Genomic DNA, 55,264 nt, shown 5'->3' with positions numbered 1-55,264 from the left:
CCTTTCGTATGCGCCGGTCCGCTGCTTCGGGCCGGTCCGTCAGCCGGTGGCCTTCGCCAGCTTCAGGGCGTAGTCCCCCCACCACTGGCCCGCCTTCGGCCCGCCCTTGCACTCGCCGTCCGACTCGCCCGGACGCTTCACCCACAGATAGGCGTCGACCAGCGGGTCCGCCGTCTTAGTCGTCGGGGTCTCGCCCAGGGAGCGGCCCGGCGGGTTGCACCAGCGCTCGTCGGGCTTGCCGTCGTTGTAAGGGCCCTTGCCGTTGCGGCTGGTGTCGATGACGAAGTGCTTGCCGCCCACCTTGGCGGAGAGCTGCTTGCCGTAGGCGATGGAGTCCTCGGTGGAGTAGAAGTTGGAGACGTTCACCGAGAAGCCGTCGGCCTGCGCGATGCCCGCGCGGTTCAGGGACTCGAAGATCTGGTCGGGGTTCTGCCAGCCGGCGTTGCCCGCGTCCAGGTAGACCTTCGTGTTCTTCAGGGCCTTCAGCTTGGTGACGGCGCCCTTGAGGAGGTCGTAGCGCTCCTCGTGGAACTGCTCCGGGGTGCAGCCGTCGACCAGGTGCAGCAGGGCGTCCGGCTCCAGGACGACCGTGGCGGCCCGGTCGCCGATGCCCGCGGCGACGCCGTCGAGCCACTCGCGGTAGGCGTTGCCGTCGGCGGCGCCGCCCTGCGAGTACTGGCCGCAGTCGCGGTGCGGGATGTTGTAGAGGACGAGCAGGGCCGTACGGCCGGCCTTGTCGGCTGCCTCGGTGAAGCCCTGCGTCTGCTCCTGCGGATTGTCCGGGCCGACCCACTCGGCGACCGGTTGCTCGGCGATCTTGCGGATCTGCTCGGCGTCCTGCTTCTTGCCGGACTTCTCCAGGGCTGCGACCTGCCGCGCCGCGGTCCCGTCCGGATTGACCCAGAACGGGGCCTTTTCCTTGGGCTGTTGGGTGATCCCGGCGCCCACGTCGGCGCCCTTGTCCGATTCGTCTCCTCCGTCGGAGGAGGAACACCCCGTCACCAGCAGTGCCGCCCCCAGCACCACTGCGGACATCCGCCTCCCGGCGAACACCCCTGCCCCCCTGCTGCCGTACATCCAACTCCCCCTTGGGTGCAGCGTTACAAGTCTCAATCCTGACATACGTCCCGCGACACCCACGAGGCGAACCCACCTGCATGAATGACGCAGCGCCACCGTATCGGGACTTGGTGTGATCCAATCTCTAGTGCCGCGGCAGGCAACGTTCGCCCCGTCGCGACGCCCGGCACGCACTCTCGCCGCACCGGGCACAAACCCAAGTACATCCAGTACGAGGGCATGCACCCGGCACGCCGAGAGCACGCACCGGACGCCGCTCCTTGACGGGCAAACGTTGCCTGCCGCGGCACTAGGCCGGGGTGGCCCTTTGGTCCTGGAGTCTTCTCAGCGCATGCCCGGCCTCCGGCCAGAGATTCACCACCGTGACTCCCGTGGCCTCCCGCGCAGCTCGCCGGGTTGCTCCCGCAGCCCGTGCGCGCGGTGGAGGACCGGCCCGGTCGGCGGCCTCAGGGGGAGCGGGTCGTCGACCGGGGTGGGTGTCGGCGCCGGGCCGCACGGCCCCCGGGCCTCAGAGGCCGGTCCCCGTCAGGTACGCCGAGACGACCACGTTCGCCGTGTAGCCGCGGGTCGTGCGGTCGAAGCTGCCACCGCAGGTGACCAGCCGCAGTTCGGCCCGCCCCGACTCGCGGGGGCCGTAGGCCTGGTGGGCGTCGAAGCGGTCGCGGGTGAGGACCTGGACGGACTCGACCGTGAACTCGGCGACCCTGGCGTCGGCCCGGATCACCCGGATCGTCTGGCCCGGCCGCATGGCACTGACCTTGTAGAACACGGCGGGCCTGGTGTCGGTGTCGACGTGACCGACCATCAGCGCGGTGCCGGGTGCCCCGGGCGCGACCCCGCCGGAGTACCAGCCGACCACGTCCGGCTGGTCGTACGGCGGCGGATCGGGCGCCCCGCGTGCGTCGAGGCCGCGTGCCACCACCGGGGCCTGGACGCCGAGCCCGGGGATGTCGAGGCGCTGCGGCAGCGCGTCGCCCAGCGGTCGGTGCTCGGGCGGCAGCTTGATGTCCGGGGGCCGTCCGGCCGCCGCCATGTCGCCCGTGGCGGGGGCCGAGATGCCGTGCCGCATCTCGGTGACCTCGCGACCCCACAGCCACAGCCCGAGCAGCAGCACGACCCAGGCCATGCCGGTCAGCAGCCGGCCGGTGCCCGAGAAACGTCTCTGTACGTGATCGTGATCGTGCATGGTCAGTCCGTTCCGCGGCCCCGGCGGAGACCGCGCAGCGCGACGACCACCGCGGCCACGCAGGCGAGCACCAGCCCGGTCACCCCCTGCGCCGTACCGGGACCGGCGCCGCGTTCCTCGGCGGCGACGAGCTCGGCGGCACCGCCACCGCCCGCCTGGACCGGGGCGACGGGTGAGGCCGGGGCGCTGGGCCGGGGCGAGAGGGGGGCTTCGTCGTCGACGCCGGGAGCGGGCGGCTCCCCGACGACGCCGGGAACGGGCGGCTCCCCGACGACGCCGGGAGCGGACGGCTGGCCGCCGCCGTCGGGGGCGGGCAGCCGGCCGCTTTCGCCGGCGGCGCCCGGTGCGGGCATGTGGCCGCCCCTCCCGGGGGCGGGTGGCCGGTCACCGGCCCCGGGAACCGGGAGCGGTGCGGCCTCGTGCGCGGGGAGCGGTACGGCCTCCTGCCCGGACGGCTGCGCGGACTCGGGCCCTCGCGCCTTGCCGTCCCGGACGGTGAGGGTGCCGGTCTGTCGCGTGGCACCGCAGGTGACCCGCACGGCGTACGAACCCGCCTCGGCCGTGGAGCGGACGCGGCTCTCGCCGGTGAGTTCGCGTGCGCCGGTGACGGTGAGCCGGGCGTCCGCGACGAACGCCGCCGAGGCGGCGACGGCCGTCCGCTGCGCGCAGCCGGTGACGCGGAGTGTGATGTCACTGCCCGGGGCGGGGACCGCCGGGGTCACCGACACGCTCCCCGTGTCCGCCGCGTATGCCGCCGGGGCGAGGGCGACGGCGGCCAGCACTCCGGTACAGACAGTGACTCTCAGGGAACCCATCGTGAACCTCCAGATGCCAGGAGCCTCCCCCGCGCGGTGGGCCGCCGCATCCTCAGGGAAGCGGCGGCTGCTCCGGACGGGTGACGACGGGTTTGGCGGTGGGATCGGCGGTGGATCTGGTGATGGGTTCGGTGATGGGTTCGGTGACGGGGGACGACGGCGGGGTCGGGCCCTCGCCTGCCGCCGCCCGGCGCCCGGACCGGGTCGACGCGGCCCGCCGCCCGGGGTTCAGACCGGGTCGACGAGGCCCGCCGCCCGGCGCCCGGACCCGGTCGACGCGGCCCGCCGCCCGGGGTTCAGACCGGGTCGACGCGGCCCGCCGCCCGGGGTTCAGACCCGGTCGACGAGGTCCGCGATCGAGTCCACGACCTGCGACGGCCGGTACGGGAAGCCCTCGACCTGTTCGGGCCGGGTCAGGCCGGTGAGCACCAGGAACGTCTGCATCCCGGCCTCCATGCCGGCCAGCACGTCGGTGTCCATGCGGTCGCCGATCATCGCGCTGGTCTCGGAGTGCGCCCCGATGGCGTTCAGCCCGGTCCGCATCATCAGGGGGTTCGGCTTGCCCGCGAAGTACGGCTTCTTGCCGGTCGCCTGGGTGATCAGCGCGGCCACCGCGCCGGTCGCGGGCAGCGGGCCCTCGGTGGAGGGGCCCGTCTCGTCGGGGTTGGTGCAGATGAACCGGGCGCCGCCGAGGATGAGCCGCACCGCCTTCGTCATGGCCGTGAAGGAGTACGTACGGGTCTCGCCGAGGACGACGTAGTCCGGCTCGTGGTCGGTCAGGATGTAGCCGATGTCGTGCAGCGCGGTGGTGAGCCCGGCCTCGCCGATGACGTACGCCGAGCCGCCCGGCCGCTGGTCGTCCAGGAACTGGGCGGTGGCCAGGGCCGAGGTCCAGATGGACTCGATCGGCACCTCCAGGCCCATGCGGCGCAGCCGGGCGTGCAGGTCGCGCGGGGTGTACATCGAGTTGTTGGTGAGGACCAGGAAGGGCTTCCCGGACTCGCGCAGCTTCTTCAGGAAGGCGTCGGCGCCGGGGATCGGCACGCCCTCGTGGATGAGCACACCGTCCATGTCGGTGAGCCACGACTCGATGGGCTTGCGGTCTGCCATGTGCTCGATCTCCTGCCGTACGCGGTCCTGCGTGCGACCCAGCCTAGACAGTGGCGGGATCTTGCGGAATGGCCCGTGTGCGGCGTCCCGACTGGCGGACGGCCTGCCTAGCGGCGGCGGCGTGCGACGAGCAGCACCCCGCCGCCGGTGAGCAGCAGGGCCGCGACCGCCGCGGCGACGTGGGTGCCGGTTCCGGTGCGGGCCAGTTCCTCCGCGAAGGGGAACCGGTCCTCGCGGGGCGGGACGGAGGCGCTGGGGTCGGGGCGGGGTTCCGTCCCCGTGTCGGTGCCGGTGTCGGTGTCGGTGTCGGTGTCGGTGTCGGCCCCCGCCTCATCGTCGTCGATCCCGAACCGGTAGTCGTTCGACTGCCCGACCCAGTCGCCGTCGTCGTCGTGCCGCTGCACCACCGCGGCGTTGGCCGTGACGTCGTTGGGCACGGCGTCCGAGGTGAGCGTGAGCCGTACCTTCACGGTGACGGTTCCGCCCGGCTCGACGGTGAACCCGGCGAACCGGTCCTCCTCGTCGGCGAACGCCCCGACGAGTTCGTCCTCGCCGGTCTTCTCGAACCGCACGGGGTGGGCCCGCTCGCCCTCGAAGAACTCGAGGCGCGGCTGGGAGGGTTCCAGGGCCCGCTTGTCGTCGATGAGCACGACGACGGGGTGGATCCCGGTGCAGGTCCGGTCGGTGGTGTTGGTCAGGTCGACGTACCAGGTCCCGAACCCGCCCCCGGCCGTGTAGGTGTCCGGCCCGCCGTGGATGCGGGTGGTGAGCGGGAAGGTGTGGTCGTCGGGCGCGGCACAGGAGGGCGCGGGGGCGTCCGCGTGCGCCGACGAAGCACTGGGGAGCAGGGCGGCGGCCGCCGCTGCCGCCGCCAGGCAGAGATGAGCGGGCGTCCAGAGTCGCATGATGATGTGACATTCCGAGCGGCGGCGTTCGCGAGACGACTCCGACGCGAACGGACCCCGAACGGCGGCGCGGATTCGCCCGGTCGGCGGACAGGGCCGGTCGACGGACAGGGTTTGGCAGTGGACAGGGTTCGGCGGCGAACGGGCCTGGCACCGGGCGGGGCCCGATCGGTGGACAGAGCCTGGCGCCGGACGCGGTCCGGTGGGCGGACAGGGCCGGTCGACGGACAGGGTTTGGCAGTGGAAAGGGTTCGGCGGCGAACGGGCCTGGCACCGGGCGGGGCCCGATCGGTGGACAGGGCCTGGCGACGGGTGGGGCCCGGTGGGCGGACAGGGCCCGGTCGGCGAACGAGGCTTGGCCACGGACGGGGCCCGATCGGTGGACACGGCCCGGCGACGGACGGGACCTGGCGCCGAGTGGGGCCCGGTGGGCGGACAGGGCCCCGCGCCGGACGGGAGCCGGTCGGCGGGCAGAGCCCGGCGGCGGCCCAGGCCTCAGCGGTGCCCCAGGGCCTTCGCGCGAGTGTGGGCCCATCCCGCGAGGACGACACCGACCGCGGTGAGGACCGCTTAGGTCACCAGCAGCGGCACGAAGCCACCGGGCGATCCGCCGACCCGAGCACGAGCCGAGCGCCCCCTACCGCCCCGCCCCGCCCCGCCCCGACGCAGCCATCACCCCCAGCACCTCCCGATCCGCCCCACCGCCCCGCACCTCACCCACCCCCACGCCCGAACACCGGCCCCAGCACCAGCTGCGCCGCCCCCACCGCCACGGCCCCGTCCCCGCCGGGCGCGACGCGCACCGACACCGCGTCCTGGCCCGTTCGCCGGGCCCGGGCCTCCAGGACCGCGCCGACCCCGGCCGTGAAGGCCTCCGGCGCCGCCGCCACCGTACGGCCGCCGAGCAGGACGACGTCGATGTCGAGCAAGCCCACGAGGTTCGCCGCCCCGGCTCCCAGCACCCGGGCCGCTTCGTCCAGGTCGCCGCGTGCCACCGCGGCGAGACACAGGGCCTCGACGCAGCCCCGGTCCCCGCAGGTACAGAGCGGGCCGTCGAGCTGGATGACCTGGTGGCCGAACTCCCCGGCCCCGGTCCTGGCTCCGCGGTGCACGCTGCCGCCGATGACCAGTCCGGCCCCCAGTCCCGTGCCCAGGTGCAGGTACGCGAAGGAGCCGCCCTCGCCCCCGGCGGCGAGGCCCAGCGCCGCCGCGTTGGTGTCCTTGTCGACGACGACCGGCACGCCGAGCCGCCCGGCCAGCGCCTCCCGCAGCGGGAAGCCGTCCCACCCGGGGAATCCGGTCACCCGGTGCAGCACACCCCGGACATGATCGAGCGGCCCGGGCAACGCGACGCCGACCCCGAGCAGGGATGGATCGAGCCCGGCCGGCCCCGGCAGCGAGACCCCTCCAAGCCCGGCCGGCCCCGGCAGCGAGCCTCCGTCCAACCCGGCAACTCCCGGGCGGGAGTTGCCGTCAAGCCCGGCCGGCCCCGGCAGCGAGACGCCTCCACGCCCGGCCGACTCCGGCCGCGAGTCCGCGTCAAACCCGGCCGCCCCCGGCCGCACGTCCCCTTCAAGTTCATGCCCAAGCCCAAGCCCAACCCCAGGCCGAAGCCCAGAGCCCCCCGCAATCACACCCGGCAGCACCCGCGCCACCGTCTCCCCCACCGCTCCCAACACGGCTTCCGCCCCCGCCCCCAGATCCAGCGCGGCCCGGCGCTCCCCCACCACGGCCCCCCGCAGATCCACGAGCACGACCCGCACCTCGTCCCGGTCCAGATGGACCCCGACCGCGTGCCCGGCCTCGGGCACCAGTCGCAGCACCGTGCGCGGCTTGCCCCCGGTGGACGCCCGGCGGCCGGCCTCCGCCACGAGGCCGTCCTCCCGCAGCCGGGCCGTGATCTTGCTGACGGCCTGCGGCGTGAGCCCGGTCCGCTCGGCGAGTTCGAGGCGGCTGATGCCCTCGTCCCCGGCCGTCCGCAGCAGGTCGAGCACCAGCGCGGCGTTGTGGCTGCGCAGGGCGAGCAGATTGACCCCGCCGCCCCCGACCCCTGCCCCGGTCGCCCCGGCCGCCCCTGTCACCCCGGCCGCGCCGGCCGCCCCCGCGCCTCCCGTCCCGCGCATGCCGCCCACTCCGCCCGTACGGTCGTCCGCCCTCTTCACACCCCCATTGTCCCCGGCGCTTGCACTTTGGCAACAGCGTTGCGAAAGTGGGTGGCATGACTGGCACACCCCTCGGCACAGCCTCCGGCTCGCCCCTCCGCGTCGGCCTCGTCGGCTACGGCCTCGCCGGCTCCGTCTTCCACGCCCCGCTGATCGCCGCCGCGGAGGGCCTCGCCCTCGACACGGTGGTCACCTCGAACCCGGAACGGCGGCAACAGGCCCGTGCCGAGTTCCCGGACGTCCGCCTCGCCGCCACGCCGGACGAGCTGTTCGACCGGGCCGCCGAGCTGGACCTGATCGTCGTGGCGTCCCCGAACAAGACGCACGTGCCGCTCGCGAGGACCGCGCTGGAGGCCGGCCTGCCGGTCGTCGTCGACAAGCCCGTCGCGGGCACGGCGGCCGAGGCCCGCGAGCTCGCCGCCCTCGCCGAGGAGCGCGAACTGCTCCTCTCCGTCTTCCAGAACCGCCGCTGGGACAACGACTTCCTCACCCTGCGCAAGCTGCTGAACGGGGGCGAGTTGGGCGACGTCTGGCGGTTCGAGTCCCGCTTCGAGCGGTGGCGCCCGAAGCCGAAGGGCGGCTGGCGGGAGTCCGGCGACCCCACAGAGATCGGAGGTCTGCTCTACGACCTCGGCAGCCATGTCGTCGACCAGGCCCTGGTCCTGTTCGGCCCGGCGGCCTCCGTGTACGCGGAGACGGACATCCGCCGCCCGGGCGCCGAGACCGACGACGACACCTTCATCGCGATCACCCACACCGGCGGCGTCCGCTCCCACCTCTACGTCTCCGCGACGACCGCCCAGCTCGGCCCCCGCTTCCGCGTCCTGGGCTCGACCGCCGGCTACGTGAAGTACGGCCTCGACCCGCAGGAGGCGGCGCTCCGGGACGGACTGCGCCCCGGCCCCGACTGGGGTGCGGAGCCCGAGTCGCTGTGGGGCCGCGTGGGCTCCGGCGAGTCCCCGGTGACCGGCGGCGGACGCGCCGAACCCACCCTCCCCGGCGACTACCCCGCTTACTATGCGGCCGTGGCGAAGGCCCTGCTGGAGGGCGCCCCGAACCCGGTGACAGCACGGGAGGCGGCCGCAGCCCTGGACGTACTGGAGGCCGCCCGTCGTTCGGCCCGCGAGAAGGTGACGGTGACCCTGTGACCCACAAGAGCAACCCCTCGCACAGCCAGGGGCTCACCCCGAAGTTCCACCCGGAGCTCACCCCGAGCCTGGAGGAGCTGGAGAAGCAGGAACGCCTGCTGGTGTTCCGCCAGTTCACGTACGACGACGCCTGGGCGCTCGGCTCGCTCCTGGTCGAGCTGGCCCGGGAGCGGCAGGCCCCGGTCGCCATCGACATCCACCGCGCCGGCCAGCAGCTCTTCCACGCGGCGCTGCCCGGCTCCACCCCGGACAACGACGCCTGGATCGCCCGCAAGCGCCGGGTCGTCGAGCGCTACGGCTCCGCCTCCTACCTGGTCGGCGCCCGCTTCCGCGCCAAGGGCAGCACCTTCGAGGAGTCCTCGCGCCTCGACCCCGACTCCTACGCGGCCCACGGCGGCTCCTTCCCGATCACCGTCGAGGGCGTGGGCGTGATCGGCGCGGTGACGGTGTCGGGACTGCCGCAGCTCCAGGACCACCGGCTCGTGGTCGAGGCGCTGGAGCGGTTCCAGGACCTTCAAAGCCCGCACCCGGAATGACCGGAGACTCCCCCCGGTTGGCACCCGCGTACGCGTGATCAAGCACGGCGCCCCAACCGGAGGGATCCCCACCGATGACCACCCCCCTGAAGGAGACCGTCGGCCGGTACGGCATCTGGAGCGTAGGCCTGCGCTCGGAGGACCCGGACCGGCGCGGCGAACTCACCGAGGCCGCCGCCGAACTGGAGGAACTCGGCTACGGCGCCGTCTGGCTGGGCGGCAACAGCTCCGCCGCCAACGCCGCCCCGCTGATCGAGGCGACCTCGAAGCTCACGGTCGGCACCAGCATCCAGAGCATCTGGCAGCACGAACCGGACGCCGCCGCCACGGCCTTCGCGGAGCTGGAGTCGGCCCACCCCGGCCGGTTCCTGCTGGGCCTCGGGGTGAGCCACGCCAAGCGGGTGGAGCAGTACGCCCGCCCCTACTCGGCGCTGGTGGAGCACCTCGACGGCCTGGACGCCGCCGGAGTGCCGGCGGACCGGCGCCTCCTGGCCGCCCTGGGCCCGAAGTCGCTCCGGCTGGCCCGCGACCGGACGGCGGGCTCGATCCCGTACCTGGTCACCCCGGAGCACACGGCGCAGGCCCGCGAGATCCTGGGCGAGGCGCCGCTGCTCGCCCCGGAGCTGGGCGTCGTCCCGGAGACGGACCCGGACCGCGCCCGCGCCCTGGCCCGCGAGTTCCTGGAGATCTACCTCCCCCTGCCGAACTACACCAACAACTTCCTGCGGCACGGCTTCACCGAGGACGATCTGAAGGACGGCGGCAGCGACCGCCTGGTCGACGCCCTGTTCGCCTGGGGCGACGACGCGGCGATCCGCACGAAGATCGACGCGTTCTTCGAGGCGGGCGCGGACCACGTGGCCCTTCAGGTGGTGAGCGACGAGCCGCGGGACGCCCTTCCCAGGAAGGCGTGGCGCGACCTGGCGGCTCTTCTGCTGGGCTGAGGTCCACGCCCCCCAAAGGGGCGCGGGGAACTGCGCGAACGACCACGACGCACCCGCGGCCGCCGACGTTCCGCAGTTCCCCACCCGTCACGCGTCACGCGTCTTTGAACTCCTGCCGCTGCCGCCCCAGCCCTTCGATCTCCAGCTCCACGACATCCCCGGCCCGGAGATACGGCTTGGGCTCAGGCTCCCCCATCGCCACCCCCGCCGGCGTCCCCGTATTGATCACATCGCCCGGATACAGCGTCATGACCTGACTGAGATACCGCACCACCTCGCCCACCGAGAAGATCTGCTCGGCCGTCGTCCCGTCCTGTTTCAGCTCCCCGTTGACCCAGAGCTTCAGGGACAGGTCCTGCGGGTCGGGTATCTCGTCCGCCGTCACGAGCCACGGACCCAGCGGGTTGAACGTCTCGCAGTTCTTGCCCTTGTCCCAGGTCCCGCCCCGCTCGATCTGGAACTCCCGCTCGGACACGTCGTGCGCCACCGCGTACCCGGCGACATGCGCGAGCCCCTCCTCCACGGACCCCAGGTACCGGGCCGTACGCCCGATGACGACGGCCAGCTCGACCTCCCAGTCGGTCTTGAGGGCCCGCCGCGGCACGAGGACGGTGTCGTTCGGCCCGACCACGGTGTCCGGGGCCTTCATGAAGACGACCGGCTCGGCGGGCGGCTCGGCGCCGGTCTCGCGCGCGTGGTCGTGGTAGTTCAGCCCGATGCAGACGATCTTGCCGATCCGCGCCAGCGGCGGCCCGACCCGTAGCCCGGCGGCGTCCAGGACGGGCAGGTCACCGGCGTCGGCGGCGGCCCGGACCCGGCCGAGCGCCTCCTCGTCGGCGAGCAGCGCGCCGTCGATGTCCGCGACGACACCCGACAGGTCCCGCAGGGTCCTCTCGGCGTCGAGCAGCGCGGGCCGCTCCGCCCCCGCCGTACCGACTCGCAGCAGCTTCATGATCAGTCTCCCTCGATCGCGGGCGCCCGGCCGATGCGTGCGACCCGGGTGCGGCGGGGCAGCCATCGGAGGACTGGTCGATCCTCCAAGCTGGGAGTGCACTCCGCAATACCCCGTTCACGTACTGGACCCCGGCCGACCCCGTTCACGTACTGGACCCCGGCCGCCCGGTCACCTGTACAGCACGGCCCGCTCGACGACACTCCACGTCGTGCTGGTCACGACGTACAGCGCGGCGGCCAGCGGCACGACGGCCACGGTCACGAGCGTGAAGAACGACATGAACGGCATCACCTTGGTCACCGCCCCCAGCCCGGGCAGCTGCTCCCCGCCGACCTGGGCGGCCGGGTTCGCGGCCGTCATGCGCTTGCCGAGCCGGTAGCTGAACGCGGCGACGCCTGCCACGACCACGAACAGCCCGGCGTAGACGAGTCCCGCACCGCTGAGGACACCGCCCTGGAGGGCGTCCGTCCACCTCTCCCCGAGCGGCGCCGCGAACAGCTGACGGTCGAGCAGCCCGTTGGCCTCGCCGCCGATCGTGTCGCTGGAGAACAGGTGGTAGAGGAGGAAGAACGCGGGAATCTGGAGCATCCCGGGCAGGCAGCCGGCCAGCGGCGACACCTTCTCCTCGGCGTGCAGCTCCAGCACGGCCTTCTGCAGCTTCTCGGGGTTCTTGCCGTGCTTCTTCCGCAGCTCGGCGATCTTCGGCTGGAGCGCGGTGCGGGCCTTCTGGCCGCGCGCGGCGGCCCGGGACAGGGGGTGGACGAGGAGTCGTACGAGCGCGGTGAACAGGACGATCGCCGCTGCGGCGGCCGAGGCGCCGAACAGCGGCTGGAGCAGGTCGGCGAGGTGCTCGACCAGATGGGCGAAGACGGACATGGGTGAGCCCTCCGGGGGTCTCGTCGTGCCGGAACAGGTCATGGCGGCATGACGACCCGCGCGGGGTCACCCAGGTGTGGATACGCCCCTACGCGACGGTCGCCCGGAGGGCGTGACCGGGTGCCCGGGGCCGGGTACGCCCCCGGGCGTCGGGATCGCGCTGGGGCAGGAAGGCCGTACGTCGGTCCCGGTCGCGGATGGCCGTACGCACCCGTGTGCGCGGCACGGTGGGCGCGCAGCGGGAGGCGACGACGGCGCAGAGCGCGAGGGCGGACGAGGCGGCGGCGGTCGCGGCGAGCGCGACGGTGGCGGTGAGGCTGCCGGTGTCGAGCAGCGCCACCTCGACGAGCAGGAAGAGCAGCGCGAGGGCGGGACGCAGAGTGACCCAGCTCCGGTTCACGGCTGCCCCTCCCCCCCCGTACGTGCGTATGCCCTGTCGTCCGTTATACAGGACCACCCTCGACACAGGGCCACCCCTTACACCCGGGCCCGCCACTTCGTACACGGGTTTGAGAAAGGTTCGTCAGAACTCTCGACAACCCACCCGCCACACCCGATGCTTCTCGTCACCAACCGCGGGGGCACCCGTGTGCGCCGGGCCGGGGACCGGCGTCCGCCCCCATCTCCCTTACGGAGGAGCCGTGATCCGACGCAGAAGTCTGCTGGCCGCAGCAGGCGGAACGTTCCTCGGCAGCGCCCTGACGACGGGCACCGCGCACGCGGACGCCACGATCGCCGTCAACCCGTCGACGACGTACGGCACCTGGGAGGGCTGGGGCACCTCCCTCGCCTGGTGGGCCAACGTCTTCGGCGCCCGGGACGACTTCGCCGACCTGTTCTTCACCACCAAGTCCGTCACGTACAACGGCCGCTCCCTGCCCGGCCTGGGCCTCAACATCGCCCGCTACAACCTCGGCGCGTGCAGCTCCAACAGCGTCGGCGGCGAGACGATGGTGAAATCGCCCAACATCCCGGCCTTCAAGCAGATCGAGGGCTTCTGGCAGGACTGGAACAACGAGGACCCCGCGTCCTCGGCGTGGAAGTGGACGGCGGACGCCAACCAGCGCGCGATGCTGGTGAAGGCCACGCAGCGCGGCGCGATCACCGAACTCTTCGCCAACTCCCCGATGTGGTGGATGTGTTCCAACCACAACCCCTCGGGCGCGTCGGGCGGCGGCAACAACCTCCAGACCTGGAACTACCGCCAGCACGCGAGCCACTTGGCGGCGACCGCCCTGTACGCGAAGAACAACTGGGGCGTGAACTTCGCGACGGTCGACCCCTTCAACGAGCCGGCCTCCACCTGGTGGACGGCGACCGGCACCCAGGAGGGCTGCCACATGGACCCGGCGGTCCAGGCGGCCGTACTCCCCTACATGCGCAGCGAGCTGGACAAGCGCGGCCTCACGGGCCTGCGCATCGCGGCCTCGGACGAGACGAACTACGACACGGCCCGCTCCACCTGGTCGTCCTTCAACTCCACCACCAAGGCACTGGTCTCCCAGGTCAACGTGCACGGCTACCAGGGCTCGGGCGGCCGCCGCGACGTCCTCTACACGGACGTGGTCACCACCTCCCGCAAGAAGCTGTGGAACTCCGAGACGGGCGACAGCGACGGCACGGGCCTGACGATGGCCTCGAACCTCTGCCTCGACTTCCGCTGGCTGCACCCCACGGCCTGGTGCTACTGGCAGGTCATGGACCCGTCGAGCGGCTGGGCGATGATCGCCTACGACGCCAACACCCTCCAGCCCACCACCGTCCAGACCAAGCACTATGTGATGGCCCAGTTCAGCCGCCACATCCGCCCCGGCATGACGATCCTGGACACGGGCGTGGACTACGCGGTGGCGGCGTACGACGCGACGGCCCGCCGCCTGGTGATCGTCGCGGTCAACACGTCCACGTCCGCCCAGACCCTCACCTTCGACCTCTCCCGCTTCTCGACCGTGACGGGCGGCTCGGGCGGCCTCGTCCCCCGCTGGAACACGGTCACGACGGGCGGCGGCGACCTCTACACGGCCCGCTCGGACATCCGCCTGTCCGGCAAGTCGGTGGCCGTCCCCTTCGCGGCGAAGTCGGTCCAAACCCTCCAAGTGGACGGCGTGACGCTGTAGGTGTGCGCGGAGCGTGAGAGAAGCCCGCGAGCCCCTCGGCGCCCTCGATATCGGGTCTGGCCTGCACATCTCTCACGCTCGTCACCTCCCGGCAGTACGGTGTCCCCCATGCGCCCCGACACGCCTGCCGAAAACGTCGACCACACCGCCGAGGCGGCACGCCTGGAGCGGACCGCCGGCCTGTACCCCGAGGACGCCGAGGCCCTGCTGCTGCGGGCGGCGGCCCATCTGGAACTCTCCGGCGACCGCCCCACCGCGACCACGCTCTACGACCGCCTGCTGTCCTCCCCCGACAGCCTGCGGAACCCCCACCTGGTACGGGCGCTCAAGGCCTCGAACCTCTGGGAGTACGGCCACGAGGCCGAGGCCCGCGCGATCATCGAGGGCGTCCGGGTGGCGTCCCCCACGGACCCGGCCCCCTGGGTGATCGTCGCGGAGTCCCTGGAGTCCCACGACGAACTGGAAGCGGCCCACGAGACGTTCACGGAGGCCGTGCACCGCCTCCTGACCGACGTCGAGGAGCCCCCCTACGCCACCCACCCCCTCCTCTTCGGCCGCCACCGGGTCCGCCGCATGCTCGGCAAGACCCACGACGAGTGGGACGCCCTGGCGGACACGGTCCACTCCCTCCCGATCACCCTGGACGAACTCCACGACCCCAAGCGCGTCTGGTCCCTGGGCTCGGAGAACCCCGCGGAACTGGAGGCGGAGATCCGCCGCCTCCGAGCGGAACTGGGCGCGTACCGGGAGGCCCTCTCCCGCCCCTTCCCCGTGGCGATCCTGCACTGGCCGGCGGGCGAGCTCACGGAACTCCTGGAGGCGTACCCGTCGCTGTCGACGGAGTACCCGACCCACGCCGACCACCTGGCCTCGATAGAGCAGTCCCTGCGCGAACTCGCCGCCTCCGGCACCCCGAACCTGGGCATCGTCCCCGGCACGGTCCCGTCCTACGAGGCGTTCGCGGCATCGGAACTCTCCTCCCCGACCGACCCGACCCTCCTCCCCCAGTACGCGACGACACTGGCGGCGAGGGGACGGGCGGTGGCTTGGCCGCCGCAGCGGGGGGCGGGTTGCTGGTGTGGGTCGGGGCAGGCGTACGGCCAGTGCCACGGCAGCACTGCCTGAGATCCGCCCGACACGGGGAACCGAAGCCACCGGCAGGGCGCCGCTGAACCGACCCGGCGTGCGCGGAACCGCTGACGCGCCCGTCACGCCGGGCACCTGCGCAGCACACGGCGGCGCTCCCCACCCTGGCCCCCTCTCCCCCGGGCCGCCCGCTCGCTTCTCTCCCGTGCTGGAGCGGCCCGGGTCAAGGGTGGCCCGCAGGGCCATCGGCGCCAGCCGACGCGGAACCCAGCGCAGCGGAGTGAAACGCCCTTGAGGCGGGGCGCGGAGGCACGACACTGGCCAGGAAGCGGGCGGCCTCGACAGCAGGCGTCACCACTACCGCCTGTCGAACGAGGCTGCCAGGCCGGGAGTGACGCGGCAGCCAACGCCAACCAGTGAGCGCTGACCGAAAGGGTGGCTGAAAAGAACCTCTAGCTGACACGCACGACACAGAGATTCGGACACCGAGCCCTCAACACCGGACGCGCATCCTAGAGTTGATCCATGAACAACGAGGCCTACAACACATCCGAGGAAGAGCCGGGCACTGAAGACCCTCTGGAGAGTCTGACACAGGAGGACTCTGGGGTCGTAGACCCTGAATCTGATGCCGTTGAATCAGCGCCGATTCACGCGGATGATGCTCTTCGCTACTTTGGTGCTGACTTCGATGTAGACGGACTGGTGAAGCGGCTAGATAATGGGACGTTCATAATCCCTACGTTCGAGCCACTCGCAGAAGACGACATCGCCGGCTTCGAGGGGTTCCAGCGGGGGCTGGTCTGGAAAAAGAAGCAGATGGACCGCTTCATCGAGTCCATCCTGCTGGGATACCCAGTACCTGGGATTTTCCTAGTCGAACTAACCGATCGTCGTTACCTTGTGCTTGACGGTCAGCAGCGGCTCACCACCCTGCAGGCCTTCAAGCATGGTAAGTACAGGTCAGCACGCGGAGTCAGCAACTTTTCACTTCGATACGTGGGCGACGATTACAAGAGAAGCACATACGCAAACCTCGAGTCGAAGTCGCAGCGTCTCTTCGATAACACGTTCATTCAAGCCACAATCATCGTACCGAAGGGCGCGGAAGGGAAACGGGGAGTTTACTCACTGTTCGAAAGGATCAACAGCGGAGGGACGAACCTTAAGCCGCAACAGATTCGCGTTGCACTATACGCTGGCGAGACCGTAAATTTCGTGCGCGACTTGAATCAGAATTCAAATTGGCGAAATCTATTCGGCTCACACAACCGCGACCTAAAGGATCACGAGTTGATCTTGCGCGCCATCTCACTAATGCCCACGGCGCGTGGATTCCAGGTATTTCGCCCACCCATGGCCGCGTTCCTCAATGATTATCTCGACGTGCATCAGGACCAACTTCCGCCTGACGCCGAGGACATTCGGAGCCTCTTCTTTCGCGCCGTGCAGCTACTCGATGAAGCGAGGGGACGTGACGCACTCAGGATCCGCGGAACGCAAGTGAATGCTGCCCATACTGATGCAGTGCTGGTCGGACTCATGACCGCACTCAAAACGAACCATGATCTGAGCGCCGAGCAAGTCGATTCCGCGCTTTCCAGGTTGCTCAGCAACGACAGGTATCAGTACGCGGTATCAGAAAGTACGTCGCACAGCGAGCAGGTGAGTGCACGGATCCGACTCGCCGCCAAAGCCTTCCAGGGGGGCTCGCTTGCCGACGAGCAAGAATAACGCACGAAGGCAAATCCTCGCCATGAAGTCAGACCTTGATGCGGCATATGGGAGATATCGACAAGGTCTGACTCAGCTGGAGATATCTCTACAGGAGGATCTCCACAAGTATATGTGCATACGCCTCTCAGGGTATCTCGAGCAATTAATGTTCGAAGCAATCAGCGGCTACATAGCAAACTCGACAGGAGGTGCCGCAAGGAATTTCAGCATGTCCTTCTTCAAGAGGGCTCCGAACCTCAACCCGGAGGCGTTTGAAAAGCTAATCGGGAGGTTTGGTAATCCGTGGGAGGAGGATATCTCTGACTTCCTGGACAAAGAGGAACGTCGCAACTCCCTAGGCAAACTCCTTGAGGTCAGGAACAAAGTCGCACACGGGCAAAGCTACCGTGGCGGCCAGATGAACGTCGCGACTTACAAGGAACTTGTGGATGCGATTCATTCATGGGTCGTCAACAGGATGGTCACCTGACCCAGCCCGACGAAGCACGCCAATCCGGAAATCGTCAGTCCGCGAGACAGGTACTTGAGTTGCTGCCATTTGAAATCAATAGAGACGTGAGAGCCGCCTCTTGGCTCACCAACCAGGCTCTCCTGGAGGAGGATCCCGACCTGGAGAGGATCGCTGAACACCTCCGTTCACTCGATCCGACCGGACAAAGATTCGCTACCGTACTTCGGGACACTATAGATCAATTACTCAACGGCGAGTCCACAGGCCGATACGCATGGAAGCAACTCTTCAAAACCGAGAAGACCCATGCGGGCACTCTTGTCGAGATCAATTTGCAAAGGGAGTTCAAGTTTGCTGACGGTGGCGACGTCGGCGATGAGGGTGAGCACCCCATGGACTACCGGATTCTCGGCATAGATGTTGACTGCAAGTTCTCGCAAGACTTCGGCGGCTGGATGATCCCACCCGAGGCGATGGGTTATCTGTGTCTCTTGGTCTGGGCAGACGACTACAAGAGCCGTTGGAGTGCTGGCCTTTTTCGAGTGCGTGAAGAGTTCCTCAACACGGGTGGAAATCGCGACAAAAAGCTTACGCTGAAGGCAGAGCATCGCAAGGACAAAGTCTTCTGGCTTTGGCGGGACGCGCCACTTCCAGAAAACGTGCTTCTACACCTTCCCGAATCCACCCGGAGTCAGATTCTTCTCGATGGGCCACGCCAAGGGCAAAAACGCGTCATTGAGCTGTTTCGTAGGGTGCAGAACCGCCCCATTGGGCGAGGTGCCGTGCGTACGGCAGCGCAGCAACTCGACTATATGGCGCGTCTCCGGGAAGGAAAGAACCGAGCACGAACTGTACTTCGCGAAGAGGGCATCGTGATTGTCGGCCCGTACGGCAAGCATCAGGCTATCGCTCGCCAGCTGGGAGCCGCGGTGCCGCGGAGGGGGGAGTTTGTAAGCTTCCGGCTAGCCGAAGCCGAGCCACGTCACGGCAACCGTCCCTCTGTCGAGTTGGAAGGTTGCCACTGGGTTCTGGCGACTCCGGACGACCCCCATGTGACAGCACCGCGGCTGCCTAAGGTGGCTGGCGAAGACGAGGGCTGATGGGTTAAGCAGCAAGCGGCGCGAAGTGGAGCAGACAGGATGGTCAGCAACGAGGACTGGGTGCCACCGGCCGGCTCTTGGGCTTCGTCCGCTGCACGGCGTCGCAACATGCAGGCTATCCGCAGCCGGGACACGACACCCGAACGCTTGATCCGTCGGCTCATCCATGCTCAGGGCCTGCGATACCGAGTCGCCGCCAGACCTCTACCGGATCTTCGCCGGACGGCAGACATGGTCTTCCGTCCGGCGAAGGTGGCTGTCTTCATTGACGGTTGCTACTGGCACGGTTGTCCAGCGCACTACGTTCCTCCTAGGACGAACCCGGGCTACTGGTCGGACAAAGTAGCCCGCAACATGGCACGTGACCGAGATACCGATCAGCGCCTAGAGGAAGCCGGCTGGAAAGTGCTCCGGTTCTGGGAGCACGAACCAGCCGCAGAGTGCGCAGCCCGGATCGCCGAGGAGGTTACAAAGCGACGAAGTCAGTCACGCAGGGTGAGCAACCAGTGATCAAGTTTTCTTAGCGTCCCGCTCACGTGCAGCCCTCAGGACATCAGCGATCGACTCACCAACGGCCTTTGCCACGGGCGGCGGAAACGCATTTCCCACTTGTCGGTACTGAGCAGTCTTACCGCCCGTGAACTCCCACTCGGGAGGGAAGCCCTGAATGATCGCAGCTTGCTGCACTGTGAGCTTGGGCCCGTTCTCACCAAACAGGTCGCGCTCCTCCGTGCCCTTTAGCCTGCATGTCTCTGGGTCATTAGCAACTCCTAGAGCGTCGACGCCAAGCTGCTTCCACGCTGCCTTCGCACGGCTGGGGCCAAGGTCCGCTCCGCCGTGCTTCTTGGAACCGCCTACCAAGGTGGGCGCAATCCCGCCGCCCTTCTCCATGAGCTCGTGATGACGCTTGCGGGCAGTGTCGAGCCAACGCTCATACGCCCTGTGAGCCCGATCTGCGTGTTCACCTTCGAAATACGGTGCGTAGCGGGCGCGCATGGTTGCGTCTAGTGCTTTCGCGACACTGACGTGCTCATCGTCTTCGACAGTTGGCCACTCATACTTGACATCCTTCAGGACGTCAGCACGGAAAGCGACGAGGATCGCGCGAGGGCGAAGCTGAGGAACGCCAAAGTCACTGGCCTCAAGAATGTCCCATTCGCAGACCGTGTATCCCAGGCCTTCGTCCCAAGTCATCTGGCCATCGTCACCGCGGTACCAACCGCTCTGGAGCCGCGCCTTGATCCAATCCCGGTAGTCCTCAAACTTCGGATCCATGATCCCACGCACGTTCTCGATCATGACGGCCCGAGGATTCAAGGTCTTCACTAGTCTCAGCATGGCTGGGAACAAGTCACGCTCGTCAGCCTTGCCAAGTTGTTTGCCGGCGTGAGAGAACGGCGGGCACGGAACACCGCCGGCCAGGAGGTCAAGACCACGATGCTGGAGCACCTCCCGGCTCTTTTGCAGATGTTCGTCCCGTTTGAAGTCATTGACGTCAGTTGGCGGCAGAACGTCGCAGTTGCTTCTCTCCCAAGCCCACTTAGGGTGCGACCTCACATTGGCCTGCAGCGTCATGGCAGCGTGAGGGTCGATCTCTACGAGAGCAAGGTGGCCGAACCCGGCCTGGTGCAGCCCAATTGCCTGGCCGCCGGCCCCAGCACAGATCTCGATCGAGGTGAACTCGGGTTCCTCGATCTCCTCCACGGACTGCTCCGGTTCGTTCACGCGGGTCATGCCCCCTCCTTACGGTCATGCAGCAGTGGACGCATCTTGCGGTCCACCGTCACTGAGGGTGACAGACCCCACTGACAACGAGACCTGACCAAGTCTGCAGCACGTCTCACGGTTCGCCGCACGCACCCTCCGTTGCGCCGAACACTCATACGATATTGCCCATGCGGATTCCTACGTGGACTGAGGACGAACTCGTGCTGGCCGGAGCTCTCGTCGTGAGGAACGGCTGGCGCGAGCTGCGGACCAGGGATGTGGACGTGCAGGAGCTCTCGGAGCTGCTTCGCTCGCTTCCAGTCCACGAACCAGAGGCTCGCGCATTGCCCGGCTTCCGGTCTCCGGACAGCGTGAGCCGGAAGACCACTGACTTCATGACGAACCACCCGCTCTACTCCGGCAAGCGCACCCGCTGCGGTAACCCCACGCTGCTCATGATCGAGGCTTTCATCAAGCGTGCGCCTGAGATGCTCCAGGCAGCTGAGGCCATCGAGGAAGGCATCGCCTCCGGTGACCTGCACCGTCTCCCGAAGCAGCCCGACGAGGTCGACGAAGCCGGCTCGACTGCCATCGAAGGGCGACTCCTCGTGCGTCGCGCACTGGCTCGTGAGCGGGACCCTAAGCTCCGAGCGCTGAAGATCAAGCAGGCGCGCCTCAACGGGGGGCCGCTGCGGTGCGAGGTCTGCGCGTTCGACTTTGCCCACACCTACGGGGATCTGGGCGACGGTTACATCGAAGTGCACCACGTCACTCCCCTCCACGCCTCTGGCACCAGGGAGACCAGGCTCGCCGACCTTGCCTGCCTGTGCGCCAACTGCCACCGCATGTGTCACAGGAGCAGTCCGGGAGAATCCTGGCGCACGCCGGCCGCTCTCCGAGAGCAGATGGAAAAGTCTGTTCCTGTAACTGGCCACTAGGCCGCATCCGCCTCGGCCTCGTAGCGCATCTGCGCCTGGTCGAGGATGTCGTCGGGGTCGTGACCACGAGCGCTGGTCCAGTGGAGCAGATCGGCGATCAGCTCGATCGCAGACTGCTCGAGACCCGCTTCCCTCCTGCCCCCTTCCAGAGCGACGCTGCCGCGGCCAAGCTGATAGGTCTCCAGAGCCTCGACGGCTCGCTCGTGGCGTCGGCAGGCCGGCCTTCCGTGGAGGACCGGGATCTCGCACCACACCGCCTTGCCTGCCGCGGTGAGAATGGCTCCCCAATCGACTGCCAGCCCTGCAAGTAGGTGCAGCCCTCGACCGCCCTCGTCATCCAAGTGCGCTGCCCTCAGGGTCGGCAGCACAGGGCTCTTGTCGTGCAGCTCCATGCGGATCCTCTCCCCCTTCCACTCGAGGATCAGAGTCGCCGACGCGCCTTCGCCAACATGCTTGAAGACGTTAGTGGCGAGCTCCGTAACAAGCAGCTCGGCCTCGTCAGAAGCGGCCAGTGCGCCCCACCGATCGAGCTGCTGGACGGTTGCTCTTCGCAGTAGACGCACCTCCGTCGGCACCGCTTCGAAGGGCAGAACACATCGGAGTCGATTCCCCGTCACTCCCCGGCCAGGCATGGCCTCTCCTCCCTCCCTGGCCAACCAGCACGCCAGCCAGGTCGTATCCGTACGACTGCGCTGCGTAGCGACCGAGAACGAGCATGGCACAGAGAAATCTCACTGTGTAACTTCTCATGAGAATCTATCGAGTGAATCCGGTAGTGGGCCCGGTTCACGGCTACCTAGCCTGATGGGCGTCCTACGGGCTGAGGCCCGAACTTGGCGAAGGAGCCGCATGCCCGAACGGAGCACAACAAGACGCCGCCAACTGGGCGCCACGATGCGCAAGTTGCGCTCACGCAAGGGCCTGACACTTGAGGAGGCCGGACGTCTCGTCGGCGTGTCGAAGGCGACGGTCAGCCGGTACGAGACCACGGCCGGGCCGGTCAAGTGGCTCGTCATCGACGCACTCTGCCGTGAGTACGACGCAACGGACGCCGAGCGGCGAGCAGTCGTCAACCTCGCCAAGAACGCCAGGGAACAGGGCTGGTGGAACTCCTTTGCCGACTCCATCCCGGAGAGCATGAACCTGCTGCTCACGCTTGAGGACGAAGCCGTTCGTGAGAACCACTTCTGTTGCGTCTACGTGCCTGGGCTTCTGCAGACACGTGCTTACAGCACAGCGCTTCAGAGGGCCAACGAAGTACCCCTGGAGCCCTCCGAGGTCGACCGCTTGGTCGACATCCGCATGAAGCGGCAGGAGATCCTGTCCCGGCCGAAGCCGTTGCATCTGTGGGCGATCCTCGATGAGTCGGTGATCCGCCGGGTCGTCGGGTCACCGACCGTGATGAAGGAGCAACTCGGCAGGCTTCTCGAAGCCAACGAGTCCCCTCACATCACGCTCCAGGTGCTCCCGTTCTCCAAGGGGGCACACGCCGCGGCTCTCGGAAGCTTCGTCATGATCGGAGGCCCTCAACCCGCCCTTGACGTGGTGTACGTCGACATCCACACGGGCTCGCTCTTCCTGGAGAAGGAAGCCGAACTGGAGCGATACAGACTTGCGTTCGAGTACCTCCGCGCACAAGCGTTGGACATGGAGGCATCCTCCACCCTGATCCATCGCGCCCTCAAGGAGCTCTGAATGCCCGCCGTCCTCCAGATCACCTCCGAGCCCAGGTGGTTCAAATCGTCCTACAGCGGCGGCAACGCGACCGAGTGCGTGGAGTGTGCCTACGTCGCTCACGGCGCGCTCATACGCGACTCGAAGATCTCAAGAGGGCCTTTCATTCCCGTCAGCGGTGAGGCGTGGTGTTGTTTTGTGAAAGCTGTGAGGTCTGGGACGGTTCGTGAGGCTGGCCAGTAACACAAGCCCGAGCCTCGTCTCCGCAGTGCCGAGGTGGCGGCTGACTCAACACCCAGCACGCTGCTACGGTCGCGAGTATGACGCTCTCGGTCTCCACTCGTCATGCCCTTGACCTACGCGTACAGCCGGTCGACGACATTCTTGATCGCGTCGCACAGTCTCTGCAGGCACGCCTGCTCCCGGGCACTGTGGTGCGCAAGCGTCGCACGGTGGGGGCCAGAACTGACCGTGACACGTGGGTGCGGATCGAACGACGCATGGCCGACAAGATCCCTAGCCAGGGGTGGAACGGAGCTGAAGCGGCTGCGCGCCTGGAAGGCATCGCCCAACCCGAATGGCGTGGCTGCGTGGTCTGGACGGACGGCCCAGCCGTATGGCGGGCCGACGAGACCGGGCTCCTGCCTGCTGTGCCCATCGGCACTGCCGTGCTGAGTACAGCCCCAGAACTGCCGGACGAGTGGTGGGAGGCTCTGAATGCCTCGTTGGACGCACTAGCCCGTCAAGACACGTTGCGGATTGCCACACCTGACACAGTCACCATCACTCAGGCCCTCATCACGGAATCCATTCACAGTGTCTTCCCGAAGGGCTTCGATACCTCTGTTCAGCAGTGGGTGCCAGCGCACGCCGACCTGAACTGGGCGAACGTGACCGCCCCGGTGTTCAGCCTCTTCGACTGGGAGGACTGGGGTAGCGCGCCACTGGGGCTGGATTCGTCCTCCCTGTGGGCGAGTTCCCTTGCAGTCCCGGCTCTGGCCGATCGCGTAAGGCGCGAGCGCCGGTCGGACTTCGAGAGCCGGGACGGGAAATTGATGACGTTGTTCGCCTGCTCGAAGATCCTCGGGCCGTACTCGCACCCGGAGGACCCTCGGCTGGAACCCGCCCGGCGCATGGCTGAGCAGGTCATGGAGGAGCTTCAAGCGGGCTGAGAGCGATAGCGGTCCCGGAGGAGACTCCGGTATTCCTGGACGGTCCGCTCGTCGACCCTGCCCGCCAGAGCTCCGACGAGTTCGCCGAGGTGGGCGGGCTCATCGGTGCCCACGGCAACGCAGCCGACCCGCGGAAGGTGATAGGCGGCTCGGAACGCCGCCTGTACGCGGGAAAGTCGGCTGCCGTCCCGGAGGAAGACTCGTGGATCGATCCTGTCCCACACCGGAGTGCGGGTACTGCCTCCGAAAGGACTCATCCCCCACACCTTGTCACCCTCCAGGCCCCATGCCTCGGTGAGGGCATCTGCAGCGTCCAGCGTTCTGGCTCTGGCCAGCAAACCAGCGTGGACCATGAGGACCGCCGGTCTCGGTACGGTCGTGTCGATCAAGCTCAGCAGCGGTAACGGGTCCCAGGTCGCGACGCCCCAGGCGGCGCAGAGTCCCTTAGCCACAACAGCGTCGAGAGTGGCGCACGCCTGTACCAGCGCGTACTGGTTGTGAGGGGCGGCTTCACGGAGCGAGTGCTCCGGGTTGTGCAGGAACACCAGGTCCGGCTCCCGTCCGAGGTCCTTGGCGGCCTGTTCCACGGCCGCGCGCAGACGTACAGGGTCCAGGGAATGCTCCGCCCCGTCCGGCCCCGGGAAATAGCCGACCTTGGTGGAGACCCTGAACTTGGGCAGCAAGTCACCCGCCGTTCGTGCCAGGACCTCATGCGCGCGGAAGCCGAGATAGTTGCTGCTTGTGTCGAGGGTTGTGACACCAAGATCCAACGCTCCAGTCAGGAGACGGCGTTCGTGACGAGACCGGTGTAGCCCGAGGACAACTCGGGAGTCAGCACGGCGCACAGCTCCTCCTTCACGAGGATCTCGGCTACCTCGGTCACTTCGGCTCCGACGACGGCTGCGGCTCGCTCCAGCGCGACCGGCCGACCGCTGAGCAGCAGACGCAGCGCGGGAAGGGCCTTGGCCGTGAGGGTGAGCTTCTTCCCGGAGGCCACGATGTCGACGGTCTCCCCGTGTTCCTGTACGCGGGGAGGGAAATGGGTGGTGCACACCACGGCATCGAGCGATCCGAGTATGTCGAGGAACGGCACGTGCCGAGGCAGCGCCGTCTCGTGTTCGTACGCGGCCAGGAAGTCCGCCGGGGAGCGGTCGCCGGCGAGCTGGGCGGCGGCCGTGGCCAGCGCCTCGCCGCCGGTTCCCCGCCACCGGTCGAGGTCGTGACGGAAGATCTCGCGCTCGCGGCACCAGTCGCCCAGCCATGCGAGCCAGCTCGCTCCCGTGCGCTTGGTGATGCCGAAGGTGACATGCAGGCTCTTGCCGGAACCGCTGCCGGTCCGTGTCGCCTGGTGCCAGTGGCCCCGGGGGATGTGCATGACGTCACCGGTCCGCATGAGACCGGACCAGATGATCTCGTCACTCGGAGTGGTGTTGGGGTCGGCGTCCCGGTACATCGGGACGCTGCGGGAGGTCGCGCGGACCTCCCACTCCTTTTCACCTGCCAGCTGAACGATGACGACATCGTGGTCGTCCCAGTGCAGGGGAAAGCCGGAGGCGTCGTTCGTCGTCAGGTATGCGTTGACCTGGACTCGCTCGCGGGACCACCACTGCAGGGCCCGGCAGGCGACCTCCATCGTCGGATCGAAGACGTTGGCCTGATCCATGATCACCGTCGCGCCTTCCCCCAGGAGCCTGCCCAGACTGCGCATGTTGACCATGGAGATGCTCTGGCCCCGAGGGCTGACGCTGTCGGTGTAGTAGATGGCCGGGTGGACCTCCTCGCCCTTCCGGAAACACCGGAACTGCGGGCGGTGCAGACTCCTGCGCATCGCGATGTCGAGCAGGCGGTTCGGAGTCATGATGCGGGAGACGAGTGCGGGATCGTCCATGCTCCCGCGTACGAAACCCTTTCCAAGCTCCTCGGCCCCACTCCATCCGAGCGCCGACTCGATGGCGTTGATCAATCGATGTTCCATCGTTGCGTCCTCCATGGGTTCGACCACGTGATCCGACACGGTGGGGTCGGCACGGCCGACCGCGCCGACCCCACCGCTTGGTGCCTACTCGCTGTCGTGCAGGTTGCCGTCGCCACCCGGCCACGGCGCATCGCCGGAACTGCCCTGGTTGTCCGACCGGAGGCTGTCGTACCGGTCATGGACGGCGGTCAGCTCTTCCACCGCCACCACGAGGCCACTCCGGGCCGGAGGCGGTGTCATGGGTTCTGCCATCTCGTGCTCCTTCCTCTTCGCTTCTCCCGCCAGGGCTCCGACGGGAAGTCAGTGGCCGCTCCACGGCCGTGGGAGAAGGGGTCTGCTGTGGGGCAGCGGTCATTGGGGGTCGCGAAGAACCGCGGTCCTACACCGAAGACCGGAGCAGGTCCGCGATTTATCCGCCGGACACACCCACGCCTTGGCGCATGTTGGTCTCCAGGACACGCTGGTCCAGCTCATACAGACACGCACGGCAGGCGTAGAGGGCAGCGTGCATGCCGCTCGACCGGACGGGCCCGATCCATGTCACCTCAATGTCGTCACGTTCGCACCAAAGCCAGCACTCGCCGCATACCTGCTGTTGTGCCGGTCCCACAGCGCGTACTCGGTGGGCTCCCTGGCGACGGGCTCCGCCCATGCGCGCTTCCCGCGGCCAGCGGGCTCCCACGCACACCGCGAACGAGAAGCTCGACCAGTGCCAGGCCGCGCCCAGTCTCGTCGTCGGCTTGGGCACAACTCCTCTGCGAAATTGCAGAATTGTCGTCAACCACGTCGATCACGGGGCGGCCGAGGCGGTGGTACAACGTGACGGTGACTGGCCCTTCCCCGTGGACCACGGCGCTGGTGATGAGCTCGGAGGCGACACGGCGAATGGGGTCAGCCGTCTCGCCGTTCAACGGCACACCCCACGCACACACCTTGTCGACGGCCTTGCGCCGGGCGAGGGGCACCTCCCTTTCCTCACCCGCGAGGACGACCTGCTTGACGAGCATGGGCATGGCTGACGCCTCCGAGGAGTTGGAGAGCGACTCCGCTCCCGTCCAGGGAACAGGGAGCGGAGCCGCCGATCTGAGAACCGTCCCGCGAGCTGACACTCTCTGCCGGCTCCGTGGACGGCTGATGTTCAGTCAACGGCCCCAGCCAGCAGGGCGGAACGTTTCTAGGGGGTTCCTCATGGGGACGCCCTCCCTGTACGCAGCCACGCGAAGTAGCCTCTCCACTACGGCGTGAGGGGATGATGGGAGTGATGACATGCCTGGTGAGCCGTTGGCGGTCCACCCGCTGAGCTTCCTCCGCCAGACGCGCGGCTGGGGGAAGGCCGAGTTCGCCCGACTCATGCAGGCGCAAGGGAGATCACTCGAAATCCCGCTCGCGACCAATCGCACGACCGTATGGAAGTGGGAGCAAGGGCAGGAGCCAGACGCGGATGCGCAGCGTGTACTCGCCGACCTCCTGGGCGTCCCGTACGAGCAGGCCCGGAAGGAAGGCTGGCCCCAATGGCTACCGGTCTGGGAGATCACGGGACTCACCGCCCCGTGGACCGAAGCCGGTACCGTCGAGGCGTTGTCCGAACTCGTGGGGAGTGGCCGCATGGATCGCCGGGGCTTTCTCACCATCACCGGCGCCGCCCTGACGGGCCTCGCGGCAAGCTGGGTGGACGCACCGTCCACCTTCGCCTCGGCCCTGGGCAGGGATCAGGTGACGCATACAATGGTCGCAACGATCGAGCAGCGCATCAGCACGCTCCGTACGCTCGACGACCAACTCGGGGGCGCCGCACTACTGGAGCAGGCACGCGGCGATCTCGCCCTCGTCACCGGCCTCCTGAGCACCGGCAGATACACGGAGAGCATCCGCATCCGCCTTTACGCCCTGGCGGCCCGGGTGTCGCACCTGACTGGCTGGATGGCTTACGACGCAGGGCTGCGGTCCGCAGGCCAGCGCTACTACGTCGGAGCCCTGCGCAGCGCCCGTACTGCTGGAGACGACGGGTTCGGCGCCTTCATCCTCGCGGAGATGGGAGTCCATGTCTCCGAGGCCGGACGAACCGCCGAGCGCGTCGACCTGATCTCGACAGCCATCGACAACGCACCTCGAACACTGTCGCCGTACACCCAGTCGTTCCTCTACTTACACAAAGCCGAGGCGCTGTCCCGCGACGGCGACCACGCGAAGGCCGGGACAGCACTTAACCGCGCCGTGTCCCACTGGGAGCGCCACACCACGGAGGAAAACCCGGATTGGCTCAACTGGTTCGGCGAGGCCCAGCTGAAGTCGACCGAGGGCAAGGTGCTATTGCGATCCGGGCAGGTGGAGCGCGCGACGGACTCCCTGGAAACCTCCGTGAAGAGCGCGGCGCCTCGGGACAAAGCCGTACGCTCCAGCCGCCTGGCCGAGGCCCGACTAGCAGGCGGTGACCTGGACGGGGCGCTGGACGCAGCGAACTACGGCGCTGGCCTGCTGGAAAGCAGCATTAGCTCCGTGCGTGCAGCTGGCCGCTTAAAGGAGTTCTCCGTACGACTCGAAGCCCACAAATCTGTCCCCGCCGTCCGCGAGTTTCGCGCGCGCCTCCAGGCGCTCACCGCCGCAGCCTGAGAGCCGCCACCTGGAATTCCCAGACGAATGCGCCCCCACAGAGCAGGTGGTCGCAATGCCAGGATGGACGGCATGAGGACGATCGAGGGTGAGGTCGCGGCTGGGTTCGAACCGGTGCGTGAGGCGTTCGCAGCGAACTTCTCCGAGCACGGGGACATCGGCGCGGCGGTATGCGTGTACCAGTACGGCCGACCCGTGGTGGACCTGTGGGGTGGCATTGCCGACACCGAGACTGGTCGTCCGTGGACACGAGACACGCTGCAGCTCGTCTACTCGGCGACCAAGGGGGCGACCACGACCGCGGCGCACATGCTGGCCGAGCGGGGTGCGCTGGACCTGGACGCGCCGGTGGCTAAGTACTGGCCGGAGTTCGCCACGAACGGCAAGGCGGACATACCGGTGCGCTGGCTGCTGTCCCACCAGGCCGGCTTGATCGCACTGGACCAACCCGTTCCGCTGCGCGAGGCGTTGGCCTGGCATCCGATGGCGGCCGCACTAGCCGCTCAACGTCCCCAGTGGACTCCGGGCACAGCGCACGGTTACCACGGTCGGACCTGGGGCTGGCTCGTCGGCGAAGTGATCCGCCGGGTGTCCGGCCGGACGCCGGGCCGCTTCTTCGCCGACGAAATCGCCGCTCCCCTCGGGCTCGACCTCTTCATCGGACTGCCGACGCCTGAACGCCACCGGGTCAGCCGCATGGTGTACCGGCGACCAGCCATTGATCTCACGACCGTACCCACCGAGGCAGTCCCCGAGGAACTCCGCGAACTGGTCGCTGCCTGGCGTAACCCAAACTCGTTCAGCAACAGGGCGTATGCGGTGACCGATCCATCCGAAATCGACTTCGACTCGCCCGAGGTACAGGCGGCCGAACTACCAGCGTCCAACGGAGTTGGCACCGCGCGCGCACTAGCCCGTATGTACGCCGCGCTCATCGGCGAGGTGGACGGCGTTCGCCTGCTGGCCCTGGAAACCCTGTCATCTGCGACTGAAGAGCAGGTCAGCGGGGTTGATCAGGTGATGGTCACGCCAAGCCGTTTCAGCTCTGGATACATGTTGCCCACCGAAGCGAACACCATGGCTGGTCCCCATTCGTTCGGTCACACCGGTCGGGGTGGCTCGCTTGGTTTCGCCGATCCTGAGCATGGCGTCGCCTTCGGCTACGTGATGAATCACATCATCGGTGGCCCTGACGATGTCCGGGCGACGTCTCTGGTGGAGGCACTCCGCAAGTCGCTGTCGTAACCGACCGGGTCTGTGACCACTGCGCTGGCCAGGAAGTGCTCACGGCCGCCCGGCTCTTCTGAGGTTGGCGGTTCCGGGGCGAGTGTCAAGAGCGCCCTTCGGGCGCCGGCTGGCGCCGATTGCGCTTCGCTTCACTCTTGACACCCGCACCTCCACCGCGGGGATTTTGGCTACCGGGCGGGGGGAGGGTGCATAGGGGTGCGGATCCATGGCCGGGTGGCGGGTCCCGGGCAGACAGGGAACAGCGGCATCGGCCGGGTGCGGTTGCGGGAGCGCGTCGAGGGTGGCCTGGCCGCGTTCAGCGCGGCAGGCCGTCCAGGGCCGGAGGCGATCACAGTGAGGGTGTGCGGCAAAGAGCAGTGCCTGGTACACCCGAACATGCCCGGCCTTCAGTGCTCGGAGCTACTCTGCTCTGAGCGCAGCACCTCTCGAACCGGTACTGCTCGACCAGTTCCTCCCAGTCCCCCGCCGCCCCCTTACTCAGGGCGACGGGCCGCGTCCCGCCCATCAGGGTGCGTACCCGCTCTGCCACCTGCGCGGCCTGGCCTCTGGACGTATACACGCCCAGGACCAAGGCCGTGGAGTCGTCATCGGTGCCGTCGCCGGCGAGGGTGAAGCTCCAGGGGATCTCGCAGGGCGGGGCGTGGTCGGGGTCGGGGCACAGGAGGCGTTCGATCGGGTCCTGGAGTGCCAGTGCCTCTTGTGAGGTCGGACAGCCGTGGATCCGGATCTCGTACACCCGTGGTTGGTCTTCGGCCGGTGACACGCGCCCCTCCAGGTTCAGCTCAGTGGCTTCTGACCGTATGGGGCATCGCGGCCTGACGCATCGGCTTATTGCTCTGGCCGCCGTACAGCCGACACGCCTCCGGATAGCCCCGTTCCCTCCGCTCGATGCAGAACTCGTTGCCCTCCGGGTCCGCCATCACGACCCAGCCCCGGCCGTTCGGGAGGGTGCGGTCGGTGAGGATCGACCTCCTCGGCGCGGGTGCGGCCGGTGGGGCCCGAGTCGAAGTGGATGCGGTTCTTCGTCGTCTCAGCCTCCTCGACTCTGACGCGCAGTGGGAGCAAGCCAGCGACAAGACCTTGTTTCGTGTGGTCGGGGACGCGGACCAGCCGGGTGCGCGGGGGGTGGGTGAGCATCTTGGACGGTTCGTCGGGGCGCATCGTGCCGTGTTCGCCCTGGGCGAGGAGGGTCGGGCAGGTGATGCGGGACCACTTCTCCCAGTAGGCCGTGGTGGCCAGTTCGGCGACCGAGGCGATGATGGTGGTGCGGTCCCAGGTCGGGTGCCAGCCGTCGTCCCGCCGGACCAGGGCCCTCGTCCATGCCTCGTGGCCCAGGACGGCCTCCGCCTCCGCAAGCGACTTGAAGGGGGTCGGCCAGCTGTCCGGCCAGGTCGCGGTCTGTGCGGGGAGGTCCGGGCTCGGGCCGGCCGGGCAGCCTCGATCAGGATCAGGATCCGGGAGCTCACCAGGTGAGGCCGGGACGCGGCCGGCAGCATCGCCGTGTTGCCGCCCAGGGACTGGCCGAGCAGGGTCACGGGGGCCAGTCCAGGTCCGCGATCAGGGCTATGGCGTCCTGGACATGGGCCTCGCGGGTCGTGGTCGCCGGTGTGCGGGTACTGACGCCGTGGCCTCGGGCGTCGTACGTCACCACGCGGTGGCCGTCGGCCGACAGCTGCGCGGCGAGGGTTCCCCACTCTCCCTGGTGACCGGCCAGGCCGTGCAGCAGGAGGAACGTGGTCGTGGGCCTGCCCGTGGGGTGGTGGTCCCGGTGAGCGATGCGCGTGCCGTCGTGGGTCGTGAGGGTTCCGGACGTCATATGGGTCAAGGAGCCCACCTCTTTCTCGACTTGGCCGCCGCCCGCGCACGACGGCCACCCCGCTGTGCGACGCGGGGTGGCCGTCGTGGGCGCCAGGTCCAGGAACCTACGACGTCGGCGTCAGGTCGGCCCGGCCGAACAAGAGGGCGTATCCCGCAGGGAGTCGGTTCAGGATGCGGGTGATCAGGTCGTCGCCGATCAGGGGCGGCAGCGCGCTGAGCACCGAGCTGACGTCCCAGCGGGCGGTGGCGGACGTGGCTCCGGGGGTGCGGGCCGCGACCTCGTCGACGAACCGCGCGGCCGTCAGCCGGTGGGTGACCGGGATCTGGGCGGCGATCAGCCGGGCGGCCTCCACGGGCAGCGCGCGGGCCAGGTCGACCCGTTCGTCGCCGGTGACGTGGGTGCCGAGGGCCGAGAGGACGGTACGGGTGACCTGCTCGGCCTCCTGCAGGGTGGCGTACCGGCCCGACTGCCGGACGGCTTCGATCAGTTGGGTCCAGGTGACGTCGTCGACCTGGGCGTGGGGCTTCGTGGTCACACGTGGCACTGTCGCCGTGCTCATGTGCGGGGTTTTCCTCCGGGTGCGTGCGATGCGGTCCTGGGCCGCGCCGCCGGGAGCTCGTACCGGCGGCGCGACACGGTGGGGGCGGTGCGGTGAGGTCAGCCGCTGAGCTGCCTGCGCGTGTCGCCGCCCGTGATCTGGATGCGGCGGGGCTTGGCCTGCTCGGCCACCGGGATGCACAGGGTCAGGACGCCGGACTCGTAGGAGGCGTCGATGCGCTCCGTGTCCAGCGTGTCGCCGAGGAACAGCTGGCGGGTGAAGGTGCCGGTGGGGCGCTCGGCGACGAGGGGTTCCGCGCCCTCGGGGGCGGGGGACCTGCGCTCGGCTCGGACGTTCAGGACGTTGCGCTCCACGTCCAGCTCGATCGTCTCCGGGTCGATGCCGGGGAGGTCGAAGTGGACGAAGAAGTCGTCCCCGGAACGGTAGGCGTCCATCGCCATCGCCGACGGGCGGGTGGTGGCGGGACCGAACACCTGCTGGGTCAGTCGGTCGAGCTCACGGAAGGGGTCCGTGCGCATGAGCATCACTGGTCACTCCTCTCTTCGGACGCAGTCGGTGCGATGCCCTACGGTCTGCGTCTTCTTATATAGCTCGGAGGAGGAAAGTTGACAAGCCCGGGCTCAGGTTCGGGTTCCCGGAGCCCGAGGGCTAGCCTCAAGATCCCGATCAGGGCGCAGGGCGCAGGGCGCAGGACGCAGGAGGCAGACATGGCGAGGGTTCCCAGTGCGGTGGTCGCCGCGAGCGGGCTCGTGGGCGGGTACGGCGTGGCCCGCTGGACCAGGCAGCGGCCGCTCGGCGGGGTCGTGCTCGCCGTGGCCGGGGTGGCGGCCGCACGGCAGTGGCGCCAACAGGCCGGCGGGGTGGCCGCGGGGGCGTTGTCGGCCGCTTATGTCGCCGCCTTCGCGGGGTCGCATCCGCTGGCGAAGAAGGTGGGTGCCTGGCCCGCCGTCTTCGGGGTGGCGGGCGCCGTGGGGCTTGCCTCGTGGGCGGTCGCAGACCGGCGCGGCTGATCGGGTTGTCTGGGTGAGCCCGCGCGGCTGATCGGGTTGTCTGGGTGAGCCCGCGCGGCTGATCGGGTTGTCTGGGTGAGCCCGCGCGGCTGACCGGGTTGTCCCGGTGGGGCCCGCGCGGCTGATCGGCTGGTCCAGGTGAGCCCGCGCGGCTGATCGGCTGGTCCAGGTGGGTCGGCGCAGCCGGTCGGCTCACCTCGGCCAGCACATCACGGCGCATCACGGCGCATCACGGCGCATCACGGCACAGAAGGCGATACAGCAAAGAACCCGGCCCTGAATCCCAGGGCCGGGTTCTTGATCGGAGCGCCGGGCAGGCCTTGCACCTGCATCTCCCCACAGGAAGTGGGGCGTCTTTCCTTGGACCACCAACGCACTGTCCGCCGACCGGAGTTCCGGCGACTGGACGCAGATCAACTATAGCGCAGTTTCTGTCATCCCCTTCACCACCTGGCCGTCTCCTCACCGTCCCCCGGGCCGTCGAGTACCTCGAGCACGGGGACGGGATGGGGTCGGTCAAGCACGCGATACCCGTCGTCCACGAGGACGGGCTCGGCGAGTGGGTGGAGGCCGGACGGGACCAGGGGCACGCGCTGCTCGGGGTCGGACTGATGGGCACGGGGTGCGAGCGCGGAATCCTCCCCGCGCTCGCACGTGCCTCAACTGGACGGGGGTGACCGCACCCTGGCCGGTGACCGCACCCTGGCCTCCCCCCAGCCCTCAGCCACTGCCCTTGCCGCCCGCCGCCGTCAGCGGCTTGGCGATGTCCTCCAGGGAGCGGCGTTCCGCCTTCACCGCCAGGAGTGCCGCGACCAGGCCCGCCAGGCACATCAGCGTCGCGCCGATCGAGAAGGCGAGGACCGTGTCGCCGACGACGCCGGATTCCGTGAGCTTGGCGAAGAGGAGCGGGCCGCTGATGCCGCCCGCTGCCGTGCCAATGGCGTAGAAGAACGCGATCGACATGGCGCGGGTCTCCATGGGGAAGACCTCGGAGACCGTGAGGTAGGCGCTGGACGCGCCGGCCGAGGCGAAGAAGAGGACCGCGCACCAGCAGGCCGTCATGGTGGCCGCGCTCAGCGAGCCCTGGTCGAAGAGCCAGGCCGTGCCGAAGAGGAGCAGGCCGGACAGGATGTACGTGCCGGAGATCATGATGCGGCGGCCGACCGTGTCGAAGAGCTTGCCGAGGAGCAGCGGGCCGAGGAAGTTGCCGATGGCGATGACGGCGAAGTAGTAGCCGGTGTTGCCGCTCGGGACGTCGAAGAACGTGGTCAGGATCGCGCCGAAGCCGAAGGTGATCGCGTTGTACAGGAACGCCTGGCCGATGAAGAGGGAGAAGCCGAGGACGGCACGCCTGCGGTAGTCGGAGAAGACCGTGCGGCCGATCTCCAGGAAGGAGACGCTGCGGCGCTGGTGGATGGTGATCTCGCCCTCGGGGCGCGGCAGCGGCTCGTCCCGCTCCTCCTCGATCTTGCGTTCGATGGAGGAGACGATGCGTTCCGCTTCGTCGTCACGGCCGTGGATCAGGAGCCAGCGTGGGCTCTCGGGGACGTGCCGGCGGACGAGGAGGATCACCAGGGCGAGGACCGCACCGAGCGCGAAGGTCAGGCGCCAGCCGACGTCCGCCGCGAAGATGTCCGTGTCCAGGGCGACGATCGACAGCAGCGAGCCGAAGACCGCGCCCAGCCAGAAGCTGCCGTTGATCATCAGGTCGGTGCGGCCGCGGTACTCCTTCGGGATCAGCTCGTCGATCGCGGAGTTGATGGCCGCGTACTCGCCGCCGATGCCGAAGCCGGTGAGGAAACGGAAGAGGAAGAACCACCAGGTGTCGAAGGAGATCGCGGTGAGGGCGGTGGCCGCGAGGTACACGGCCAGCGTGATCATGAAGAGTTTTTTGCGCCCCCACCTGTCGGTGAGGCGGCCCCAGAAGAGGGCGCCCAGGCAGGCGCCCGCCACGTACAGGGCTGCCGCCATGCCGGTGACCTCGCCGGACGTGATGGGCAGGCCGCTGTCGGGCTCCGACAGGCGGCTGGCGATGTTTCCCACGACGGTGACTTCGAGACCGTCGAGGATCCACACGGTGCCGAGGCCGATGACGATCGTCCAGTGCCAGCGCGACCACGGGAGGCGGTCGAGGCGGGCGGGGATGTCGGTGGTGATGGTTCTGCCGGTCCCGGCCTGCACGGTTGTCATGGGCTCCCTACCACGTCGAGCGGAACCCGCATCGGGTGCCCGGGGCGGTTTCTCTTACGCCCTGAGATACCTCGCTCGCGCCCTGAACCACTCGCTCGGGCCGGAGTTCTCACGCCCCGAGCGCGTGCGACACCGTGTAGATCAGCAGGCCGGCCAGGGAGCCGACGACCGTGCCGTTGATGCGGATGAACTGCAGGTCGCGGCCGATGTTGGCCTCGATCTTCCGTGTGGTGTGCTCGGCGTCCCAGCTCGCCACCGTGTCGGTGATCAGGGAGGTGATCTCCTTGCGGTAGGTGGTGACGACGTAGACGGCCGCGTCCTCCACCCACTTGTCGACCTTGTCCTGGACCTTGCGCTCGGCCGCCATCCGCGAGCCCAGCGACAGCAGGGACGCCCGCACGCGCAGCCGCAGCTCGCTGCGCTCGTCCTCCGCCGCCGCGACGATCATGGATCGTACGGCCGTCCAGGCGCTGGCGATGAGGTCCTGGACCTCGTCGCGGCCCAGCACCTCGCTCTTGAGCCGCTCGACGCGGGCGCGGGTGTCGGTGTCGGACTGGAGGTCGGAGGCGAAGTCGGTGAGGAACCGGTCGAGGGCGCCGCGCGCGGGGTGGCCGGGCATGTCGCGCATCTCCGTGACGAAGCGCAGCAGTTCCTTGTAGACGCGCTCGCCGACCTTCTTGTCGACGAACTTCGGGGTCCAGCCGGGGGCGCCGCCCTGCACGGCGTCCATCACGGAGTCGCCGTGCAGCACGAGCCAGTCGTGGGCGCGGGTGACGACGAGGTCGACGACCCGTTTGTGGCCGCCGTCGGCGACGACCTTCTCCAGCATCTTGCCGATGCCGGGCCCGATCTCCTGGGCGCCCGCGCGGCGGGTGATGGCCTCGCCGACCACCGCCTGGACGTCGGAGTCGCGCAGGACCGTCAGGGCGCCGCGCAGGGCGGTGGACAGCTCGGCGGTGACGCGGTCGGCGTGTTCGGGGACCGCGAGCCAGGCGCCGAGGCGGCTGCCGATGCCGACGGCGCGCAGCCGCTGCCGTACGACGTCCTCGGAGAGGAAGTTCTCCCCGACGAACTCGCCCAGGGAGACGCCCAGCTGGTCCTTCTTGGTGGGGATGATGGCGGTGTGCGGGATGGGGATGCCGAGGGGGTGCCGGAAGAGGGCGGTGACGGCGAACCAGTCGGCGAGCGCGCCGACCATGCCCGCCTCGGAGGCGGCGGCGACGTAGGCCGCCCAGGTTCCGGCACCGGAGTTGTGCGCCCATGTGGACAGGACGTAGACCAGCGCCACGAACACCAGAAGTCCGGTGGCGGTGAGCTTCATCCGGCGTACGCCGCGCTGTTTCTCCTCGTCCGCCGGGCTGAACGTCGTCATCGCGCGGTTCACGGCGCCGCCGGGGCGGGCATGCTGCCCACCGGCACCGGCACCCCTATCTGCTGCTTTCGTCCGTTCCATCCGCTCCACCCGCTCGGTGATCCCGCACACATTGTCCCTTCCTGACCGACTCCTGGAACGGATCAGGAGTTCCCGGCGTCTGTCGGGAGGGGGTTTTGCCACGGGGTCCTGTGAACTTCCCCCGGCCCATGACGCATCATGGGCACATCAGATCGGAGCCTTGGGCTCCCATCGCCCGAGGAGAACAACACAGCATGACCCGAGGACGTGGTTACGCCCTCCTGGCTATGGTCGTCGCGGCGATCGTGGCCCTTTCCACCGCCATATACGTCGGAGTGGGGTCCGACGACGGCCTGCGCCACCGGAACGCCCTCGGCGACGGTCGCGCCCCTCACAACTCCGCCGCGCCCGCCTCCACCGGCACCTGGGTCGGCACCTGGTCCGCGTCCCCCTCCGCCGCCGAACCCGGCACCGAGGCAACGGGCATGGCGGACCGTTCGGTCCGCAACGTCGTCCACACCAGTGTCGGCGGTACGAGTGCCCGCGTGACGCTGTCCAATCTCTACGGCCAGTCGCCGCTGAGCATCACGCGGGCGACGATCGCCGTCTCCGCGGGCAGCGGCACGGCGGCGGCACTCGCGGACACCATGCGGCAGCTGACCTTCGGCGGCGGCCCCACGGTCGTCATCCCGCCCGGCCGGCAGGTGATGAGCGACGCCGTACGGGTCGTCGTCCCGCACGACTCCGACGTCCTGATCACCACCTACACGCCGACCGGCTCCGGCCCGGTCACCTACCACCGCCACGCCCGCCAGACCTCCTACGTCGCCCAGGGCGACCAGGCGGGGGACACCACGGGCACGCCGTACACCGAGCGGACCGGGTCCTGGCGGTACCTCACCGCGCTGGACCTGCTGAGCAACGAGTCCGACGGCACGGTCGTCGTCCTCGGCGACTCGCTGACGGACGGCATCACCTCCACGCCGGACACCAACAGCCGCTGGACCGACGTGCTCTCGGACCGGCTGCGCGGGGAGATCGCAGCCGGCCGGGACCTGCCCCGCTACAGCGTCGTCAACCAGGGCATCAGCGGCAACCGGGTCCTCGCCGACGGGCTCGGCCGCCCCGCGGACAACCCCAGCGGGCTGAACCGCTTCGGGCGGGACGTGCTGGAGCGGACGAACGTCAAGGTCGTCGTCATCGACCTCGGCGTCAACGACATCCTGCGCAACCCGCGGCTCGCCGACCCGAACGCGATCATCGCCGGGCTGCGCACGATGGTGGGCCAGGCCCACGCGCGCGGTGTGAAGGTGGTCGGAGCGACGCTGATGCCGTTCTACGGGCACCGGGGGTACACGGAGGCGCGTGAGGCGGTCCGCCAGACGATCAACGCGCAGATCCGCGCCGGGCGGGTGTACGACGCCGTGGCCGACTTCGACCAGGCGCTGCGCGACCCGTACGACCCGCGGCGGCTGCGGTCCGACTACGACTCGGGCGACCATCTGCACCCCAGCGACAAGGGGTACGCCCGGATGGCCGAGTCCTTCGACCTGGAGACGCTGAAGGGGTCGGCGCCGGCGAAGCTGTAGTCCCGCCCCGCACCGTCTCGTCCCGTGCCCGCTGCCCGACCACAGGCGGCGGGCACACGGCTGCCGGGCTGGGCGTCGCCCGTATTGCTGGGCTGGGTGCCACCCGCCCCGCCGGGACCGTACCGCCCGCAGTACAGCGGCTCAGCTCCACCCACCCTGCCGGGACCCTGCCGCCCGCAGTACAGCGACTCAGCGCCACGCGCCCTGCCGGGACCCTGCCGCCCGCAGTACAGCGACTCAGCGCCACGCGCCCTGCCGGGACCCTGCCGCCCGCAGTACAGCGACTCAGCGCCACCCGCCCCGCCGGGACCCTGCCGCCCGCAGTACAGCGACTCAGCGCCACCCACCCTGCCGGGACCCTGCCGCCCGCAGTACAGCGACTCAGCGCCACCCGCCCCGCCGGGACCCTGCCGCCCGCAGTACAGCGACTCAGCGCCACCCACCCCGCCGGGACCGTACCGCCCGCAGTACAGCGGCTCGGCGCCACCCGCCCCGCCGGGACCGTACCGCCCGCAGTACAGCGGCTCGGCGCCACCCGCGCTGCCGGGACCGTACCGCCGCAGTGCAGGGGCTCAGCGCTCCCCGTCCAGCTCCCGCCGCCCCGCCCTGCGCTCCAGCTTCTCCTGGCGCCGCTCCTCGCGGATGCGCAGCTTCTCCGCCCGGGTCAGCTTCCGCTGGACCCCGACGCCGCCCCACAGCGCGAACCCGGTCACGATCACCCGCGGCGCGCCCGGCTCCCCCGGCACGCCCTCCTCGCGGTGGTCGAAGCCGCCCATGATGCCGATGCCGCGGACGACGACCTCGACCCCGGGCGGCACGATCACATCCACCCCGCCCATGATCGCGATGGCGTTGATCTCGACCTCGCGGTCCGCGAAGTTCGCCTCGCGCAGGTCGATCTCCCCGCCGCCCCAGAAGGCGAAGCAGGTGAACCGCCGGGGCATCGTCCAGTGCCCCTTGCGCTGAAAGCCGGACATCACGGCGACGGCCCACGTGGAGGACCCCTCGCCGCCGGTGATCCGCCCGGACCAGTCCGGGCCGGCCGCCGGGTCCTTCGTCAGGGACACCACCGGGACGGTCACGCCCGCGGCCGGCAGGTCCCGGGTGATCGGCGCCAGCTCCCCGTATGTCCGGGCCTTGTACGTCGCCTCGAGCCGCTCCTCGAACTCCTCCATGTCGAGGCGCCCCTCGGCGAGGGCGTCCCGCAGGATGCCGGCGACCTTTTCACGGTCGGCGTCGGAGGCGCGGAGGTCCGGGACGGCGTCGTCGGTCATACACAGCAGCCTACGAGTTCACCCCGCCGGGGGCTACGAGATCGCCCGCTCGGCCTGCTCCCCGTACATGGTGGCGATGACCGCCTCGATGTCCGGCTCCCGCACCGACAGGTCCACCAGCGGGTACTCGGCCGCGATCCGCGCCACGAGCGGCGCCGCCGACTCCCCCGCCGGAAACGCCAGCCACTGGCGCGGACCCTCCACACGGACGACCCGCGCGGGCGCCGGAGCGTCGATCGGCGGCAGTTCCCGCTCCAGGTCCACCACCAGGGTCCGCTCGCTCTCCCCGACCTCGTGCAGCCCGGCGAGCGGGCCGTCGTACATCAGACGCCCGTGGTCGATGACCATCACCCGCTTGCACAACTGCTCGATGTCCTGGAGGTCGTGCGTGGTCAGCAGCACCGTGGTGCCGCGCTCGGTGTTCAACTCCCGCAGGAACTCCCGCACCTTGGACTTGGAGATCACGTCGAGACCGATGGTCGGCTCGTCCAGGTACAGGACCTCCGGGTCGTGCAGCAGCGCCGCCACGATGTCGCCGCGCATCCGCTGACCGAGGGAGAGTTGCCGTACCGGCACGTCCAGCAGGTCGCCCAGGTCGAGGAGTTCGACCAGACGGTCGAGGTTCTCCCGGTAACGGGCGTCCGGGATGCGGTACATGCGGTGCATCAGCCGGTAGGAGTCCAGCAGCGGCAGGTCCCACCACAGCGTCGTGCGCTGCCCGAACACCACGCCGATGCGGTGCGCGAGCCGGGTCCGCTCCCGGGAGGGGTCGATGCCGGCCACCCGCAGCCGGCCCGCGCTGGGGGTGAGGATGCCGGTCAGCATCTTGATCGTGGTGGACTTCCCGGCGCCGTTGGGGCCGATGTAGCCGACCATCTCGCCGCGTTCCACCCGGAAGGAGATCGAGTCGACGGCCCGCACCAGCCGCCGCTCCCGCTTCATGAAACCGGTCTTCTTGCGCACCTCGAAGACCTTCTCCACACCGTCGAGTTCGATGAACCCGCCTTCCGATCCGATGAACCCGCCTTCCGATCCGATGAACCCGCCTTCCGATCCGATGAACCCGCCTTCCGATCCGATGAACCCGCCTTCCGATCCGCCTTCCTGGCTGGACCCGCTCTGCGACCCGGTCAACTCAACTCCCTGTACTCCGGTACGAACGAAGCCCCGTCCGCCACGCCAGCCCGGCCAGGACACAGCAGGCCACCGCCACCAGCGGCGACGCGAAGGCCGCCCACCCCGGCAGCCCGATCGGGTACGGCCGCCCCAGCACATGGGCGGCGGGCACCCAGTTGACGAAGGCCAGCGGCAGCATGAAGGTCACGCCCCGCACCAGGTCCTTGCCGAACACCGACGGCGGATACTGCAACAGCGTCGTGCCGCCGTAGGTGAAGGCGTTCTGCACCTCGGCCGCGTCCTGCGCGTAGATCTGGAAGGCCGCGCCCGCCACGAACACCGCCGAGAAGATCGCCGCGCCGCTGACCACCATCACCGGCACCAGCAGCACCTTCGCCGCGCTCCAGTCGACGTCCACCGACACCAGCGCCCAGCCCAGCACCACCGCGCCCTGGGTGATCCGGCCCAGGCGGCGCAGCGCGAAGTGGTCGGCTCCGACCTGGGCGAGCACCGGCGCGGGACGCACCAGCAGCGAGTCGAACGAGCCGTCGCGCATCCGGCCGCCCAGCACGTCCATCGAGCCGAGCATCAGGTCGGCGATCCCGAACGCCGTCACCGACAGCCCGTAGAGGAAGGCGACTTCGGGCAGCGACCAGCCACCCAGCGAGTCCACCTGCGAGAACATCAGCAGGATCCCCACGAAGTCCAGGCCGGTCACCGTCAGATTGCCGAACACCGTGACGACGAAGGAGGTCCGGTAGGTCATGCTGGAGCGCACCCACATCCCGGCGATCAGCCGGTAGGCCCGCACCCCCTCCAGCACACGATTGCGTTCAGCCACCCTGCACCACCACCCGCCGCGTCGCGGCCGACTGCATCAGCCGCCCCGCGGCCAGCAGGGCCACGGCCCACGCCGCCTGGAAGGCGAACGCCCGCAGCGGATCGGTCTCCCCCATCAGCACGTCCGCCGGCATCTGGATCTGCGCCGCCCACGGCAGCACCCGCACGACCTCCCCGAAGACCCCCGGGAAGGCGTTCAGCGGCAGCACCATGCCCGAGAAGAAGATCCCCGTGACCATCAGCGCCTGGTTGACGCCCATGCCGTCCATCAGCCAGAACACGCTCAGGGCCGCCAGGTAGCGGATCGCGAAGCTCACGAGCGTCGCCAGCAGCAGCGTCACCACGAACGCCGCCCACGGGGCGACTTCCGTCGGCAGCGCCATCGGGAAGAAGACCGCGCCGAACAGGAACGGGATCACGCCCCTGCCCAGCATCTGGAACAACGCCCGCCCCACGTCGCCCGCCAGCCACCACAGTTGAAGATCGGCCGGCCGGTAGAGGTCGACAGCGATCTCACCGGTGCGGATACGCTCCATCAGGTCCTTCTCGGCGCCGCCGCCCTGGATCGCCAGCGTGGCGTAGAGGCACTGCCCCAGCCACACATAGGTCACCGCCTGCGCCTGGTCGTACCCGCCGAGATGAGGCTTCTCGTCCCACAGCGCCAGATACGTGTAGACGAGGATGACGCCGAAGACCGTGTTGGTGAACACCCCGGCCACCGTGGCCGCCCGATACGTCGCGTACCGCCGGAAACCACCCGCCGCGACGGCCGCGTACAACCGTCCCGAGCCCACATCCACCGCCCTCCTCGCCGCCCGGCACCGAAGCGCAGGAGCCTAGTGGTCCGGCGAACGGGCGTGCCAGGCAATTTCGGGGAGCGGCGAGGGCGCCGCGGGGCGGGTGCGCACCGGCCCAGACGGTACGATCCGTTGCGTCCGCGTGGGCCGAGGCGCCCGTGGCCAGGGCGAGCAGCGTGGCGGCGGTGCCGGCCGGGCGGAGCGTACGAGCCGTCACGATCCACGGCCGTGTCCCCCTTCGGGCGAACGTCGCGCAGGCGAGATCACGATTCGGGCAGGCGTACGCAACAGCGCGTTTGACCCCGTGCCCGCCCGCGCACCCACTCGCATGCGGCCCGCCTCACCACACGGCTCACGACCCGGCCCTCGATCAGGGAACTGATCAACGGATGGGACAGTCTTCATCCCAGGGGCGCAAGAGCGAGCAGAGACGTACGGGAACGACGTACGACGCGAAACAGGAGTCCGTGCACGACATGAGTGACGAGCCTCAGCCGCAGCAGCCGAACCCGGGCTGGGCATCGAGAGAGCCGCAGGCGCACGCCGACGGCGACCCGGGCACGCCCGAGACCAAGTCGGCCGGGAAACCGAAGCGGACCGGCTGGCGCCGGATCATCCCGACCTGGCGCATGACGCTCGGCGCCTTCGTCATCGTCGCCCTGCTGCTGGCCGGCGGCTTCTTCCTGGGCTACTCGCTGGTGAAGATCCCCCCGGCCAACGCGCTCGCCACCAAGCAGGCCAACGTCTACCTCTACGCGGACGGGTCCGTGATCGCCCGCGACGGCGAGGTCAACCGCGAGAACGTGACGCTCCCGCAGATCTCCAAGGACGCCCAGCACGCGATCCTGGCCGCCGAGGACCGCGACTTCTACACCGAGTCCGCCGTCGACCCCAAGGCCATGGTCCGCGCCGCCTGGAACACCGCCCTCGGCAAGGGCAAGCAGTCCGGCTCCACGATCACCCAGCAGTACGTGAAGAACTACTACCTGCGCCAGGAACAGACCGTCACGCGCAAGGCCAAGGAGTTCTTCATCGCGATCAAGCTGGACCGCGAGGTCAGCAAGGACCACATCCTCGAGGGCTACCTCAACACCAGCTACTTCGGCCGCAACGCCTACGGCATCCAGGCCGCCGCCCAGGCCTACTACGGCAAGGACGCCAAGGACCTCGACCCGGGCCGCGCCGCCTACCTCGCCGCGCTCGTCAACGCGCCCAGCCAGTACGACGTCGTCGCCCACCCCGAGAACCGGGGGGCCGCCGAGTCCCGCTGGAACTACGTCCTGGACGGCATGGTCAAGAAGGGCTGGCTCAGCGAGTCGGAGCGCACCGGCATGAAGTTTCCCATGCCGAAGGAGTCCACCCTCTCCACCGGCATGTCCGGGCAGCGCGGCTACATCGTCCGGATCGTCAAGGACTACCTCGTCCAGAACGAGATCGTCGACGAGCGGCAGCTCGACGCCGGCGGTTACCGCATCACGACGACCCTGCAGAAGGGCAAGCAGGACGCCTTCGTGAAGGCCGTCAACGACAAGCTGATGTCCAAGCTCGACAAGAAGAACAAGGTCGACACCTACGTCCGTGCCGGCGGCGCCTCCGTCGATCCCAGGACCGGCAAGGTCGTGGCGATGTACAACGGCATCGACTACGTCAAGCAGTACACCCCGAACGCCACGCGCAGGGACTTCCAGGTCGGCTCGACCTTCAAGCCGTTCGTGTTCACCTCGGCCGTCGAGAACCACTCGGAGACCCAGGACGGCCGCGTCATCACCCCGAACACGATCTACGACGGCACCAACAAGCGTCCCGTGCAGGGCTGGACCGGCGACCCCTACGCCCCCGAGAACGAGGACCAGCGCTCCTACGGCGACATCACCGTCACCGAGGCCACCGACAGCTCCGTGAACTCGGTGTACGCGCAGATGGCCGCCGACGTCGGCCCCGCGAAGGTCAAGCAGACCGCGATCGACCTCGGTGTCCCCGAGACCACCCCCGACCTCGCCGACGGCCCCGCCATCGCGCTCGGAACCGCCACCGCCAGCGTCCTCGACATGGCCGAGGCCTACGCCACCCTCGCCAACCACGGCCGGCACGGCACGTACACGATCGTGGAGAAGGTCACCAAGGGGGGCACGCCGATCGACCTGCCCGAGCGGCGCACCCGGCAGGCCGTGAGCCGCGAGGCCGCCGACACCACCACCTCGATGCTGCAGAGCGTCGTCCAGAACGGCACGGCCTCCGCCGCGCAGGCCGCGGGACGCCCCGTCGCGGGCAAGACCGGCACCGCCGAGGAGGACACGGCCGCCTGGTTCGCGGGCTACACCCCTGACCTCGCCACCGTCGTCTCCGTCATGGGCCAGGACCCGGTCACCGCCGCCCACAAGTCCCTGTACGGCGCCATGGGCCTGAACCGGATCAACGGCGGCGGCGCGCCCGCCGAGATCTGGACGCAATACACCGAGGACGCCCTCAAGAACAAGCCGGCCAAGGAGTTCGACCTCAGGCTCCAGCCCGGCGCCGACGTCTCTGAGGCCCCCAGCAGCGAGGCCCCGACCGACCCGGCCACCGGCGGCACCACCGACGGCGGCACGACCACCGGCGGCGAGGACACCGCCACCGAGACGCCCGGCCAGAGCCCCAGCGCCCCCGAGGGGCAGACCGAGGGCCAGACCGACGGCGGCACCACCGACGGCACCACCGGCGGCGAGTCCCCCACCGGCGGCGGGACCGCGGACGGCGGTACGACCGACGGCGGTGCGACGGACGGCGGTACGGCCGACGGCGGCACCACCCAGGGCGGTGGCGGCGGCGACGCGAGCGACGGCGGCCAGACGGGCGGCCCGACCGGCCCCGGCTGGGGCGTGGTCCCGCAGGGCGCCCGCCGCGAGTAGCGCGTAGCCCGTGCCTGGCCGGTGTCAGTGGCCGGTGTCAGTGGCCGCTGGTCGCTGGTCGCGCTCGGCGCCATGACGGCTCAGTGGCCGCGCCAGTGCCTTCAGCGCCATGACGGGCTCAGTGGCCGCTGGTCGCCTTCAGCCCCACCACGGCGACCAGCAGCAGGCACACGAAGAAGATCCGGGCGGCGGTCGCCGGCTCACCGAGCACCGCCATGCCGAACACCGCCGCCCCGGCCGCGCCGATCCCCACCCACACGCCGTAGGCGGTACCGATGGGCAGGGTCTTGGCGGCCTGCGACAGCAGCAGCATGCTGGCGACGATGCCGGCGCCCGTGAGCACACTGGGCAGGGGGCGGGTGAAGCCGTCGGTGTACTTCATGCCGATGGACCACCCGACCTCGAGCAGACCGGCGACGACGAGCAGGACCCAGGCCATGACGGGCACCTCCGGGACGGGCTGACGGTGTCGGTGCGTCGTCTTTGCCTTGATCCCGGTACGGCGCGTCTCGTCGGGGGTGTCTCCAACGTAGCAAACCCGCACGGCACGGCGAAGGGGCCGGTGACCAGGGTCACCAGCCCCCTCGTAGTACGACTGTCGCCGGTCCTACAGGTACAGGCCGGTCGAGTCCTCGGCGCCCTCGAACCGGTCCGCGGCGACGGCGTGCAGATCACGCTCACGCATGAGCACGTACGCGACCCCCCGCACCTCGACCTCGGCACGGTCCTCCGGGTCGTACAGCACCCGGTCGCCCGTCTCCACGGTCCGCACGTTCTGCCCCACCGCGACCACCTCGGCCCACGCCAGGCGCCGGCCGACCGCGGCCGTGGCGGGGATCAGGATGCCGCCGCCGGAACGCCGCTCGCCCTCGCTGGTGTCCTGCCGCACGAGTACGCGGTCGTGCAGCATCCGGATGGGAAGCTTGTCCGGATGGGTACTGTGCTCGTTTCTCTTGGCGCTCACGCCCAGAAACCTACCTGTCTTCCCCGCAAACGCACGCAGTCGGGTCAGCCCTTGCGGCGCCGCGTGCTGACCGCGAGCAGCCCGACCAGGCCCACGACGACGAGCGCGACGGGCACGACCCGCTCCAGCCGGGGTGCGCCGTCCTCGTCCACGAACTGGGCCCGCACGTCCGTGACGGCCCGGTTGACCCCCACGTAGGCCCGTCCGAGGGTGTGGTCGATGTGGGAAGCGACCTTGGCCTTGGCATCGCCGACGATCGTCTTCGGGTGCACCCGCACCCCGAGCTCGTCGAGCGTCTCGGCCAGGGTCGCGCGGCGGCGCCTGATGTCCGCCTCGATCTGCGCCGGGGTCCTGGTGTCCGCCGTGTCCGCCACCGTGTCGCCTTTCGAAGTCGGTGTGAAGCCTGTGCCGGACAGTCTGTCAGCTCCACGGCTCATCTCACTGCCCCGACCCCCGGTTACCCTGGCCTGATGAGCGAGCGACTCCAGCCGGGGGACGTGGCCCCCGCCTTCACCCTGCCCGACGCCGACGGCACCGAGGTGTCCCTGTCGGACCACAAGGGCCGCAAGGTCATCGTGTACTTCTACCCGGCCGCCCTCACGCCCGGCTGCACCAAGCAGGCCTGCGACTTCACGGACAACCTGGAACTGCTGGCGGGCGCGGGCTACGACGTCGTCGGCATCTCCCCCGACAAGCCGGAGAAGCTGGCCAAGTTCCGCGACAAGGAGTCCCTGAAGGTCACGCTGCTCGCCGACCCGGACAAGCAGGTCCTGGAGTCCTACGGCGCCTTCGGCGAGAAGAAGCTCTACGGCAAGACGGTGGTCGGCGTCATCCGCTCCACGATCGTCGTGGACGAGGAGGGCAAGGTCGAACGCGCCCTGTACAACGTCAAGGCGACGGGCCACGTAGCCAAGATCATCAAGGATCTGGGGGTCTGAGACCCCGCTGATCTCGTCTGCGAGCGGCTCGTACCGGTGAGGTCCGGTACGAGCCGCTCCGTTTTTCGTGCGTGACCGTCCGATAAACGGTTCGTTACTCCGTGCGAGACCACGAACGGGTGGTCGGGGACGGAGGGGTGTTTCGTGGGGGCCAGTGCATACACCAGAGAGCGGCTGGAGGAGGCGGCTCGGGGGGCTCGGTCGTTGTCGGAGGCGTTGCTGTCGTTGGGGGTGGATCCGCAGAGTTCGACGCGGCGGTACGTGTCCCAGCGGATGAGGAAGCTCGGCGTGGACGTGGCGCACTTCGAGCGAAAAGGGGTGCGGTGGACGAGGGACGTCCTTGAGCGAGCGGTGGCGGCGTCGACGAACATGTGTGAGGTGCTGCGGCATCTCGGACTCGAGGTGGTGGGCGGACATCACACACACATCAGCCGCCGGGTCAGGGCCTACGGCATCGACACATCGCACTTCAGGGTGCCGACTCGGCGTGGGAAACCCTGGCGCCCGCGAACCCCGGAGGCCTTCCTGGTCGAGCAACCGGCGGATCGCGCCCGGCGCATTCCGAGCGACCGCCTCAAAGTGGGCGATGACGTCCTTGGGAATGGCGGAGCGGTGCGCCCTGTGCGGCACGGGGGCGGCTTGGCGGGGGCGCCCGCTCCCTCTGGAGGTCGATCACATCGACGGCAACTGGAGGGACAACCGCATCGAGAACCTTCGGCTCCTCTGCCCCAACTGCCATTCGACGACGGACAGTTACCGGGGGCGAGGCAAGAGGCGTGCCTCATGAGCAGCCGACAGGCACGGCCCTCGCCTGAGGAACTGCGCGGCGCGGTCGCCGAGTCCCGCTCCGTCGCGGAGGTGCTGCGCCGCCTGGGGCTCCCGGAGAGCGGTACTCGGCGCAAGCATCTGCGCCGGTGGATCGCCGAGGACAAGCTCACCACAGAGCACTTTCTGGGCCAGGCCCACCAGCGGGGGAAGCGCCGCCCGACCTCGGCCAGACGCCCTGAGGACATCTTGGTCAAGCAGGACGGCGGGCGCAGGACTCGGACCATTGTCCTACGTCGGGCGCTCCATGAGGTGGGCGTACCAGAGGAATGCGCCGACTGCGGGGTCGGCCCCGAGTGGCTCGGCAGACCCATGACGCTGGAGGTGGATCACATCAACGGGGACTGGAGCGACGACCGGTTGCAGAACCTGCGGTTGCTGTGCCCCAACTGCCATGCGGTGACGAGCACCTGGTGCAGAGGCGGCGGCAGGCGTTCCCCACAGACCCGCCCCGCATGACCGGTACCATGACCTGGATGCGGCCGTGGCGGAATTGGCCTACGCGCAACACTTAGGATGTTGTGGGAGAAATCCCTTGAGGGTTCGAGTCCCTCCGGCCGCACGCCTTTGAATCGATGGCCCACCCGGTGTACCGGGTGGGCCTCGTCGTCAGCCCAGCAGCTCCCCCACCACCGGCACCAGTGCCCGGAACGCCTTCCCCCGGTGGCTGATCGCGTTCTTCTCCTGGGGGGTCAACTCCGCGCAGGTCCGCGTCTCCCCATCCGGCTGGAGGATCGGGTCGTAGCCGAAGCCGCCGGAACCCGTGGGCTCGTGGCGCAGAGTGCCCCGCAGCTGTCCCTCCACCACCCGCTCCGTGCCGTCGGGCAGGGCGAGTGCCGCCGCGCAGGCGAAGTGGGCGCCCCGGTGTTCGTCGGCGATGTCGGAGAGCTGGGCGAGGAGGAGGTCCAGGTTGGCCTTGTCGTCGCCGTGGCGGCCGGACCAGCGGGCGGAGAAGATGCCGGGGGCGCCGTTGAGGACGTCGACGCAGAGGCCGGAGTCGTCGGCGACGGCCGGGAGGCCCGTCGCCCGGGCCAGGGCGTGGGCCTTGAGGAGTGCGTTCTCGGCGAACGTCACGCCCGTTTCCTTGACATCGGGGATGTCCGGGTAGGCATCGGCTCCGACGAGTTCGTGGGGCAGCCCGGCTTCGGCGAGGATCGCGCGAAGTTCGGTGATCTTCCCGGCGTTACGGGTGGCGAGGATCAGGCGACTCATGGCCCCAAGGGTATGGGCCCCGTCAGGGGCGCGGGGAACTGCGCGAGCGGCCACCACGAACCCGCTGCCCGCCACCGAGCGGAACCCGGCAGACGAAGAGGCCCGGCTCAGCTGGCGCGGCGTCACGGCGTGCAGACCTTCGTCAGTTCGCCCGCCGCGTCCGTCACCGGACTGATGTCGGGCGTCTCGTCGCCGTTCTTGATCGAGGTGCGGACGTTGTCGACGGCCTTGTCCAGGTCGTCGACGGCCTTGCTGACGTCCGCGTTGTCGGTCTTGTCGCCGATCTCGCCGAGGTTCTGGTCGATGGAGTCGAGGGACTCGTCGAGCTGTGTCGGGTCGTTGGCCGCGCTGTCGGCCGCCTGCTGGAGGTCGGTGACGCTGTCGGCGATGGCGTCGGCGGTCTGGACGCAGTCCAGCGCCTTGTCGACGGCGGCGCAGCCGGTGGTGAGTCCGGCGGTCAGCGCGACGGCCGCCAGGGTGGCGGCGACTGCTGCGGTGCGGCGTCGGCGGCTCGCGGCCATGGAGCGGTCCCTCTCGTTCGGTCGGGCCGGTCGGGCCCGCGCGGCTGGCCGGGCGCACAGGGATGAGCCGTGCGCCCGTACTCCTTCAGACGCGAGTGTGCTCGGCGCGGTTGCCCGTGCCGAGCACCTCTCTTGGTGTGCCTTTTACTTTTCGGGCTACTTCTCGGGCTGCTTCCCGAGGACGGCGTCGAGCGCGGCGCGCTGGTGGGCGGCGAGTTCGTCGCAGCCGGCGACGGCGAGGTCGAGGAGGGCGCCCAGCTCGTCGCGGGCGAAGGGCTCGGCTTCGGCGGTGCCCTGGACCTCGACGAAGCGGCCGTCGCCGGTGCAGACGACGTTCATGTCGGTGTCGGCCTTGACGTCTTCCTCGTAGCAGAGGTCGAGGAGGGGGACACCGCCGACGATGCCGACGGAGACGGCGGAGACGGTGCCGGTGAGGGGCTTGCGGCCGGCCTTGATGAGCTTCCTGCCCTGGGCCCAGGCGATGGCGTCGGCGAGTGCGACGTAGGCGCCGGTGATGGCCGCGGTGCGGGTGCCGCCGTCGGCCTGGAGGACGTCGCAGTCGAGGACGATGGTGTTCTCGCCGAGGGCCTTGTAGTCGATGACGGCGCGCAGGGAGCGGCCGATGAGGCGGCTGATCTCGTGGGTGCGGCCGCCGATGCGGCCCTTGACGGACTCGCGGTCGCCGCGGGTGTTGGTGGCGCGGGGCAGCATGGAGTATTCGGCGGTGACCCAGCCTTCGCCGCTGCCCTTGCGCCAGCGCGGGACGCCTTCGGTGACGGAGGCGGTGCAGAAGACCTTGGTGTCGCCGAAGGAGACGAGTACGGAGCCTTCGGCGTGCTTGCTCCAGCCGCGCTCGATGGTGATGGGGCGGAGCTGCTGGGGGGTGCGGCCGTCGATTCGAGACATGCGGCTGAGCCTATCCGTACGTGCGGAGGGGCCCTTCCCGGTGGGGAGGGGCCCGTGCGCGCAGCCGGCCTCAGGGGTCCGTCAGGGGGTGAAGCCCTGGACGATCCCCGCCCTTCACATCATGTCTTCGATCTCCGCTGCGATGGGGTCGGCGTCGGTGCCGATGACGACCTGGATCGCGCTGCCCATCTTGACGACGCCGTGGGCGCCGGCGGCCTTCAGGGCGGTCTCGTCGACCTTGGCGGGGTCCACGACCTCGGTGCGCAGGCGGGTGATGCAGCCTTCGACCTCTTCGATGTTGTCGATGCCGCCGAGCCCGGCAACGATCTTCTCAGCCTTGGTGGCCATGTTCGTTCTCCCTGATCCGAACCGCTTTGTCGCAGTAACCCACAGTTGGCCCATGTTGGCGAGCGGTCCTGTGGCGTGTGACGAACGATGGCGTCACACCAGCGCGACCGTCGAACGACTGGTCTACACCACGAGTAGGCCTCCCGACAAAGAGGACCGGGATGAGTGCCGACAGCCCCGCCGGCGCCGCGCCGGCCGTCAGCCCCGCGCGGGCTCGCTGGAACCGGTTGTTCCAGGGGTTGCAGAAGATGGGCCGGAGTCTTCAGCTGCCGATCGCGGTGCTGCCGGCGGCGGGGATCCTCAACCGGCTGGGGCAGCCGGACGTGTTCGGGGACGACGGGCTGGGCTGGACGAACGTCTCGAAGGTGATGGTGGGGGCGGGGGGCGCGCTGCTGGACGGTTCGCTGGGGCTGCCGCTGCTGTTCTGCGTGGGCGTTGCGATCGGGATGGCGAAGAAGTCGGACGGGTCGACGGCGCTGGCGGCGGTGGCCGGGTTCCTCGTCTACTTCACGGTGTTGCGGCAGTTTCCAAAGGGCTGTCCGGAGGGGTCGGTGGCGGTGCCGGACGTGGGGTGCCAGGTGACCGACGGGGACATGACGGTCACGGCGTTCACGTTCCAGAACCCGGGGGTGTTCGGCGGCATCGTGATGGGGCTGCTGACGGCGTTCTTCTGGGCCCGGTTCCATCGCACGCGGCTGGTGGACTGGCTGGGGTTCTTCAACGGGCGGCGGCTGGTGCCGATCATCATGGCTTTCGTGGCGATCCTGTTCGCCGCGCTGTGTCTGTGGGTGTGGCCGCCGGTGGGTGACGCGCTGGAGGGTTTCAGCGACTGGATGGACGGTCTGGACGCGTGGGGCGCGGGTGTGTTCGGGGTGGCGAACCGGGCGTTGCTGGTGGTGGGGCTGCACCAGTTCCTGAACGTGCCCATCTGGTTCCAGTTCGGCTCGTACACGAAGCCGGACGGGACGGTGGTGCACGGTGACATCAACATGTTCCTGGCGGGGGATCCGGATGCCGGCCAGTTCACCTCGGGGTTCTTCCCGATCATGATGTTCGCGTTGCCGGCGGCGGCACTGGCGATCACGCACTGCGCGCGGCCGGACCGGCGCAAGGAGGTCGGCGGTCTGATGCTGTCGGTGGCGCTGACGTCGTTCGTCACCGGCATCACCGAGCCGATCGAGTACTCGTTCCTGTTCGTCGCGCCGGTGCTGTACGTGGTGCACGCGGTGCTGACGGGGGTGTCGATGGCGGTGACGTGGGGGCTGGGGGTGCACGACGGGTTCAGCTTCTCGGCGGGGCTGATCGACTACGTCATCAACTGGAATCTGGCGACGCGGCCGTGGCTGACGATCCCGATCGGTCTGGGGTTCGCGCTCGTCTACTACGTGATCTTCCGGTTCGCGATCACGAAGTTCGATCTGGGGACTCCGGGGCGTGAGCCGGCCGAGGACGTCGAGGACAGCGCCAAGGCGTGATCGTCTCAGTGGGGCCAAATTGGCGGGTTCCACTCGTTCGGCCTACCGTGCTACAACTGGTCTACACCACTCACTGGTGGAGGTCGCGCGGTGTTGTCCGCGTTCCCCTTTCTTTGAGACGCCGCCGTCCCCCGCTGAATTCTCCCTGGGCGGCGCCGTGCCCCCTGGAGGAAGTTCATGTCCACAGCCACAGCCGCGCCCGCGAGCCCGAAGAAGGGGTCGGCCGTGATGGCCGTCATGCAGCGCATCGGCCGCAGCCTGATGCTGCCCGTCGCCGTGCTGCCCGCCGCCGCCCTGCTGGTCCGCCTCGGCAACACCGACATGCTCGGTCGCGAGTCGTTCCCCGCGTTCATCACCAAGATCGCGGGCTTCATGGCGGCCGGCGGCAACGCGATCCTCGACAACATGGCGCTGCTGTTCGCGGTGGGCATCGCGATCGGCTTCGCCAAGAAGTCGGACGGCTCCACGGCGCTGGCGGCCGTGGTCGGTTACCTGGTCTTCAAGAACGTGCTGGCCACGTTCACCGACAAGAACCTGCCGAAGGTCGCCACGGCCGTCGACGGCAAGGTCGTCATGGTCGACGCTCCCGTGGACGCCAAGGTCCTCGGCGGCGTGGTCATGGGCATAGTCGTGGCCCTGCTCTACCAGAAGTTCTACCGGACCAAGCTGCCGGACTGGGCGGGCTTCTTCGGCGGCCGCCGCCTGGTTCCGATCCTGTCCGCCTTCGCGGGCCTGGTCATCGGCATCGTCTTCGGTTACATCTGGCCGGTCCTCGGCACGGCGCTGCACAACTTCGGCGAGTGGCTGGTCGGCTCCGGGGCGGTCGGCGCGGGCATCTTCGGTGTCGCCAACCGTGCGCTGATCCCGATCGGCATGCACCACCTGCTGAACTCCTTCCCCTGGTTCCAGGCCGGCACCTACGAGGGCAAGAGCGGCGACATCGCCCGGTTCCTGGCCGGTGACCCGAGCGCCGGGCAGTTCATGACCGGCTTCTTCCCGATCATGATGTTCGCCCTGCCGGCCGCATGCCTCGCGATCGTGCACTGCGCCCGGCCCGAGCGCCGCAAGGTCGTCGGCGGCATGATGTTCTCCCTCGCGCTGACCTCGTTCGTCACGGGCGTCACCGAGCCCATCGAGTTCACCTTCATGTTCATCGCCCCGGTGCTGTACGCGATCCACGCGGTGCTCACGGGTGTCTCGATGGCGCTGACGTGGGCGCTGGGGATGAAGGACGGCTTCGGCTTCTCGGCCGGTGCGGTGGACTTCTTCCTGAACCTGGGCATCGCGACCAACCCGTGGGGTCTGGCCCTGGTCGGTCTGTGCTTCGCGGCGGTCTACTACGCGGTGTTCCGCTTCGCGATCACCAGGTTCAACCTGCCGACGCCGGGCCGGGAGTCCGACGAGGAACTCGCCGAGCTGCAGAAGGCGGAGGCGAAGTAGTCCGCTGACGCCGAAGGCTCCCGGAACCGCCTGCCGCTCGGTTCCGGGAGCCTTCGCGCGTGCGGGGCGTTCAGATCTCGTACGTCTGCCGGGGTGCGGCGAGGTCCACCGGACCGTCGTACACCTCGCGGGCGTCGGCGAGGTTGACCTGCGGGTCCGTCCACGGCGGGACGTGGGTGAGGACCAGGCGGCGGGCACCGGCCCGGGCCGCCGTCTCACCCGCCTCGCGGCCGTTGAGGTGCAGGTCGGGGATGTTCTCCTTGCCGTGCGTGAACGCGGCCTCGCACAGGAACAGGTCGGTGTCCCGGGCGAGTTCGTCCAGCGCGGGGCTCACTCCGGTGTCGCCGGAGTACGTCAGGACCTTGCCGCCGTGCTCGATGCGGATGCCGTAGGCCTCCACGGGGTGGGCCACCCGTTCGGTGTGCACCGTGAACGGGCCGATCTCGAACGTGGACGGCTTGACCGTGTGGAAGTCGAAGACCTCGCTCATGGAGGAGGCGGAGGGGGTGTCCGCGTAGGCGGTGGTCAGCCGGTGTTCCGTGCCTTCGGGGCCGAAGACGGGGAGTGGATCGCAGCGGCCGCCGTCGTGGCGGTAGTAGCGCGCGACGAAGTACGCGCACATGTCGATGCAGTGGTCGGCGTGCAGATGGCTGAGGAAGATCGCGTCGAGGTCGTAGAGACCGCAGTGGCGCTGCAGCTCGCCCAGGGCACCGTTGCCCATGTCGAGAAGCAGCCGGAAGCCGTCGGCCTCGACGAGGTAGCTCGAGCAGGCCGATTCCGCGGAAGGGAACGACCCCGAGCAGCCGACGACGGTGAGCTTCATGAAGCAGAAACCTCCGCTGGCGGGAATGTCTGAGAGGGGCGTCGGGGGTCGTGCGGTCCGTCGAGCGTAAGGCGCGAAACCTCCTGTTGCTCCTCCGCCAAGGCCTGTTGTGGGCGAACTCACCTGTGGTGTCACCGGTTCGGCTGGCAGGGCCGGGGGTGATCCTCGTGAGGGGGGCGCGCGGCGAGGGCCGCGCCGGTAACGTCTCAGTATGGACACGTCCTGGTGGCTGGCGCTCGCCGCGGTGGTGCTGCTCGCGCTCATCGCCACGCTCGTCGACGGCTGGGGCCGGGGCCGCCGGCCGTCGGCCCGGCGGGTCCGGACCGCGGCACCGGCCGCGACGCTGGAGGGCCGGCCGCAGCCGGCGGAGATCTGGTGGGCGGACGTGCCCTACGAGGACGAGGCCCGAACGAAGGACCGGCCCTGTCTGGTGCTGGCGGTGCGCGGGGAGCGGGCGACGGTCGCGAAGATCACCACGCGGTTCCGCGACGAGCGGACCGGGGTGATCCCGCTGCCCCCGGGCTCGGTCGGTGACGCCCGGGGCCGCGCGAGTTTCCTGGAGACGGACGAGCTGCGGGAGGTCCCGGTGTGGGGCTTCCGGCGGCGGGTCGGCGTGGTGGATCCGGCGCTGTGGGACCAGGTGCGGTACTTGGCGGGCTGAACAGGCGCCGAGGCCGGGAACGTCCCGGCGGCGGAGCGGGTGCGAAGGGCCGGAGCCGTCCGACCAGCTGAACACGCACGAAGACCGAGGTGCGTCCCGACGGGCCGAGCACGCACGAAGCGACGGCTGCATCCCGACGGCGGG

The 55,264-nt window shown here is 69.3% G+C and carries 54 protein-coding genes, 1 tRNA gene, 2 pseudogenes and 1 riboswitch; of the genes and pseudogenes, 26 read left to right on the top strand and 31 right to left on the bottom strand.

Translation table 11 applies throughout. From position 1 onward, the window contains the following. Positions 1-39: 39 nt before the first annotated feature. The 6 genes from HDC93_RS32515 to HDC93_RS32490 form a co-directional block, all read right to left on the bottom strand. On the bottom strand, positions 40-1,077 hold the full coding sequence (locus tag HDC93_RS32515) for a glycoside hydrolase family 6 protein (RefSeq protein ID WP_185014420.1): 1,038 nt from the start codon (positions 1,075-1,077) through the stop codon (positions 40-42). 511 nt (positions 1,078-1,588) lie between these two features. Continuing rightward, positions 1,589-2,266 carry a class F sortase gene (locus HDC93_RS32510; RefSeq protein WP_185014419.1) on the bottom strand — a complete coding sequence of 226 codons (678 nt, stop codon included), beginning with the start codon at positions 2,264-2,266 and terminating at the stop codon, positions 1,589-1,591. Positions 2,267-2,268: 2 nt separating this feature from the next. Next, positions 2,269-3,081 carry a hypothetical protein gene (locus tag HDC93_RS32505; protein WP_185014418.1) on the bottom strand — a complete coding sequence of 271 codons (813 nt, stop codon included), beginning with the start codon at positions 3,079-3,081 and terminating at the stop codon, positions 2,269-2,271. Between the two features lie 330 nt (positions 3,082-3,411). Then, positions 3,412-4,191, bottom strand: coding sequence for an HAD-IIA family hydrolase (locus HDC93_RS32500; RefSeq protein WP_185014417.1), 780 nt, complete (start codon positions 4,189-4,191; stop codon positions 3,412-3,414). 107 nt (positions 4,192-4,298) lie between these two features. Further along, positions 4,299-5,096 (bottom strand): LPXTG cell wall anchor domain-containing protein, encoded by a 798-nt coding sequence (locus HDC93_RS32495; protein ID WP_185014416.1) that lies wholly within the window; start codon positions 5,094-5,096, stop codon positions 4,299-4,301. A gap of 713 nt (positions 5,097-5,809) precedes the next feature. Continuing rightward, positions 5,810-7,219: an ROK family transcriptional regulator gene (locus HDC93_RS32490; protein ID WP_185014440.1), complete on the bottom strand. Its 1,410-nt coding sequence runs from the start codon at positions 7,217-7,219 to the stop codon at positions 5,810-5,812. A gap of 95 nt (positions 7,220-7,314) precedes the next feature. Between HDC93_RS32490 and HDC93_RS32485 the strand changes: the two genes are divergently transcribed. The 3 genes from HDC93_RS32485 to HDC93_RS32475 all read left to right on the top strand — a co-directional run bounded on the left by HDC93_RS32485 (position 7,315) and on the right by HDC93_RS32475 (position 9,886). Then, positions 7,315-8,406 (top strand): Gfo/Idh/MocA family oxidoreductase, encoded by a 1,092-nt coding sequence (locus HDC93_RS32485; protein ID WP_185014415.1) that lies wholly within the window; start codon positions 7,315-7,317, stop codon positions 8,404-8,406. Then, on the top strand, positions 8,403-8,942 hold the full coding sequence (locus HDC93_RS32480) for a heme-degrading domain-containing protein (RefSeq protein ID WP_185014414.1): 540 nt from the start codon (positions 8,403-8,405) through the stop codon (positions 8,940-8,942). Before HDC93_RS32485 ends, HDC93_RS32480 begins: the two co-directional genes overlap by 4 nt. A 74-nt stretch (positions 8,943-9,016) precedes the next feature. After that, positions 9,017-9,886: an LLM class F420-dependent oxidoreductase gene (locus HDC93_RS32475; protein WP_185014413.1), complete on the top strand. Its 870-nt coding sequence runs from the start codon at positions 9,017-9,019 to the stop codon at positions 9,884-9,886. A 94-nt stretch (positions 9,887-9,980) separates the two neighbouring features. On the opposite strand, the gene HDC93_RS32470 is transcribed toward HDC93_RS32475, so the two are convergent. The 3 genes from HDC93_RS32470 to HDC93_RS32460 all read right to left on the bottom strand — a co-directional run bounded on the left by HDC93_RS32470 (position 9,981) and on the right by HDC93_RS32460 (position 12,117). Next, positions 9,981-10,838, bottom strand: coding sequence for a fumarylacetoacetate hydrolase family protein (locus HDC93_RS32470; RefSeq protein ID WP_185014412.1), 858 nt, complete (start codon positions 10,836-10,838; stop codon positions 9,981-9,983). 171 nt (positions 10,839-11,009) lie between these two features. Then, positions 11,010-11,717: a YidC/Oxa1 family membrane protein insertase gene (locus tag HDC93_RS32465; RefSeq protein WP_185014411.1), complete on the bottom strand. Its 708-nt coding sequence runs from the start codon at positions 11,715-11,717 to the stop codon at positions 11,010-11,012. A gap of 88 nt (positions 11,718-11,805) precedes the next feature. Continuing rightward, entirely contained in the window at positions 11,806-12,117 is a 312-nt protein-coding gene (locus tag HDC93_RS32460) for a DUF6412 domain-containing protein (RefSeq protein WP_185014410.1), read from the bottom strand. A gap of 241 nt (positions 12,118-12,358) precedes the next feature. Here HDC93_RS32460 and HDC93_RS32455 point away from each other — a divergent pair, with 241 nt between their 5' ends. The 6 genes from HDC93_RS32455 (at position 12,359) to HDC93_RS32430 (ending at position 18,718) form a co-directional block, all read left to right on the top strand. Beyond that, on the top strand, positions 12,359-13,834 hold the full coding sequence (locus HDC93_RS32455) for a beta-1,6-galactanase (protein ID WP_185014409.1): 1,476 nt from the start codon (positions 12,359-12,361) through the stop codon (positions 13,832-13,834). Between the two features lie 108 nt (positions 13,835-13,942). Beyond that, on the top strand, positions 13,943-14,959 hold the full coding sequence (locus HDC93_RS32450; protein ID WP_185014408.1) for an SEC-C domain-containing protein: 1,017 nt from the start codon (positions 13,943-13,945) through the stop codon (positions 14,957-14,959). Between the two features lie 486 nt (positions 14,960-15,445). After that, the gene (locus tag HDC93_RS32445; RefSeq protein ID WP_185014407.1) at positions 15,446-16,654 is read left to right on the top strand and encodes a DUF262 domain-containing protein; all 1,209 of its coding nucleotides are present in this window, start codon (positions 15,446-15,448) and stop codon (positions 16,652-16,654) included. Continuing rightward, positions 16,635-17,126, top strand: a complete 492-nt coding sequence (locus HDC93_RS32440; RefSeq protein ID WP_260419883.1) for a HEPN domain-containing protein — start codon at positions 16,635-16,637, stop codon at positions 17,124-17,126. Before HDC93_RS32445 ends, HDC93_RS32440 begins: the two co-directional genes overlap by 20 nt. Beyond that, a complete protein-coding gene (locus HDC93_RS32435) occupies positions 17,099-18,208 on the top strand; it encodes a NaeI family type II restriction endonuclease (RefSeq protein ID WP_185014405.1) in 1,110 nt (369 codons plus the stop codon). Before HDC93_RS32440 ends, HDC93_RS32435 begins: the two co-directional genes overlap by 28 nt. A gap of 39 nt (positions 18,209-18,247) precedes the next feature. After that, positions 18,248-18,718 carry a very short patch repair endonuclease gene (locus tag HDC93_RS32430; RefSeq protein WP_185014404.1) on the top strand — a complete coding sequence of 157 codons (471 nt, stop codon included), beginning with the start codon at positions 18,248-18,250 and terminating at the stop codon, positions 18,716-18,718. Here HDC93_RS32430 and HDC93_RS32425 read toward each other — a convergent pair whose 3' ends face one another. Continuing rightward, positions 18,719-19,942 carry a DNA cytosine methyltransferase gene (locus HDC93_RS32425; RefSeq protein WP_185014403.1) on the bottom strand — a complete coding sequence of 408 codons (1,224 nt, stop codon included), beginning with the start codon at positions 19,940-19,942 and terminating at the stop codon, positions 18,719-18,721. It abuts the gene before it with no gap. Positions 19,943-20,103: 161 nt separating this feature from the next. Between HDC93_RS32425 and HDC93_RS32420 the strand changes: the two genes are divergently transcribed. Further along, the gene (locus tag HDC93_RS32420; RefSeq protein ID WP_185014402.1) at positions 20,104-20,853 is read left to right on the top strand and encodes an HNH endonuclease; all 750 of its coding nucleotides are present in this window, start codon (positions 20,104-20,106) and stop codon (positions 20,851-20,853) included. On the opposite strand, the gene HDC93_RS32415 is transcribed toward HDC93_RS32420, so the two are convergent. Continuing rightward, positions 20,850-21,485: an ATP-binding protein gene (locus HDC93_RS32415; RefSeq protein WP_185014401.1), complete on the bottom strand. Its 636-nt coding sequence runs from the start codon at positions 21,483-21,485 to the stop codon at positions 20,850-20,852. The genes HDC93_RS32420 and HDC93_RS32415 overlap by 4 nt on opposite strands. Before the next feature lie 217 nt (positions 21,486-21,702). On the opposite strand from HDC93_RS32415, the gene HDC93_RS32410 reads away from it, so the two are divergent. The 3 genes from HDC93_RS32410 to HDC93_RS32400 all read left to right on the top strand — a co-directional run bounded on the left by HDC93_RS32410 (position 21,703) and on the right by HDC93_RS32400 (position 23,699). Further along, on the top strand, positions 21,703-22,548 hold the full coding sequence (locus HDC93_RS32410) for a helix-turn-helix transcriptional regulator (protein WP_185014400.1): 846 nt from the start codon (positions 21,703-21,705) through the stop codon (positions 22,546-22,548). After that, entirely contained in the window at positions 22,549-22,770 is a 222-nt protein-coding gene (locus HDC93_RS32405) for a DUF397 domain-containing protein (RefSeq protein WP_185014399.1), read from the top strand. It abuts the gene before it with no gap. 77 nt (positions 22,771-22,847) lie between these two features. Next, positions 22,848-23,699: a hypothetical protein gene (locus tag HDC93_RS32400; protein WP_185014398.1), complete on the top strand. Its 852-nt coding sequence runs from the start codon at positions 22,848-22,850 to the stop codon at positions 23,697-23,699. Here HDC93_RS32400 and HDC93_RS32395 read toward each other — a convergent pair. The 3 genes from HDC93_RS32395 to HDC93_RS32385 all read right to left on the bottom strand — a co-directional run bounded on the left by HDC93_RS32395 (position 23,687) and on the right by HDC93_RS32385 (position 25,926). Next, on the bottom strand, positions 23,687-24,544 hold the full coding sequence (locus tag HDC93_RS32395) for an aldo/keto reductase (RefSeq protein ID WP_185014397.1): 858 nt from the start codon (positions 24,542-24,544) through the stop codon (positions 23,687-23,689). The genes HDC93_RS32400 and HDC93_RS32395 overlap by 13 nt on opposite strands. Next, positions 24,478-25,674 (bottom strand): JmjC domain-containing protein, encoded by a 1,197-nt coding sequence (locus HDC93_RS32390; protein WP_185014396.1) that lies wholly within the window; start codon positions 25,672-25,674, stop codon positions 24,478-24,480. Before HDC93_RS32390 ends, HDC93_RS32395 begins: the two co-directional genes overlap by 67 nt. 84 nt (positions 25,675-25,758) lie before the next feature. Then, complete coding sequence (locus HDC93_RS32385; protein ID WP_185014395.1) at positions 25,759-25,926, bottom strand: hypothetical protein; 168 nt, start codon at positions 25,924-25,926, stop codon at positions 25,759-25,761. Between the two features lie 1,014 nt (positions 25,927-26,940). Between HDC93_RS32385 and HDC93_RS32380 the strand changes: the two genes are divergently transcribed. Both HDC93_RS32380 and HDC93_RS32375 read left to right on the top strand, forming a co-directional pair. Continuing rightward, positions 26,941-28,284 (top strand): transcriptional regulator, encoded by a 1,344-nt coding sequence (locus tag HDC93_RS32380; RefSeq protein WP_185014394.1) that lies wholly within the window; start codon positions 26,941-26,943, stop codon positions 28,282-28,284. 72 nt (positions 28,285-28,356) lie between these two features. Beyond that, a complete protein-coding gene (locus HDC93_RS32375) occupies positions 28,357-29,529 on the top strand; it encodes a serine hydrolase domain-containing protein (protein WP_185014393.1) in 1,173 nt (390 codons plus the stop codon). Positions 29,530-31,063: 1,534 nt separating this feature from the next. Here HDC93_RS32375 and HDC93_RS32370 read toward each other — a convergent pair. The 3 genes from HDC93_RS32370 to HDC93_RS32360 all read right to left on the bottom strand — a co-directional run bounded on the left by HDC93_RS32370 (position 31,064) and on the right by HDC93_RS32360 (position 32,434). Continuing rightward, complete coding sequence (locus HDC93_RS32370; RefSeq protein WP_185014392.1) at positions 31,064-31,348, bottom strand: alpha/beta fold hydrolase; 285 nt, start codon at positions 31,346-31,348, stop codon at positions 31,064-31,066. Positions 31,349-31,454: 106 nt separating this feature from the next. Continuing rightward, positions 31,455-31,910 carry a DUF2267 domain-containing protein gene (locus HDC93_RS32365; protein WP_185014391.1) on the bottom strand — a complete coding sequence of 152 codons (456 nt, stop codon included), beginning with the start codon at positions 31,908-31,910 and terminating at the stop codon, positions 31,455-31,457. Between the two features lie 98 nt (positions 31,911-32,008). Then, the gene (locus HDC93_RS32360) at positions 32,009-32,434 is read right to left on the bottom strand and encodes an Hsp20/alpha crystallin family protein (protein WP_185014390.1); all 426 of its coding nucleotides are present in this window, start codon (positions 32,432-32,434) and stop codon (positions 32,009-32,011) included. Between the two features lie 183 nt (positions 32,435-32,617). Between HDC93_RS32360 and HDC93_RS32355 the strand changes: the two genes are divergently transcribed. Together HDC93_RS32355 and HDC93_RS38930 are read left to right on the top strand one after the other, a co-directional pair. Further along, the gene (locus HDC93_RS32355; RefSeq protein ID WP_185014389.1) at positions 32,618-32,920 is read left to right on the top strand and encodes a hypothetical protein; all 303 of its coding nucleotides are present in this window, start codon (positions 32,618-32,620) and stop codon (positions 32,918-32,920) included. Positions 32,921-33,387: 467 nt separating this feature from the next. Continuing rightward, positions 33,388-33,549: pseudogene (locus HDC93_RS38930) on the top strand (Tat pathway signal sequence domain protein); the annotation flags it as partial. A 91-nt stretch (positions 33,550-33,640) separates the two neighbouring features. Here the strand turns inward: HDC93_RS38930 and HDC93_RS32350 are convergent. Together HDC93_RS32350 and HDC93_RS32345 are read right to left on the bottom strand one after the other, a co-directional pair. After that, positions 33,641-35,110 carry an MFS transporter gene (locus tag HDC93_RS32350; protein WP_185014388.1) on the bottom strand — a complete coding sequence of 490 codons (1,470 nt, stop codon included), beginning with the start codon at positions 35,108-35,110 and terminating at the stop codon, positions 33,641-33,643. A gap of 109 nt (positions 35,111-35,219) precedes the next feature. Next, positions 35,220-36,563: a DUF445 domain-containing protein gene (locus HDC93_RS32345; RefSeq protein ID WP_221517428.1), complete on the bottom strand. Its 1,344-nt coding sequence runs from the start codon at positions 36,561-36,563 to the stop codon at positions 35,220-35,222. A gap of 194 nt (positions 36,564-36,757) precedes the next feature. Here HDC93_RS32345 and HDC93_RS32340 point away from each other — a divergent pair, with 194 nt between their 5' ends. Beyond that, positions 36,758-38,092, top strand: a complete 1,335-nt coding sequence (locus HDC93_RS32340) for an SGNH/GDSL hydrolase family protein (protein WP_185014386.1) — start codon at positions 36,758-36,760, stop codon at positions 38,090-38,092. A gap of 572 nt (positions 38,093-38,664) precedes the next feature. Here HDC93_RS32340 and HDC93_RS32335 read toward each other — a convergent pair. The 4 genes from HDC93_RS32335 to HDC93_RS32320 all read right to left on the bottom strand — a co-directional run bounded on the left by HDC93_RS32335 (position 38,665) and on the right by HDC93_RS32320 (position 42,116). Continuing rightward, complete coding sequence (locus tag HDC93_RS32335) at positions 38,665-39,366, bottom strand: DUF1707 domain-containing protein (protein WP_185014385.1); 702 nt, start codon at positions 39,364-39,366, stop codon at positions 38,665-38,667. 33 nt (positions 39,367-39,399) lie between these two features. Next, a complete protein-coding gene (locus HDC93_RS32330) occupies positions 39,400-40,425 on the bottom strand; it encodes an ATP-binding cassette domain-containing protein (RefSeq protein WP_185014439.1) in 1,026 nt (341 codons plus the stop codon). Between the two features lie 76 nt (positions 40,426-40,501). Continuing rightward, on the bottom strand, positions 40,502-41,323 hold the full coding sequence (locus HDC93_RS32325; RefSeq protein ID WP_185014384.1) for an ABC transporter permease: 822 nt from the start codon (positions 41,321-41,323) through the stop codon (positions 40,502-40,504). After that, positions 41,316-42,116 (bottom strand): ABC-2 family transporter protein, encoded by an 801-nt coding sequence (locus tag HDC93_RS32320; RefSeq protein ID WP_185014438.1) that lies wholly within the window; start codon positions 42,114-42,116, stop codon positions 41,316-41,318. Before HDC93_RS32320 ends, HDC93_RS32325 begins: the two co-directional genes overlap by 8 nt. A 479-nt stretch (positions 42,117-42,595) precedes the next feature. Here HDC93_RS32320 and HDC93_RS32315 point away from each other — a divergent pair, with 479 nt between their 5' ends. After that, the gene (locus HDC93_RS32315; RefSeq protein WP_185014383.1) at positions 42,596-45,007 is read left to right on the top strand and encodes a transglycosylase domain-containing protein; all 2,412 of its coding nucleotides are present in this window, start codon (positions 42,596-42,598) and stop codon (positions 45,005-45,007) included. Positions 45,008-45,125: 118 nt separating this feature from the next. Here HDC93_RS32315 and HDC93_RS32310 read toward each other — a convergent pair whose 3' ends face one another. From HDC93_RS32310 to HDC93_RS32300, 3 genes are all read right to left on the bottom strand, one after another. Then, positions 45,126-45,446, bottom strand: a complete 321-nt coding sequence (locus tag HDC93_RS32310; protein ID WP_185014382.1) for a multidrug efflux SMR transporter — start codon at positions 45,444-45,446, stop codon at positions 45,126-45,128. 32 nt (positions 45,447-45,478) lie between these two features. Then, positions 45,479-45,546: riboswitch (guanidine-III (ykkC-III) riboswitch) on the bottom strand. 68 nt (positions 45,547-45,614) lie between these two features. Continuing rightward, positions 45,615-45,971, bottom strand: a complete 357-nt coding sequence (locus HDC93_RS32305) for a co-chaperone GroES (RefSeq protein ID WP_097216896.1) — start codon at positions 45,969-45,971, stop codon at positions 45,615-45,617. 44 nt (positions 45,972-46,015) lie between these two features. Continuing rightward, on the bottom strand, positions 46,016-46,345 hold the full coding sequence (locus HDC93_RS32300) for a DUF3618 domain-containing protein (RefSeq protein ID WP_185014381.1): 330 nt from the start codon (positions 46,343-46,345) through the stop codon (positions 46,016-46,018). Between the two features lie 96 nt (positions 46,346-46,441). Here HDC93_RS32300 and bcp point away from each other — a divergent pair, with 96 nt between their 5' ends. The 4 genes and pseudogenes from bcp to HDC93_RS32280 all read left to right on the top strand — a co-directional run bounded on the left by bcp (position 46,442) and on the right by HDC93_RS32280 (position 48,296). Continuing rightward, positions 46,442-46,909, top strand: coding sequence for a thioredoxin-dependent thiol peroxidase (gene bcp, locus HDC93_RS32295; RefSeq protein ID WP_185014380.1), 468 nt, complete (start codon positions 46,442-46,444; stop codon positions 46,907-46,909). A 144-nt stretch (positions 46,910-47,053) separates the two neighbouring features. Further along, positions 47,054-47,696 (top strand): annotated as a pseudogene (locus tag HDC93_RS32290) (HNH endonuclease signature motif containing protein). Next, a complete protein-coding gene (locus HDC93_RS32285; protein ID WP_179878867.1) occupies positions 47,693-48,193 on the top strand; it encodes an HNH endonuclease in 501 nt (166 codons plus the stop codon). The pseudogene HDC93_RS32290 and the gene HDC93_RS32285 overlap by 4 nt, the downstream one beginning before the upstream one ends. Before the next feature lie 19 nt (positions 48,194-48,212). Then, positions 48,213-48,296: transfer RNA gene (locus tag HDC93_RS32280), tRNA-Leu, on the top strand. Between the two features lie 47 nt (positions 48,297-48,343). Here HDC93_RS32280 and rdgB read toward each other — a convergent pair. From rdgB to HDC93_RS32260, 4 genes are all read right to left on the bottom strand, one after another. After that, positions 48,344-48,946 carry an RdgB/HAM1 family non-canonical purine NTP pyrophosphatase gene (rdgB, locus tag HDC93_RS32275; RefSeq protein ID WP_185014379.1) on the bottom strand — a complete coding sequence of 201 codons (603 nt, stop codon included), beginning with the start codon at positions 48,944-48,946 and terminating at the stop codon, positions 48,344-48,346. Positions 48,947-49,068: 122 nt separating this feature from the next. After that, on the bottom strand, positions 49,069-49,467 hold the full coding sequence (locus tag HDC93_RS32270) for a hypothetical protein (RefSeq protein WP_185014378.1): 399 nt from the start codon (positions 49,465-49,467) through the stop codon (positions 49,069-49,071). 156 nt (positions 49,468-49,623) lie between these two features. Next, on the bottom strand, positions 49,624-50,373 hold the full coding sequence (rph, locus tag HDC93_RS32265) for a ribonuclease PH (RefSeq protein WP_185014377.1): 750 nt from the start codon (positions 50,371-50,373) through the stop codon (positions 49,624-49,626). A 114-nt stretch (positions 50,374-50,487) separates the two neighbouring features. Further along, positions 50,488-50,721 carry a glucose PTS transporter subunit EIIB gene (locus tag HDC93_RS32260; protein ID WP_010039992.1) on the bottom strand — a complete coding sequence of 78 codons (234 nt, stop codon included), beginning with the start codon at positions 50,719-50,721 and terminating at the stop codon, positions 50,488-50,490. A 161-nt stretch (positions 50,722-50,882) separates the two neighbouring features. Here HDC93_RS32260 and HDC93_RS32255 point away from each other — a divergent pair, with 161 nt between their 5' ends. Together HDC93_RS32255 and HDC93_RS32250 are read left to right on the top strand one after the other, a co-directional pair. Beyond that, the gene (locus HDC93_RS32255) at positions 50,883-52,196 is read left to right on the top strand and encodes a PTS transporter subunit EIIC (protein WP_185014376.1); all 1,314 of its coding nucleotides are present in this window, start codon (positions 50,883-50,885) and stop codon (positions 52,194-52,196) included. Between the two features lie 177 nt (positions 52,197-52,373). Continuing rightward, positions 52,374-53,636 carry a PTS transporter subunit EIIC gene (locus HDC93_RS32250; protein ID WP_185014375.1) on the top strand — a complete coding sequence of 421 codons (1,263 nt, stop codon included), beginning with the start codon at positions 52,374-52,376 and terminating at the stop codon, positions 53,634-53,636. Between the two features lie 70 nt (positions 53,637-53,706). Here HDC93_RS32250 and HDC93_RS32245 read toward each other — a convergent pair whose 3' ends face one another. Continuing rightward, positions 53,707-54,459, bottom strand: a complete 753-nt coding sequence (locus HDC93_RS32245) for an MBL fold metallo-hydrolase (RefSeq protein ID WP_185014374.1) — start codon at positions 54,457-54,459, stop codon at positions 53,707-53,709. 211 nt (positions 54,460-54,670) lie between these two features. Here HDC93_RS32245 and HDC93_RS32240 point away from each other — a divergent pair, with 211 nt between their 5' ends. Next, positions 54,671-55,120: a type II toxin-antitoxin system PemK/MazF family toxin gene (locus HDC93_RS32240; RefSeq protein WP_185014373.1), complete on the top strand. Its 450-nt coding sequence runs from the start codon at positions 54,671-54,673 to the stop codon at positions 55,118-55,120. Positions 55,121-55,264: the final 144 nt, after the last annotated feature.

Origin of the sequence: Streptomyces sp. AK010, from assembly GCF_014207295.1 — a bacterium.
GTDB lineage: Bacteria > Actinomycetota > Actinomycetes > Streptomycetales > Streptomycetaceae > Streptomyces > Streptomyces massasporeus.
This window is presented reverse-complemented; position numbering and strand designations above follow the sequence as displayed.

Coding starts and splice junctions, on each gene's coding strand:
- HDC93_RS32255 (WP_185014376.1), top strand. CDS start 50,883: ATGAGTGCCGACAGCCCCGCCGGCGCCGCGCCGGCCGTCAGCCCCGCG.
- HDC93_RS32510 (WP_185014419.1), bottom strand. CDS start 2,266: ATGCACGATCACGATCACGTACAGAGACGTTTCTCGGGCACCGGCCGG.
- HDC93_RS32495 (WP_185014416.1), bottom strand. CDS start 5,096: ATGCGACTCTGGACGCCCGCTCATCTCTGCCTGGCGGCGGCAGCGGCG.
- HDC93_RS32385 (WP_185014395.1), bottom strand. CDS start 25,926: ATGGCAGAACCCATGACACCGCCTCCGGCCCGGAGTGGCCTCGTGGTG.
- HDC93_RS32375 (WP_185014393.1), top strand. CDS start 28,357: ATGAGGACGATCGAGGGTGAGGTCGCGGCTGGGTTCGAACCGGTGCGT.
- HDC93_RS32490 (WP_185014440.1), bottom strand. CDS start 7,219: ATGCGCGGGACGGGAGGCGCGGGGGCGGCCGGCGCGGCCGGGGTGACA.
- HDC93_RS32505 (WP_185014418.1), bottom strand. CDS start 3,081: ATGGGTTCCCTGAGAGTCACTGTCTGTACCGGAGTGCTGGCCGCCGTC.
- HDC93_RS32410 (WP_185014400.1), top strand. CDS start 21,703: ATGCCCGAACGGAGCACAACAAGACGCCGCCAACTGGGCGCCACGATG.
- HDC93_RS32445 (WP_185014407.1), top strand. CDS start 15,446: ATGAACAACGAGGCCTACAACACATCCGAGGAAGAGCCGGGCACTGAA.
- HDC93_RS32310 (WP_185014382.1), bottom strand. CDS start 45,446: ATGGCCTGGGTCCTGCTCGTCGTCGCCGGTCTGCTCGAGGTCGGGTGG.
- HDC93_RS32370 (WP_185014392.1), bottom strand. CDS start 31,348: ATGACGTCCGGAACCCTCACGACCCACGACGGCACGCGCATCGCTCAC.
- HDC93_RS32405 (WP_185014399.1), top strand. CDS start 22,549: ATGCCCGCCGTCCTCCAGATCACCTCCGAGCCCAGGTGGTTCAAATCG.
- HDC93_RS32515 (WP_185014420.1), bottom strand. CDS start 1,077: ATGTACGGCAGCAGGGGGGCAGGGGTGTTCGCCGGGAGGCGGATGTCC.
- HDC93_RS32390 (WP_185014396.1), bottom strand. CDS start 25,674: ATGGAACATCGATTGATCAACGCCATCGAGTCGGCGCTCGGATGGAGT.
- rdgB (WP_185014379.1), bottom strand. CDS start 48,946: ATGAGTCGCCTGATCCTCGCCACCCGTAACGCCGGGAAGATCACCGAA.
- HDC93_RS32360 (WP_185014390.1), bottom strand. CDS start 32,434: ATGCTCATGCGCACGGACCCCTTCCGTGAGCTCGACCGACTGACCCAG.
- HDC93_RS32400 (WP_185014398.1), top strand. CDS start 22,848: ATGACGCTCTCGGTCTCCACTCGTCATGCCCTTGACCTACGCGTACAG.
- HDC93_RS32285 (WP_179878867.1), top strand. CDS start 47,693: ATGAGCAGCCGACAGGCACGGCCCTCGCCTGAGGAACTGCGCGGCGCG.
- HDC93_RS32240 (WP_185014373.1), top strand. CDS start 54,671: ATGGACACGTCCTGGTGGCTGGCGCTCGCCGCGGTGGTGCTGCTCGCG.
- HDC93_RS32335 (WP_185014385.1), bottom strand. CDS start 39,366: ATGACCGACGACGCCGTCCCGGACCTCCGCGCCTCCGACGCCGACCGT.
- rph (WP_185014377.1), bottom strand. CDS start 50,373: ATGTCTCGAATCGACGGCCGCACCCCCCAGCAGCTCCGCCCCATCACC.
- HDC93_RS32470 (WP_185014412.1), bottom strand. CDS start 10,838: ATGAAGCTGCTGCGAGTCGGTACGGCGGGGGCGGAGCGGCCCGCGCTG.
- HDC93_RS32435 (WP_185014405.1), top strand. CDS start 17,099: ATGGGTCGTCAACAGGATGGTCACCTGACCCAGCCCGACGAAGCACGC.
- HDC93_RS32425 (WP_185014403.1), bottom strand. CDS start 19,942: ATGACCCGCGTGAACGAACCGGAGCAGTCCGTGGAGGAGATCGAGGAA.
- HDC93_RS32250 (WP_185014375.1), top strand. CDS start 52,374: ATGTCCACAGCCACAGCCGCGCCCGCGAGCCCGAAGAAGGGGTCGGCC.
- HDC93_RS32485 (WP_185014415.1), top strand. CDS start 7,315: ATGACTGGCACACCCCTCGGCACAGCCTCCGGCTCGCCCCTCCGCGTC.
- HDC93_RS32420 (WP_185014402.1), top strand. CDS start 20,104: ATGCGGATTCCTACGTGGACTGAGGACGAACTCGTGCTGGCCGGAGCT.
- HDC93_RS32350 (WP_185014388.1), bottom strand. CDS start 35,110: ATGACAACCGTGCAGGCCGGGACCGGCAGAACCATCACCACCGACATC.
- HDC93_RS32415 (WP_185014401.1), bottom strand. CDS start 21,485: ATGCCTGGCCGGGGAGTGACGGGGAATCGACTCCGATGTGTTCTGCCC.
- HDC93_RS32345 (WP_221517428.1), bottom strand. CDS start 36,563: ATGGAACGGACGAAAGCAGCAGATAGGGGTGCCGGTGCCGGTGGGCAG.
- HDC93_RS32340 (WP_185014386.1), top strand. CDS start 36,758: ATGACCCGAGGACGTGGTTACGCCCTCCTGGCTATGGTCGTCGCGGCG.
- HDC93_RS32500 (WP_185014417.1), bottom strand. CDS start 4,191: ATGGCAGACCGCAAGCCCATCGAGTCGTGGCTCACCGACATGGACGGT.
- HDC93_RS32355 (WP_185014389.1), top strand. CDS start 32,618: ATGGCGAGGGTTCCCAGTGCGGTGGTCGCCGCGAGCGGGCTCGTGGGC.
- HDC93_RS32475 (WP_185014413.1), top strand. CDS start 9,017: ATGACCACCCCCCTGAAGGAGACCGTCGGCCGGTACGGCATCTGGAGC.
- HDC93_RS32260 (WP_010039992.1), bottom strand. CDS start 50,721: ATGGCCACCAAGGCTGAGAAGATCGTTGCCGGGCTCGGCGGCATCGAC.
- HDC93_RS32380 (WP_185014394.1), top strand. CDS start 26,941: ATGCCTGGTGAGCCGTTGGCGGTCCACCCGCTGAGCTTCCTCCGCCAG.
- bcp (WP_185014380.1), top strand. CDS start 46,442: ATGAGCGAGCGACTCCAGCCGGGGGACGTGGCCCCCGCCTTCACCCTG.
- HDC93_RS32245 (WP_185014374.1), bottom strand. CDS start 54,459: ATGAAGCTCACCGTCGTCGGCTGCTCGGGGTCGTTCCCTTCCGCGGAA.
- HDC93_RS32270 (WP_185014378.1), bottom strand. CDS start 49,467: ATGGCCGCGAGCCGCCGACGCCGCACCGCAGCAGTCGCCGCCACCCTG.
- HDC93_RS32465 (WP_185014411.1), bottom strand. CDS start 11,717: ATGTCCGTCTTCGCCCATCTGGTCGAGCACCTCGCCGACCTGCTCCAG.
- HDC93_RS32365 (WP_185014391.1), bottom strand. CDS start 31,910: ATGAGCACGGCGACAGTGCCACGTGTGACCACGAAGCCCCACGCCCAG.
- HDC93_RS32430 (WP_185014404.1), top strand. CDS start 18,248: ATGGTCAGCAACGAGGACTGGGTGCCACCGGCCGGCTCTTGGGCTTCG.
- HDC93_RS32315 (WP_185014383.1), top strand. CDS start 42,596: ATGAGTGACGAGCCTCAGCCGCAGCAGCCGAACCCGGGCTGGGCATCG.
- HDC93_RS32450 (WP_185014408.1), top strand. CDS start 13,943: ATGCGCCCCGACACGCCTGCCGAAAACGTCGACCACACCGCCGAGGCG.